Annotated in this window: 49 protein-coding genes and 1 pseudogene (1 of these 50 running past the window's edge); 22 read left to right on the top strand and 28 right to left on the bottom strand. The window is 67.6% G+C overall.

Translation table 11 applies throughout. The features are described 5' to 3' along the window. The 3 genes and pseudogenes from WKW77_RS14610 to WKW77_RS14620 form a co-directional block, all read right to left on the bottom strand. Positions 1–126: pseudogene (locus WKW77_RS14610) on the bottom strand (electron transfer flavoprotein subunit beta/FixA family protein); the annotation flags it as partial. A gap of 154 nt (positions 127–280) precedes the next feature. Beyond that, positions 281–1567, bottom strand: a complete 1287-nt coding sequence (locus WKW77_RS14615; protein ID WP_340357581.1) for a mechanosensitive ion channel family protein — start codon at positions 1565–1567, stop codon at positions 281–283. Positions 1568–1571: 4 nt separating this feature from the next. Next, complete coding sequence (locus tag WKW77_RS14620; RefSeq protein ID WP_340357582.1) at positions 1572–2525, bottom strand: histone deacetylase family protein; 954 nt, start codon at positions 2523–2525, stop codon at positions 1572–1574. 74 nt (positions 2526–2599) lie between these two features. Here WKW77_RS14620 and WKW77_RS14625 point away from each other — a divergent pair, with 74 nt between their 5' ends. The 7 genes from WKW77_RS14625 (at position 2600) to WKW77_RS14655 (ending at position 9696) form a co-directional block, all read left to right on the top strand. Continuing rightward, positions 2600–3520, top strand: coding sequence for an AAA family ATPase (locus WKW77_RS14625; RefSeq protein WP_340357583.1), 921 nt, complete (start codon positions 2600–2602; stop codon positions 3518–3520). Beyond that, positions 3517–4524, top strand: a complete 1008-nt coding sequence (locus WKW77_RS14630) for a DUF58 domain-containing protein (RefSeq protein ID WP_340357584.1) — start codon at positions 3517–3519, stop codon at positions 4522–4524. Before WKW77_RS14625 ends, WKW77_RS14630 begins: the two co-directional genes overlap by 4 nt. Next, the gene (locus tag WKW77_RS14635) at positions 4518–6506 is read left to right on the top strand and encodes a transglutaminase TgpA family protein (RefSeq protein ID WP_340357585.1); all 1989 of its coding nucleotides are present in this window, start codon (positions 4518–4520) and stop codon (positions 6504–6506) included. Before WKW77_RS14630 ends, WKW77_RS14635 begins: the two co-directional genes overlap by 7 nt. A 65-nt stretch (positions 6507–6571) precedes the next feature. Beyond that, entirely contained in the window at positions 6572–7660 is a 1089-nt protein-coding gene (gene mltB, locus WKW77_RS14640; RefSeq protein WP_340357586.1) for a lytic murein transglycosylase B, read from the top strand. Next, entirely contained in the window at positions 7660–8283 is a 624-nt protein-coding gene (locus WKW77_RS14645) for an HD domain-containing protein (protein ID WP_340357587.1), read from the top strand. Before mltB ends, WKW77_RS14645 begins: the two co-directional genes overlap by 1 nt. Positions 8284–8316: 33 nt before the next feature. Further along, positions 8317–8730 carry a PaaI family thioesterase gene (locus tag WKW77_RS14650; RefSeq protein WP_340357588.1) on the top strand — a complete coding sequence of 138 codons (414 nt, stop codon included), beginning with the start codon at positions 8317–8319 and terminating at the stop codon, positions 8728–8730. A 213-nt stretch (positions 8731–8943) separates the two neighbouring features. Continuing rightward, positions 8944–9696 carry a carbonic anhydrase family protein gene (locus WKW77_RS14655; RefSeq protein ID WP_340357589.1) on the top strand — a complete coding sequence of 251 codons (753 nt, stop codon included), beginning with the start codon at positions 8944–8946 and terminating at the stop codon, positions 9694–9696. Between the two features lie 1171 nt (positions 9697–10867). On the opposite strand, the gene WKW77_RS14660 is transcribed toward WKW77_RS14655, so the two are convergent. The 8 genes from WKW77_RS14660 to glpD form a co-directional block, all read right to left on the bottom strand. Beyond that, positions 10868–11287 (bottom strand): SRPBCC family protein, encoded by a 420-nt coding sequence (locus WKW77_RS14660; protein WP_340357590.1) that lies wholly within the window; start codon positions 11285–11287, stop codon positions 10868–10870. A gap of 320 nt (positions 11288–11607) precedes the next feature. Further along, a complete protein-coding gene (locus WKW77_RS14665; protein WP_340357591.1) occupies positions 11608–13338 on the bottom strand; it encodes an ABC transporter substrate-binding protein in 1731 nt (576 codons plus the stop codon). Between the two features lie 86 nt (positions 13339–13424). Continuing rightward, a complete protein-coding gene (locus WKW77_RS14670) occupies positions 13425–13733 on the bottom strand; it encodes a DUF2160 domain-containing protein (RefSeq protein ID WP_340357592.1) in 309 nt (102 codons plus the stop codon). A gap of 126 nt (positions 13734–13859) precedes the next feature. After that, positions 13860–14672 carry a carbohydrate ABC transporter permease gene (locus WKW77_RS14675; RefSeq protein WP_340357593.1) on the bottom strand — a complete coding sequence of 271 codons (813 nt, stop codon included), beginning with the start codon at positions 14670–14672 and terminating at the stop codon, positions 13860–13862. Further along, on the bottom strand, positions 14669–15562 hold the full coding sequence (locus tag WKW77_RS14680; RefSeq protein WP_340357594.1) for a carbohydrate ABC transporter permease: 894 nt from the start codon (positions 15560–15562) through the stop codon (positions 14669–14671). The genes WKW77_RS14675 and WKW77_RS14680 overlap by 4 nt, the downstream gene beginning before the upstream one ends. Before the next feature lie 61 nt (positions 15563–15623). Next, entirely contained in the window at positions 15624–16694 is a 1071-nt protein-coding gene (locus WKW77_RS14685; RefSeq protein WP_340357595.1) for an ABC transporter ATP-binding protein, read from the bottom strand. 1 nt (position 16695) lies between these two features. After that, positions 16696–17778, bottom strand: coding sequence for an ABC transporter ATP-binding protein (locus tag WKW77_RS14690; protein ID WP_340357596.1), 1083 nt, complete (start codon positions 17776–17778; stop codon positions 16696–16698). Then, complete coding sequence (glpD, locus tag WKW77_RS14695) at positions 17762–19429, bottom strand: glycerol-3-phosphate dehydrogenase (RefSeq protein ID WP_340357597.1); 1668 nt, start codon at positions 19427–19429, stop codon at positions 17762–17764. The genes WKW77_RS14690 and glpD overlap by 17 nt, the downstream gene beginning before the upstream one ends. A gap of 95 nt (positions 19430–19524) precedes the next feature. Between glpD and WKW77_RS14700 the strand changes: the two genes are divergently transcribed. Then, positions 19525–20286, top strand: coding sequence for a DeoR/GlpR family DNA-binding transcription regulator (locus WKW77_RS14700; protein WP_340357598.1), 762 nt, complete (start codon positions 19525–19527; stop codon positions 20284–20286). 167 nt (positions 20287–20453) lie between these two features. Beyond that, complete coding sequence (gene glpK / locus WKW77_RS14705; protein ID WP_340357599.1) at positions 20454–21947, top strand: glycerol kinase GlpK; 1494 nt, start codon at positions 20454–20456, stop codon at positions 21945–21947. 192 nt (positions 21948–22139) lie between these two features. On the opposite strand, the gene WKW77_RS14710 is transcribed toward glpK, so the two are convergent. The 3 genes from WKW77_RS14710 to WKW77_RS14720 all read right to left on the bottom strand — a co-directional run bounded on the left by WKW77_RS14710 (position 22140) and on the right by WKW77_RS14720 (position 27116). Further along, on the bottom strand, positions 22140–23096 hold the full coding sequence (locus tag WKW77_RS14710; protein WP_340357600.1) for an alpha-E domain-containing protein: 957 nt from the start codon (positions 23094–23096) through the stop codon (positions 22140–22142). 18 nt (positions 23097–23114) lie between these two features. Further along, entirely contained in the window at positions 23115–24617 is a 1503-nt protein-coding gene (locus WKW77_RS14715; protein WP_340357601.1) for a circularly permuted type 2 ATP-grasp protein, read from the bottom strand. Between the two features lie 99 nt (positions 24618–24716). Further along, positions 24717–27116, bottom strand: a complete 2400-nt coding sequence (locus WKW77_RS14720; RefSeq protein WP_340357602.1) for a DNA internalization-related competence protein ComEC/Rec2 — start codon at positions 27114–27116, stop codon at positions 24717–24719. Between the two features lie 100 nt (positions 27117–27216). Here WKW77_RS14720 and WKW77_RS14725 point away from each other — a divergent pair, with 100 nt between their 5' ends. The 5 genes from WKW77_RS14725 (at position 27217) to WKW77_RS14745 (ending at position 35524) form a co-directional block, all read left to right on the top strand. Next, positions 27217–30723, top strand: a complete 3507-nt coding sequence (locus WKW77_RS14725) for a transglutaminase family protein (protein ID WP_340357993.1) — start codon at positions 27217–27219, stop codon at positions 30721–30723. Between the two features lie 54 nt (positions 30724–30777). Then, the gene (locus tag WKW77_RS14730) at positions 30778–33486 is read left to right on the top strand and encodes a circularly permuted type 2 ATP-grasp protein (RefSeq protein ID WP_340357603.1); all 2709 of its coding nucleotides are present in this window, start codon (positions 30778–30780) and stop codon (positions 33484–33486) included. Between the two features lies 1 nt (position 33487). Next, positions 33488–34480, top strand: a complete 993-nt coding sequence (locus WKW77_RS14735; protein WP_340357604.1) for a transglutaminase family protein — start codon at positions 33488–33490, stop codon at positions 34478–34480. After that, on the top strand, positions 34477–34932 hold the full coding sequence (locus WKW77_RS14740; protein WP_340357605.1) for a RidA family protein: 456 nt from the start codon (positions 34477–34479) through the stop codon (positions 34930–34932). Before WKW77_RS14735 ends, WKW77_RS14740 begins: the two co-directional genes overlap by 4 nt. Positions 34933–35068: 136 nt before the next feature. Beyond that, positions 35069–35524: an Lrp/AsnC family transcriptional regulator gene (locus tag WKW77_RS14745; protein WP_340357606.1), complete on the top strand. Its 456-nt coding sequence runs from the start codon at positions 35069–35071 to the stop codon at positions 35522–35524. Positions 35525–35569: 45 nt separating this feature from the next. On the opposite strand, the gene WKW77_RS14750 is transcribed toward WKW77_RS14745, so the two are convergent. Further along, entirely contained in the window at positions 35570–35776 is a 207-nt protein-coding gene (locus WKW77_RS14750) for a DUF6494 family protein (RefSeq protein WP_340357607.1), read from the bottom strand. Between the two features lie 82 nt (positions 35777–35858). Between WKW77_RS14750 and amrB the strand changes: the two genes are divergently transcribed. Together amrB and amrS are read left to right on the top strand one after the other, a co-directional pair. Continuing rightward, on the top strand, positions 35859–36659 hold the full coding sequence (amrB, locus tag WKW77_RS14755; protein ID WP_340357608.1) for an AmmeMemoRadiSam system protein B: 801 nt from the start codon (positions 35859–35861) through the stop codon (positions 36657–36659). 11 nt (positions 36660–36670) lie between these two features. Beyond that, positions 36671–37738: an AmmeMemoRadiSam system radical SAM enzyme gene (gene amrS / locus WKW77_RS14760; protein WP_340357609.1), complete on the top strand. Its 1068-nt coding sequence runs from the start codon at positions 36671–36673 to the stop codon at positions 37736–37738. 10 nt (positions 37739–37748) lie between these two features. Here the strand turns inward: amrS and amaB are convergent, their stop codons facing one another. From amaB to WKW77_RS14775, 3 genes are all read right to left on the bottom strand, one after another. Beyond that, the gene (amaB, locus tag WKW77_RS14765; RefSeq protein WP_340357610.1) at positions 37749–39263 is read right to left on the bottom strand and encodes an L-piperidine-6-carboxylate dehydrogenase; all 1515 of its coding nucleotides are present in this window, start codon (positions 39261–39263) and stop codon (positions 37749–37751) included. Then, positions 39260–40456 (bottom strand): saccharopine dehydrogenase family protein, encoded by a 1197-nt coding sequence (locus WKW77_RS14770; RefSeq protein ID WP_340357611.1) that lies wholly within the window; start codon positions 40454–40456, stop codon positions 39260–39262. The genes amaB and WKW77_RS14770 overlap by 4 nt, the downstream gene beginning before the upstream one ends. 223 nt (positions 40457–40679) lie before the next feature. Beyond that, on the bottom strand, positions 40680–41372 hold the full coding sequence (locus WKW77_RS14775; RefSeq protein WP_340357612.1) for a Crp/Fnr family transcriptional regulator: 693 nt from the start codon (positions 41370–41372) through the stop codon (positions 40680–40682). A gap of 35 nt (positions 41373–41407) precedes the next feature. Between WKW77_RS14775 and WKW77_RS14780 the strand changes: the two genes are divergently transcribed. The 5 genes from WKW77_RS14780 to WKW77_RS14800 all read left to right on the top strand — a co-directional run bounded on the left by WKW77_RS14780 (position 41408) and on the right by WKW77_RS14800 (position 45373). Beyond that, complete coding sequence (locus tag WKW77_RS14780) at positions 41408–42544, top strand: aminotransferase class V-fold PLP-dependent enzyme (protein ID WP_340357613.1); 1137 nt, start codon at positions 41408–41410, stop codon at positions 42542–42544. A 6-nt stretch (positions 42545–42550) separates the two neighbouring features. Further along, the gene (locus tag WKW77_RS14785; protein WP_340357614.1) at positions 42551–42991 is read left to right on the top strand and encodes a hypothetical protein; all 441 of its coding nucleotides are present in this window, start codon (positions 42551–42553) and stop codon (positions 42989–42991) included. A gap of 40 nt (positions 42992–43031) precedes the next feature. Then, entirely contained in the window at positions 43032–44015 is a 984-nt protein-coding gene (locus tag WKW77_RS14790) for a Bug family tripartite tricarboxylate transporter substrate binding protein (RefSeq protein WP_340357615.1), read from the top strand. 58 nt (positions 44016–44073) lie between these two features. Beyond that, complete coding sequence (locus WKW77_RS14795) at positions 44074–44463, top strand: RidA family protein (protein WP_340357616.1); 390 nt, start codon at positions 44074–44076, stop codon at positions 44461–44463. A 106-nt stretch (positions 44464–44569) separates the two neighbouring features. Continuing rightward, positions 44570–45373 carry a cyclase family protein gene (locus WKW77_RS14800; protein WP_340357617.1) on the top strand — a complete coding sequence of 268 codons (804 nt, stop codon included), beginning with the start codon at positions 44570–44572 and terminating at the stop codon, positions 45371–45373. Here the strand turns inward: WKW77_RS14800 and WKW77_RS14805 are convergent. The 8 genes from WKW77_RS14805 to WKW77_RS14840 form a co-directional block, all read right to left on the bottom strand. After that, complete coding sequence (locus WKW77_RS14805; protein WP_340357618.1) at positions 45359–46384, bottom strand: LacI family DNA-binding transcriptional regulator; 1026 nt, start codon at positions 46382–46384, stop codon at positions 45359–45361. The two genes, WKW77_RS14800 and WKW77_RS14805, sit on opposite strands and share 15 nt — an antisense overlap. A 14-nt stretch (positions 46385–46398) precedes the next feature. After that, a complete protein-coding gene (locus WKW77_RS14810; RefSeq protein WP_340357619.1) occupies positions 46399–47385 on the bottom strand; it encodes a 2-hydroxyacid dehydrogenase in 987 nt (328 codons plus the stop codon). After that, a complete protein-coding gene (locus WKW77_RS14815) occupies positions 47382–48332 on the bottom strand; it encodes a sugar kinase (protein ID WP_340357620.1) in 951 nt (316 codons plus the stop codon). The genes WKW77_RS14810 and WKW77_RS14815 overlap by 4 nt, the downstream gene beginning before the upstream one ends. Further along, the gene (locus tag WKW77_RS14820) at positions 48329–49078 is read right to left on the bottom strand and encodes a sugar phosphate isomerase/epimerase family protein (protein ID WP_340357621.1); all 750 of its coding nucleotides are present in this window, start codon (positions 49076–49078) and stop codon (positions 48329–48331) included. The genes WKW77_RS14815 and WKW77_RS14820 overlap by 4 nt, the downstream gene beginning before the upstream one ends. Further along, complete coding sequence (locus tag WKW77_RS14825) at positions 49078–49851, bottom strand: amino acid ABC transporter ATP-binding protein (RefSeq protein ID WP_340357622.1); 774 nt, start codon at positions 49849–49851, stop codon at positions 49078–49080. The genes WKW77_RS14820 and WKW77_RS14825 overlap by 1 nt, the downstream gene beginning before the upstream one ends. A 27-nt stretch (positions 49852–49878) precedes the next feature. Further along, the gene (locus tag WKW77_RS14830; RefSeq protein ID WP_340357623.1) at positions 49879–50676 is read right to left on the bottom strand and encodes a transporter substrate-binding domain-containing protein; all 798 of its coding nucleotides are present in this window, start codon (positions 50674–50676) and stop codon (positions 49879–49881) included. A 37-nt stretch (positions 50677–50713) separates the two neighbouring features. After that, positions 50714–51367 (bottom strand): amino acid ABC transporter permease, encoded by a 654-nt coding sequence (locus tag WKW77_RS14835; RefSeq protein WP_340357624.1) that lies wholly within the window; start codon positions 51365–51367, stop codon positions 50714–50716. 156 nt (positions 51368–51523) lie between these two features. Continuing rightward, positions 51524–52195 (bottom strand): amino acid ABC transporter permease, encoded by a 672-nt coding sequence (locus WKW77_RS14840; RefSeq protein WP_340357625.1) that lies wholly within the window; start codon positions 52193–52195, stop codon positions 51524–51526. 146 nt (positions 52196–52341) lie between these two features. Here WKW77_RS14840 and WKW77_RS14845 point away from each other — a divergent pair, with 146 nt between their 5' ends. Continuing rightward, positions 52342–54039, top strand: coding sequence for a magnesium transporter CorA family protein (locus WKW77_RS14845; protein WP_422823205.1), 1698 nt, complete (start codon positions 52342–52344; stop codon positions 54037–54039). 9 nt (positions 54040–54048) lie between these two features. On the opposite strand, the gene WKW77_RS14850 is transcribed toward WKW77_RS14845, so the two are convergent. Beyond that, positions 54049–54366 (bottom strand): hypothetical protein, encoded by a 318-nt coding sequence (locus tag WKW77_RS14850; RefSeq protein WP_340357627.1) that lies wholly within the window; start codon positions 54364–54366, stop codon positions 54049–54051. A gap of 79 nt (positions 54367–54445) precedes the next feature. Next, positions 54446–57671: the 3' portion of a patatin-like phospholipase family protein gene (locus tag WKW77_RS14855; protein ID WP_340357628.1), read on the bottom strand. Its footprint extends 338 nt past the window's final position; the window shows 3226 of its 3564 coding nt (coding positions 339–3564); its start codon lies off the right edge, out of view; the stop codon is at positions 54446–54448.

Here is a 57671-nt window from a genome sequence, read left to right on the forward strand (position 1 = left end):
GGCGATCTCGTCGAAGGGGTTCATGCTCATCTTGACGTTGGCAATGTCCACACCGGTGCCGTCGCTCTTCACGCGCACCTTCACGTTGTAGTCGACGACCCGCTTGACGGGGACCAGGATCTTCATTGGCTTGACTCCATTGAATTGCGAAACCGGGAGATGTACAGGGCAGCCGATGATTTTAGGCACCGGGCCCTGCGCGAAGTGTTCATTTCAATCAGGGGTTGCGCTGCGAAAGCAGGCGCGAAGGAAAAATCGAACGATCGTGCTTTTTTCGTAATTATAGATGCGCATCTGGCAAAGGCGAAGCATCAGAAGGTAACGATGCGACGCGAACCACCCGCTGCGGGCTGGCGATGGTGATGCCCGCCGACCGCAGCCCTTCGAGAATGGCGATGTTGATCGCCGAGCGAAGGTTGTCCCGTCCCTTGTCGGGGTCGGAGACCCAGAAATTGAGGTTGAACTCTAATCCGTCCGGCACGAAGTTCAGCAGGAAGGCCACCGGCGCCGGATCGGCCAGGACTCGCGATTGCGCCTTCGCCGCGTTCAACAGAATGGCCTGCACCTTCCCCACGTCGCTGTCGTAGCCGACGATGATGTTCGTCTGGACGTTGAACTTGAGATCCGCCTGCGACAGGTTCTCGACGCGGCTCGTGATCAGCGATTCGTTCGGCACGATCGATTCGCGCCCGTTGCCCGCCCTCACCAGGGTGTAGCGCGTCTTGATGTCGGTGATGCGCCCCTCGAAGCCGTCGACCCGCACGTTGTCGCCGATGCGTATCGAGCGCTCCAGAAGAATCACGAAGCCGCTCACGTAGTTGGCCGCGAGCTTCTGCAGGCCGAAGCCGAGGCCGACGCCCAGCGCGCCGCCGAGCACCGACAGTGCCGTCAGGTCCACGCCCACCGCGGACAGCGCGAACAGCAGGCCGATCAGCAGCAGGAAGGCGCGGACCGCATTCGACGCCACCTTGCGCATCGAGAGATCGGTCACCGCCTCGCGCAGGATGCGCTTCTCGATCGTCGACGAGATCCACAGCGCGATCGCCAGCACCAGCCCGGCCGACAGCGCCCCGTCGAGGATGGTGCGCAGACTCACGCGCGTGCGGCCGAAGGCCAGCGTGATCTCGTCCAGTTCTGCCAGCACCGGCGGCAGCAGGCCGACGATCCAGAGAATCGCGCCGACCCAGACGACCCACGAGATGGTGCGCTCCAGCAGCCGAGCCATCGCCGAGGCCGGAAACACGGCGTGCAACACCCGCGCGAAGAAGCGGATCACCGCCAGCGAGATGAACACCGACACGGCGATGCGCAGCACCAGCACCGGCTGGAAGGTCAGCACCCCGCGCCGCGCCAGATCGGTGAAGAGCAATGCGAGCAACGGGAACAGCAGCCCGTCGACGACGCGCACGCCGAACCAGATGGAGTCCTTCGGCTGGTCGCGCCCGAACCAGCGGCACACGCCCCATGCGACCGCCACGCAGCCGATAAGGATTGCAAATTCGATCGAGAGGCTGCGCGCCTCGACCTGGCTGAATTTCTGGGTAAAGGTGAGGGCGCTGAAATCCATCGATCTACAAATCGGCCAGCACCCTCAGATGTTCTTCGACGCTGCGCGCCAGCGCATCGAGGTTGTAGCCGCCTTCGAGCATTGACACGATGCGGCCCTGCGCATGGCGGCGCGCCACATCGACGATGCGGCTGGTGATCCAGCCGTAGTCGTTTTCGTTGAGTTTGAGTTGGCCGAGATCGTCGTCGCGATGCGCATCGAAGCCCGCGCTGACGAAGACCATCTGCGGCTTGAATTCTTCCAGCCGCGGCATCCAGCACGCCTCGATCAGTTCGCGAACATCCATGCCCTTGGTGTAGGCCGGCACCGGCACGTTGAGCATGTTCGGCGCCGGATGGTCCGTGCCGCTGTACGGATAGAACGGGTGCTGGAAGATGCCCACCATCAGCACGCGCGGATCGTTGCTGAGGATGTCTTCCGTGCCGTTGCCGTGGTGCACGTCGAAATCGACGACCGCGACGCGCTCCAGCCCGTGGTGCTCGAGCGCATGGCGTGCCGCGATCGCGACGTTGTTGTAGAAGCAGAAGCCCATCGCCTTGTCGCGGCAGGCGTGATGGCCCGGCGGACGCACCGCGCAGAAGGCGTTTTCGAGCTGGCCGCCGATGACGGCATCCGTCGCCGCGATCGCCGCCCCGGCGGCTCGGCGGGCGGCCAGCACCGTGAAGCGGTTCATCGACGTGTCGGGATCGATCTGCGCATGGTCCGGGCCGCCGGCGGGCTCGTCCTCGACGAGGCGCTGGCTGAGCGCTTCGAGATGCTCCATGTGCGCCACGCTGTGCGCGCGCGTGATTTGCGGCAGCGTCGCCAGCGGCACCTCGCCGCGTTCGAGTGCGTCGCCCACGCCGGTGACGAGCAATCGGTCCTCGATGGCATCGAGCCTCGCGGGGCATTCCGGATGCCCCTGCCCCATCTCGTGTCTCCAGCAGTCGCGGTGCGTGAAATAACCGGTTTTGCCCATGGGTCGTTCTTCGCCAGGGCCTTGCGTCCGAGGGGCCGCGAGGCTTAGGGTATGGTTTGCATATGGATACAAAAATGGACGTTGCCGCGAAGCTCGCCAGTTTGCTCGGGCAGCTTAACACGGTGATCGTCGGCAAAGAGGCCCAGGTGCGCGACTGCGTGGCCTGTCTTCTCGCCGGCGGCCACCTGCTGATCGAGGACGTGCCCGGCGTCGGCAAGACCACGCTCGCGCATGCGCTGTCGCACACCTTCGGGTTGCAGTTCTCGCGCGTCCAGTTCACCGCGGACCTGATGCCGGGCGACCTGTCCGGCGTCGCGATCTACGACCGCGGGCAGCAGAGCTTCGTGTTCCATCCCGGCCCGATCTTTGCCCAGGTGCTGCTGGCGGACGAGATCAACCGGGCCAGCCCCAAGACGCAAAGCGCGCTGCTGGAGGCAATGGAAGAAAAGCAGGTGACCGTCGAGGGCGAAACCCGCCCGTTGCCGACGCCCTTCTTCGTTATCGCCACGCAGAACCCACACGAGCAACTCGGCACCTTCGCGCTGCCCGAATCGCAGCTCGACCGCTTCCTGATGCGCATCTCGCTCGGCTACCCCGACCGCGCCGCCGAGCGCGAGCTGCTGGCGGGCGCCGACCGGCGCGACCTGCTCGCGGGGCTGCCGGCGCTGCTGACCGCCGGCGAACTGACCGCCCTGCAGCAACGCGTGCTGCAGGTGCATGCGGCGGAACCGCTGCTCAACTATGTGCAGGACCTGATCGCGGCGACGCGCTCGGGCCGCTGGTTCCTGCAGGGCCTGTCGCCGCGCGCGGGCATCGCGGTGCTGCGCGCGGCCAAGGCGCAGGCGCTGCTCGCCAACCGCGACTACGTGGCGCCCGACGACATCCAGGCGGTGCTGCCGCAGACCATCGCCCACCGCCTCACGCCGGTCGGCGATGCGGGCCGGGGCGCGGTCGAGCAGGTGCGCGCCATGATCGCGGCGGTGCCTTTGCCGTGACTTCGCCGCCGCCCGCTCGCAGGTGGGTCGCGCATCCGTTCGCGCCGCTGCGGTCCCGCATCGACCGGTGGTTCCTGTCGCGCCGCCCGCCGTCCGACACGCTCGAACTCACGCAGCGCAACGTCTACATCCTGCCGACCCGGGCCGGCTGGATGCTCGCCGCGACGCTGCTGGTTCTGCTGGTCGGCTCGATCAACTACCAGCTCAACCTCGGCTATCTGCTGACCTTCCTGCTCGCGGGCTGCGTGGCCGTCGGCATGCATGTGTGCCACGGCACCCTGCGCGGGCTGGCGATGCGGCTGATGCCGCCCGAGCCGCAGTACGCCGGTTCGGCCGCGGTGTTCCGCATCATGCTGACCAACGCGCGCCGCAGCACACGCTACGGCATCGGATTCGCGGTGCACCGCAGCGGGCAATGGTCATGGAGCGACGTGCCTGCGCAAGGCAGCGCGACGGTCGAGGTCGCGTTCAAGCCCGAGCGGCGCGGCCTCCATGCCGTGCCGACGCTGACCGCCGAAACGCGCTTCCCGCTCGGCACCTTCCGCGTCTGGTCGATCTGGCGTCCGGCTTCGCAGGTGCTGGTCTACCCCGCGCCCGAACCCAACCCGCCGCCGCTGCCCGAGGCCGAACCGCTGGCCGGCCCCAGCGCGGCCATGGCGACGCGCGCGCACGTCGCGGGCGAGTACGACGGCGTTCGCGCCTACCGGCGTGGCGATTCGCTCAAGCTCGTCGTGTGGAAGCGCGCCGCGCAGGCGCAGGCCGCCGGCTCCGATGAACTGATCAGCCGCGACACGCTGCAGGCGCAGCGCGCGCAACTCTGGCTCGATGCGCAGCATGCGGGCCTTGCCGACGCCGAAGCGCGGCTTTCCCGCCTCTGTGCCTGGATACTGATGGCCGATCACCTGGGCGTGGACTATGGGTTGCGTGCGGGCGGCCGCATCGTCCAGCCGTCCCAGGGCGAGGCGCACAAGCGGCAATGCCTGGAGCTGCTCGCCTTATGTTGAGCAAGCTCCAGGCCCTGCCGCGGGACGCCCGGGACACCCTCTTCCTGCTGTCGGTCATCGGCCTCATCCTCCTTCCGCAGGTGCCGCACCTGCCCTGGTGGTGCACCCTGCTCGCGGCGATCGTGCTGGCCTGGCGCGGCTCGCTCGCGGTGCAGGCGAGGCCGTTGCCCAGCAAATGGTGGCGCGTCGCGCTGCTGGCGATCACGCTGGTCGCCACGTATGCCACGCACCGCACGCTGCTCGGACGCGACGCGGGCGTGACGCTCATCGTGATCCTGCTCGCGCTCAAGACGCTGGAACTGCGTGCGCGGCGCGATGCGTTCGTCATCTTCTTCCTGGGCTTCTTCACGATGCTCACGAACTTCTTCTATTCGCAGTCCCTGCCGACCGCGTTCGCGATGCTGCTCGCGCTCCTCGGGCTGCTCACCGCGCTGGTCAACGCCCACATGCCCGTCGGCCGACCACCGCTCGCGCAGGCGGCGCGCACCGCGGGCGCGATGGCGCTGCTGGGTGCGCCGGTCATGGTGGTGCTGTTCGTGCTCTTCCCGCGCATCGCGCCGCTCTGGGGCATGCCGGGCGACGCGATGGCCGGGCGCACCGGCCTGTCGGGCTCCATGCGGGTCGGCACCATCGCGGAGCTCGCGCTGGACGACGGCATCGCCGCGCGCGTCAAGTTCGATGGCGACCGCATCCCGGCGCGATCGAGCCTCTACTTTCGCGGCCCGGTGCTCTCGCAGTTCGACGGCCGCGAATGGAAGGCAGCGCCCGCCCTGCGGCAGCAGCCCCCGGCGGACCTTCAGACGCGCGGCGAGCCGATCCGCTACGAAGTCACGCTGGAGCCATCCAACCGCCCGTGGCTGCTCACGCTCGAAGCCGCACCGCACGCGCCCGAACTGCCTGAACACACGGTGCTCGGCACACCCGACCTGCAGTGGATCGCCAGCCGCCCCATTGGCGATCTGGTGCGCTATCGCGCGGAAAGCTTCACCGAGTTCCAGTACGGCCCGCTGCGCCGCACCCGCGCGCTGCAGGCCTACGTGGCACTGCCGCCGGGATCGAACCCGCGCACCGTCGCCCTGGCCGCCGAAATGCGCAGCGACCCCGCGCTGGCCGGCGCCCCCACCCGCGCGCTGGTGCAGAACGTGCTGCAGCGCCTTCGTACCGGCGGCTACTCGTACACGCTGGAGCCAGGCGTCTATGGCGACGACACCGCCGACGTGTTCTGGTTCGACACCAAGGCCGGTTTCTGCGAGCACATCGCCTCGGCCTTCGTGGTGCTGATGCGCGCGCTCGACATCCCGGCGCGCATCGTCACCGGCTACCAGGGCGGCGAGCTCAACGCCGTCGACAACTACTGGGTGCTGCGCCACAGCGACGCCCATGCCTGGGCCGAGGTCTGGCAGGAGGGCCTGGGCTGGACCCGCGTCGATCCCACCGGCGCGATCTCGCCCGACCGGGTGGGCCAGTTCCGGCGCCTCGCGACACAGCCGGGCCTGTTGGCCGAGGCGATCGAATCGATGACGCCGTCGCTCGTGCTCAGCCTGCGCGCCACCTGGGAAGCCATCAACAACGGCTGGAACCAGCGGGTGCTCAACTACACGCAGAGCCGGCAGCTCAACCTGCTCAAGAACATCGGCTTCGAGGCCCCGAGCCTGCAGGACCTGATCCTCGTGCTGCTGGTGCTGCTGGTCGCCGCCAGCCTGGCGGGCGCCGGCTGGACCTTGTGGGAACGCAGCCAGCACGACCCGTGGCTGCGTCTGCTCGCACAGGCCCGGGCACGGTTGAAGCTGGCCGGCATCGATGTGCCCGAAGCCACGCCCCCGCGTCAGATGGCCGCGCGCCTCGCCGAACGATTCGGCGCCGAAGCGCAGGCGGCGCAGGACTGGCTGCTGCGCCTCGAAGCCCAGCGCTATGCGAAATCGCCGGCAGCCGCCTTGCCGACGCTGCGCGCGGAGTTCCGCCGGCTCACCTGGCCGCGCTGAATCGCCGCTGAAACCACATGTGAACTTCGTCCGACACGTGCCGCGCCGACGGCACAATCCCAGCGATGCCACGCCCCCTGCCCTCCGTTCTCTCCCACGTGCTCTTCGCGGCCCTGCTCTGCGCCGCCTCCCTGATGCCCGGCACGCTGTCCACCGCGCAAGCGGCGCCTGACAAGCGCAATGCGCCTTCGCGGGCCATCGCGTATTCCACCCGCGAGGACGCCATGCAATTCGCGGACGAGATCGCCGCGCGCCGCGACCTCGACCGCCAATGGGTGCGCGCCACCATCGGCAATGCCAAGCTGCTGCCCAACGTACCGCGCCTGATGCTTCCCGCGCCCACGGGCACACCGAAGAACTGGTATGTCTACCGTAGCCGCTTCATCGACCCGGTGCGTATCCAGGCCGGCATGCGCTTCTGGCGCAACAACGCGTCCACGCTGGCGCGCGCCGAGGCGGAGTTCGGCGTGCCGGCCGAAATCATCGTGGGCATCGTCGGTGTCGAGACCATCTACGGGCGCAACATGGGGAGCTTCCGCGTAATCGATGCGCTCGCCACGCTGGCCTTCGACTTTCCGGAATCGCACCCTCGCGCCAGGGAGCGACAGGCCTTCTTCCGCAGCGAGCTCGAAAGCTTCCTCAGTACCGAAAGCCGCACCAACGAGAACCCGCTGCTTCCGCTGGGCAGCTACGCCGGTGCGATGGGCATGCCCCAGTTCATGCCCAGCAGCATCGCCAAGTACGCGGTCGACTACGACGGCGACGGCCGCATCGACCTCGTCAACAACCCGGTCGACGTGATCGGCTCCGTGGCCAACTACTTCAAGGCGTTCGGCTGGCAGCCGGGCATGCCGCCGATCTTCCCGGTGCGCTTCGACGAAGCGCGCCTGCAGAAGGCAGTGCTGCTCGGCCCGGACATCGTGCCCACCTTCAGCGCTGATGCCTTCGTCGCGGGCGGCGCAGTGCTGGACGGCGAAGCACAGCAGTTCAAGGGATTGCTTGCGTTGATCGAGCTGCAGAACGGCGGCGATCTACCCAGCTACGTGGCCGGCACGCAGAACTTCTACGTGATCACGCGCTACAACTGGAGCAGCTACTACGCGATGTCGGTGATCGAACTCGGACGCGAGGTGCGCGCCGCGATGGAGAACTGATGGACGAGGCCGCACTGCACGAATCGTGGGTCAACGCCTGGCGCGCGCTGGGCGTCGCGTCGCCCAGCGAAGCCTTGCTGGACGAACTGCTCGCCGCCCATTGCGAAGCGCATCGCGCTTATCACACGCTCCAGCATCTGGGCGAATGCCTCGCACTCCTTCACGCGCGGCGCGACCGGCCCGCGCAGCACCCGGCCGAAGTGGCGCTGGCGCTGTGGTTCCACGACGCGGTCTACGACGTGCACCGCCAGGACAACGAGCAACGCAGCGCCGACTGGGCACGGCGCGTGATGCTCGAATCGGGCATCGCATCCGACGCCGCGGATCGCGTCCACGCGCTGATCATCGCGACGCGCCACGACGCGCAGCCCGAAGACGCGGATGCACAACTGCTGGTCGACATCGACCTCGCCATCCTCGGCGCGACGCCCGAGCGATTCGCCGAATACGAACGGCAGATCCGCATCGAATACCTGCACGTGCCCGCCGACGTCTTCGAGGCGAAGCGGCGCGAAATCCTCGCGGGATTTCTCGCGCGCGATCCGCTCTATCTCACTGGGCCGATGCGCGCCCGCTTCGAGGAAGCCGCACGCGCCAACCTGAGCCGCGCGATCAAGCGCTGACAATCGCTGCACATCCAACAGCGGACACCCTCCATGAACGACGATCTCGACGAACGCATCCGCTCGGGCAAGGCGCTGAGCGAATCGATGGGCAATTTCCATGTGACCGGGTGGGACCCCGAACGCAAGCTGCTCAGTGCCGCCTTCACGGTGCGGCGCGAGTACTGCCACACCAACGGAACGATCGCGCAAGGCGGCTTCATCACCGCGTGGCTCGACGCGGCGATGGCGCACGCGGTGATGCACGAGTCCGATCACAGGCAGACCGTCTTCAGCCTGGAGATCAAGGTCAGCTTCTACGAGAAGGTCGGCCCCGGGGAGGGCCGCACCGAGGCACGCGTCATCCGGCGCGGCAAGCGGGTCGCATTTCTCGAAGCCTCGCTCTACAACCCGCAAGGCAAGCTCGCGGCGGAAGCGACCTCGACGGGGATGCTGGCCGACCTCTAGGACCGAGGCGCCAGGCTGCGCGACGATCGCAACTCGTCCCGTATGCTGGTCGCGTTGTGTTACGCCTCTTTGACACGGCGATGCACGCGCAGGCGATCAGTCCGGTTGAATTGCCGTGCAACGCGCATCAGAATTCGCAAGCCCCTGCGCGCGCAGAACGATATGAAGGCCGCGGCTCGTCCGACAGGTGCAAACCGTCCCCAAGGAGTGCAAATGAGAGCAAACACCCCGTGCTGTTCCGGGAACCCGATCGTTCCCCCTGGACGGCGCACATGGCTCAAAGCCACCTGCTCCGGTACAGCCCTCGTGATGGCCGGCATCGGCCTGCGTACGGAATCCGCCGAGGCGGCTTCACTCTCCAAGACCCAACGCGATGCGCTGACGCCCGACAAGGTCATCGAGATGATGAAGAGGGGCAACCAGCGCTTCCGCGCCGGCAAGTCGCAAGCACATGATTTCCTGGCACAGAAGCGGTCCAGCGCAGCGGGTCAGTATCCCGCCGCGGTGATCCTGAGCTGCATCGATTCGCGCGCGCCGGCCGAGATCGTGCTCGACATGGGCATCGGCGACACCTTCAACGCACGCATCGCCGGCAACATCGCCAACAAGGACCTGATGGGCAGCCTGGAGTTCGCGTGCGCGGCCGCGGGTGCCAAGGTGGTGCTGGTGATGGGGCATACGGCGTGCGGTGCCATTCGCGGCGCCATCGACAACGTGCAGCTCGGCAATCTCACGGGCTTGCTCGACGTCATCAAACCGGCCGTCGCGGCGACGACCTACGAAGGCGATCGGTCCAGCAAGAACGCCGCATTCGTCGACGCGGTGGCGAAGACCAATGTGCAGCTCACCATCGACGCGCTCAGAAGCGGCAGCCCGATCCTTGCGGATCTGGAGAAGAAGGGGCAGATCAAGATCGTCGGGTCGATGTACGACCTGTCGAATGGGCGGGTGACCTTCCTCGGTTAGGCAAGGCGCGCATCCATGATTCGCGCAGAAGCAGCTCCTTCGGTCTCGACGCGGTGCATCAAGAGCCCGGCCTGGGATCTCGTCTGGATCCTGAATCCTCTATGGCTGGTGCCGCTGGTCCTGCTGCTCGCGCAGGGCCATGAAGACGCCCGCAACAGCCCTGTCGATGGCCTGTTCTTCGCCCTCGCCGTGCCGCTGTGGTTCGGCCACCGTGTGTCTTCCGCCTGGCTGGCCTACGCGACCCCGGCCTATCGTCCCCTTCTCGCCCGGCAACGGGTGCGCTTCGTCGTCGCCCCGCTGCTCATCGCGGCGGCTTGCTTCGCCGCGATGCTGGCGCCCGAAAGCGTATTGCCCATGGCGCTGGAGGAACGGGTCCTCTGGCTGGTGGTGCTGGACTTCGTGCTGGTGAGTCACCATTTCGCGGCCCAGCACTTCGGCTTGCTCAGCCTCTATCGCGCCCGGGCGGGCCGCGCGTCATCGCCGCACGTGCGGCGGCTCGACCGCTGGTTCGCGCTCGTCGTGGGCGGTGGCTTCGTCGTGGTGGCGCAGGCCCTGACGGGATCGATTGCCTTTCAGGAGCGCTGGATCGATCCGTGGCTCGGGGAAGTCGCGTCAGACCTGCTCGCACGCACGCTGCACGACGGTGGCATTGCCCTCGTCGTGATCCTGACCGGTCTCGTGCTCGGCGTGGAACTGCGCTCGGGGCGCCCCTCTCTGCCGCGCATCGGCTATGTCCTCAGCCTGGCGGCGATGGTGCTCCTGGCCTTCATCGCACGCGATCCGTTTCTCTTCATCGTGCTGTGGAGCGTGCAGCACTGGAGCGCCGCGATGGGCCTCACCTCGCTCGCGGCTGCCGGTGGCGAGCAGGCTGCGATCACGCGCTGGCAGCGTCTGCTCGCGCCCGTCAACCGGCGCGGCTGGGCCGTTCTGCTCGCGCTCTCCGTCGTCTCCGTGCTCCTGCTGCCGCTGCTGGAGGTGGAGGCCGTGACCGACGACTACGTCTACGCCGACCGCATCTTCGGCGAGGCTGCATGGTGGCTGCGCTCGTCGCCCTTCGCGCCGGTGCTGCTGGCGTTGGGCTTTGCGACCGCCTTCATCCACTACCTGCTGGACCGCGCGGCCTTTCGCTTCTCGTCACCGGACGTGCGGCAGGCCGCGCGCGGCTTGCTGATCACGCCGGCCCTTGCTGCTTCTTCTCCACGTGCCGCGCAAAGTTCTCCAGGATCGCCTGCCAGCCTTGCTGTTGCTGCTCGACCGGGAATGTCGTCTCGGCATCGAAGGTCACGCGCACCTTGACGCCATCGGGACCGCCGGTGAACTCGACCTGCGCGGTGCGGTCGCCGAAGGCATATTCGATCAACGCCTGCGGCACGATCTTCGTATAGGTGCCCGCGAAGTCGAAGCCCATGCTGCCATCCTTGGCCTCCATGCGCGACGAGAAGGCGCCGCCTTCGCGCAAGTCCACGGTGGCCGCGGTGGTGTGCCAATCGTCGGATGCGGCGTTCCACTGCTTGATGTCTTCGGGGGTGGTGTAGGCGCGCCAGACTTCGGCGAGGGGGGCGCGTACGGTGGTTTGGACAGTGATTTTCATGAACACTTCAGGTAGGAGGCAAACTGCGATGCTGACCTATTCGCCGCATCCCGGCAACCGGAAGCGGCGACCTTCTCGCATCGGCCTGAAAGGACGCCACATGGACCCGTTCGGCTACTCGAAGTTGAAGCTTGCCTGCAACGCAGCGCTCATGTCGCTGCTTTGGGCATGCTCGGGCGCACCGCCCTCCGCGTCAACGAGCCCATCCCGACTCGTTCATGAGGGCACCCCCTCTCGCGGATGACGCCGGACCGATCGAAAGGAAACGCGCGCAAGGTCCACACCTCGCGCGCGTTCTCTTCACCGATGCCGCAGTCGCATCAGCGCACCCGCCCCTCTCTCCAAGCCGTCAGCAACTTCGTGTAGTCGATGGTCTCCCCCTTCGGCTTCTCGTTGTCCAGCTTCTTCCACGGCGCGTGCTCGGTGCTCAGCATCTTCGCCGGGTCGCCCTTCGGCGCGAGCTTGGGCGCGCACTTCGCCATGCCCGCGCGTTCCAGGCGCGCCATCACCTGATCCATTTCCTCGGCGAGGTTGTCCATCGCCTTCTGCGGCGTCTTCTCGCCGGTCACTGCCTCCGCCACATTCTTCCACCACAGTTGCGCGAGCTTCGGGTAGTCGGGCACGTTGGTGCCGGTGGGCGTCCACGCCACGCGCGCGGGGCTGCGGTAGAACTCGATCAGGCCGCCGTACTTGTCGGCGTTCTTGGTGAAGTACTCGTGGCGGATATCGCTCTCGCGGATGAAGGTGAGTCCGACGACGCTCTTCTTGGTCGACACGGTCTTCGACGTCACGAACTGCGCGTAGAGCCAAGCAGCAGCGGTCTTGTTGGCGTCATGGCCCTTGAAGAAGGTCCACGAGCCGACGTCCTGGTAGCCGTTCTGCATGCCCTGCTTCCAGTACGGACCGTTGGGACCGGGGGCCATGCGCCACTTGGGCGAGCCGTCGGCATTGACGACGGGCAGGCCGGACTTGGTCATGTCCGCCGTGAACGCGGTGTACCAGAAGATCTGCTGCGCGATCTGGCCTTGCGCGGGCACCGGGCCGGCTTCGCCGAAGGTCATGCCGGTGGCTTCCTTGGGCGCGTATTTCTTCATCCAGTCGACGTACTTGGTGAGCGCGAAGACGGCCGCTGGCGAATTGGTCGCACCGCCTCGCGACACGCTGGCGCCGACCGGCGTGCACTTGTCGGCCGCGACCTTGATGCCCCACTCGTCCACCGGCATGCCGTTGGGGATGCCGACGTCGGCGGAGCCGGCCATGGAGAGCCAGGCATCGGTAAAGCGCCAGCCGAGGGACGGGTCCTTCTTGCCGTAGTCCATGTGGCCGTAGATGGCCTTGCCGTCGATGTTCTTCACGTCGTTGGTGAAGAACTCGGCGATGTCTTCGTACGCGCTCCAGTTGAGGGGCACGCCGAGGTCGTAGCCGTACTTGGCCTTGAACTTGTCCTTGAGGTCCTGCCGCGCGAAGAGGTCGGCGCGGAACCAGTAGAGGTTCGCGAACTGCTGGTCGGGCAGCTGGTAGAGCTGGCCGTCGGGCGCGGTCGTGAAGCTGGTGCCGATGAAGTCCTTCACGTCGAGGCCGGGGTTGGTCCACTCCTTGCCCGCGCCAGCCATGTACTCGGTGAGCGACATGATCTTGCCGTAGCGGTAGTGGGTGCCGATGAGGTCCGAATCGGAGATCCAGCCGTCATAGATCGACTTGCCCGACTGCATCGAAGTCTGCAGTTTCTCGACGACGTCGCCTTCCTGGATGATGTCGTGCTTGACCTTGATGCCGGTGATTTCCTCGAAGGCCTTGGTGAGGGTCTTCGATTCGTACTCGTGCGTGGTGATGGTCTCGGAGACGACCGAGATTTCCTTCACGCCCTTGTCCTGCAGCTTCTTGGCGGCGTCCATGAACCACTTCATCTCGGCCATCTGCTGGTCCTTGTCGAGACTCGATGGCTGGAACTCGCTGTCGATCCACTTCTTCGCTTCCGCCTCCCCGGCCCAGGCGCTGTGCATGGCCAGCGACGCTGCGGCTACTGCCAACGCTGTGTAGCGAAACTTCATACATGTCTCCTCAGTGGCGCTTCCCGCGGTTGTTTCGGAAGCCGGTTCCGGGAAAGCAGAGAACCGGTCCGGTTTGAAAAACTTTCTCAGCCCTTTCGCATGATCAGCATGAGCACGAGCATGGAGAGGACGAAGCTGATCCAGATCGAAGGCTCCGCATCCAGGCTCAGCCACTCCTGCAGCTTGCCCGCGATGCCGACGAAGACGAGGTTGATGTAGGCCGCGGTGAGCAGGCCGATGAAGAGCCGGTCGCCGCGCGTGGTTTCGAGCGGCAGCCATCCGCGCCGCAGCGTGGTGGGTGACTTGATCTCCCACACGGTCATGCCGATCAGCGCCAGCACGACGCAGATGAAAAATATGGCCACGGGGGTGGTCCAGACCATCCAATCAAGCACAACATTTCTCCAGATCGATGCCCTTTCGGGGAACGCCGCGGAACCGGCTTTGCCGGGCCGCTGGCGTTGCCCCCTGCAAGGGGGTTGGCGAAGCGACACGAAGTGCGCGAAGACCGGGGGTGGGCATCACACTCTCCCCATCGCGAAGCCCTTCGCGATGTAGTGACGCACGAACCAGATGACGATCGCGCCGGGCACGATGGTGAGCACGCCGGCCGCCGCGAGCGTGGCCCAGTCCATGCCGGATGCGCTGACGGTGCGGGTCATCGTCGCGACGATCGGCTTGGCGTTGACGCTGGTCAGCGTGCGCGCGAGCAGCAGTTCGACCCAGCTGAACATGAAGCAGAAGAAAGCCGCGACGCCGACGCCGGCCTTGATCAGAGGCAGGAAGATGGCGAGGAAAAAGCGCGGGAAGGAATAGCCGTCGATGTACGCGGTCTCGTCGATCTCGCGCGGGATGCCGCTCATGAAGCCTTCGAGAATCCACACCGCGAGCGGCACGTTGAACAGCAGGTGTGCCAGCGCGACGCCGATGTGCGTGTCCATCAGCCCCACCGTCGAATAGAGCTGGAAGAACGGCAGCAGGAAGACCGCCGGCGGCGTCATGCGGTTGGTCAGCAGCCAGAAGAAGACGTGCTTGTCGCCGAGGAAGGAATAGCGCGAGAACGCATACGCCGCCGGCAGCGCCACGCACAGCGAGATGACGGTGTTGATGACGACGTAGATCAGGCTGTTGATGTAGCCCGAGTACCAGCTCTCGTCAGTGAAGATGCGCCGGTAGTTGTCCCAGGTGAAGGTCTGCGGCAGGAACGAGAAGCTCGACAGGATCTCCTCGTTCGTCTTGAAGCTCATGTTGATCATCCAGTAGATGGGCAACAGCGCGAAGATCAGATAGAGCACCATGAACAAGGTGCGCTTCTGGAAGCGGTCTTCGTTCATTTCTCTTCTCCTTCCATGTCCTGCGTGCCGACGCGCAGCATCCAGTTGTAGAGCACGAAGCACAGCAGCAGGATGATGAGGAAGTAGATCAGCGAGAACGCCGCCGCCGGGCCGAGGTCGAACTGACCGACCGCCTTCTGCGTGAGGTACTGGCTCAGGAAGGTGGTCGCGTTGCCGGGCCCGCCGCCGGTGAGGACGAAGGGCTCGGTATAGATCATGAAGCTGTCCATGAAGCGCAACAGCACCGCGATGACGAGCACGCCGCGCATCTTCGGCAGCTGGATGTAGCGGAAGACGGCGAACTTGCTCGCGCCGTCGATGCGCGCAGCCTGGTAGTACGCATCGGGAATCGCGCGCAGTCCCGCGAAGCAAAGCAGCGCGACCAGCGGCGTCCAATGCCACACATCCATCAGCAGCACGGTGAGCCAGGCATGGCGCGCGTTGCCGGTGTAGTTGTAGTCGATGCCGATCTTCTGCAGCGCGTAGCCGAAGAGGCCGATGTCGGCGCGGCCGAAGATCTGCCAGATGGTGCCGACCACGTTCCACGGAATCAGCAGCGAGAGCGCGACGATCACCAGAACCGCGGAAGCCTTCCAGCCGGTGGAGGGCATCGAGAGCGCGAGCAGGATGCCGAGCGGGATCTCCACCAGCAGCACCGCGAGCGAGAAGCCCAGTTGACGCCACAGCGCGGCGTGCAGCTCGTCGTCGCGCATCACCGAGGCGAACCACTCGGTGCCGACGAAGACGCGGCGCTCGGGCGAGATGATGTCCTGCACCGAGTAGTTGACGACCGTCATGAGCGGCACGATGGCCGAGAAGGCCACGCAGAGCAACACCGGCAGCACGAGCCACCATGCCTTCTGGTTCAACGGCTTGTTGTTTCCGTTCATTCAGAAACCTCCGCGCTTCGCACTGCGGTGCGAGCTTGTTTGGGGCGGCCCGGCGCGGCGCTCATGCCACCAGCTCCTCGTCGCGGTAGAAGCAGCTCTTGTTGCCGACCACCCGCAGCCACACGGTGCTGCCGACATCGGGCAATGGCGCATCGGGCGCAAGGCGCGCTTTCAGCGTGCTTTCGCCCAGTCGGGCGGTGAGCATGGCGTGCGTGCCCACGTCCTGCGATTGGGTGATGACGGCCGGCACCGCGCCGGGCATGCCGGCGCCGACGAGCGAAAGGTATTCGGGGCGGATGCCGAGCTTGAGCGGGCCTTCCGGCAGTTCGCGCGCAGCCGGCAGGTGCTCGCCCGCGATGTCGAGCATGCCGCCGCGGCAGGTCACCGGCAGGAAGTTCATTCCGGGGGAGCCGATGAAGTGGCCGACGAAGGTGTGGGCGGGTCGCTCGAACAGCGCTTCGGCGGTGCCGATCTGCACCGCCTTGCCGCGCGTCATCACCACCACTTCTTCCGCGAAGGTCAACGCCTCGACCTGATCGTGCGTGACGTAGATCAGCGTGAGCTTGAGCTCGCGGTGAATCTGCTTGAGCTTGCGCCGCAACTGCCACTTGAGGTGCGGATCGATGACGGTCAGCGGTTCGTCGAAGAGCACCGCCGACACGTCGCTGCGCACGAGGCCCCGGCCCAGCGAAATCTTCTGCTTGGCATCGGCCGCAAGGCCGGCCGCGCGCTGGTTGAGCTGGCCGCTCAGGTCGAGCATCTCCGCGATCTCGCCGACGCGCTTGCGGATCTGCTCGGCGGGCATGTTCCGGTTGCGCAGCGGAAACGCGAGGTTCTGCGCCACGGTCATGGTGTCGTAGATCACCGGGAACTGGAACACCTGCGCGATGTTGCGCTGCTGAGGCGTCTCCAGCGTGACGTCGCGCCCGTTGAACTTGACGGTGCCCTTGGACGGCACCAGCAGGCCCGAGATGATGTTGAGCATCGTCGTCTTGCCACAGCCCGAAGGGCCGAGCAAGGCATAGGCGCCACCGTCGCGGAAGCTCATCTTCAGCGGCAACAGTGCGTAGTCGCTGTCCTGCGTGGGGTTGGGCCGGTAGGCGTGCGCGAGGTCGAGGTCGATGCGTGCCATGTCAGTGCCCACCTTTCCTCTTGCGCCACTCGGGCGCGACCGCGAGCCGCTCGCCACTGTCGAACACATAGGCCTGCGATGCGTTGAAGTACAGCGTGATCGCCGCGCCCAGCTCGAAGCGGTGCACGCCCGTGAGCTGCGCGACCACTTCGCCGACCAGCGTCTCGACGTGCACGAAGGTGTCGGAGCCGGAGATTTCCGCCAGCTCCACCTTGCCGGGCAAAGGCACGTCGCCTTCGGTCGGGCGCACGTCGAAGGCGCTGGCGCGCACACCGATGGTCACCGCGCCATCGACTTCGGGCGGCAGCGCGAGCGGCAGCAGCGGCCCGCCCTCGATCTGCGCGCCATCAGGCACCGCGCGGCCGGCCATGAGATTCATCGGCGGATCGCTGAAGGCGCGGGCCACGCTCAGCGACTGCGGCGCGTGAAAGACTTCGGCGGTCGGGCCGTACTGCAGCAGTTCCCCGGCATCCATCACCGCGGTGTAGCCGCCGAGCAGCAGCGCCTCGCCGGGCTCGGTGGTGGCATAGATCACGGTGGAATCACCGCTTGCGAAGAGGTGCGTGAGTTCTTCGCGCAGACCCTCGCGCAGCTTGTAGTCGAGATTGACCAGCGGCTCGTCGAGCAGCATCAGCGGCGCGTTCTTCGCCAGGGCACGGGCCAGCGCCACGCGCTGCTGCTGGCCGCCCGAGAGTTCCGCGGGATAACGGTCGAGGAACATGCCGATGTGCAGCCTGTCGGCCAGTTCGCGCACACGGGCTTCGATGTTCTTTTCGCCGCGCAGCTTGAGCGGCGAGCCGATGTTCTCGGCGACCTTGAGCGACGGGTAGTTGATGAACTGCTGGTAGACCATCGCGATGTTGCGTTCGCGAACCGGCACGCCGGTGACGTCCTGGCCGTCGACGAAGACCTTGCCCTCGGTGGGTGCGTCGAGGCCGGCCATGAGCCGCATGAGGCTCGTCTTGCCGGCCTGCGTAGCGCCCAGCAGCACGGTGACCGCACCGCTGCGCGGCGCGATGCTCTGCGGATAGAGCCAGGTCTGCGCGCCCACCTTCTTGGAGACGCGGTCAAGTGACAGCTGCATGGACCTCCTCTTTGTCGGATTGATGGACCTGCATCCAGGCGTGGACCTGTTCGCGCTGGTCGCGCGTGTAGTGCAGGCCGAGCTTGGAGCGGCGCCAGAGCACGTCGTCGCCGCTGCACGCCCACTCCTCGTTCTGCAGGTAGCGCAACTCGCGCTCGTGCAGGCCGGGGGCGATCGCGGGGCCGAGGTCGCCCATCGAGGCCGCGTCGCCGATGACTTCTGCGACCCGGGCGCCATACGCGCGGGCCAGACGCCGCGCGACGCCGGCGTCGAGCCAGGGATGGCGCTTCTTCACCTCGGCCACGAAGCGCTCGAAATCGTCATCGGGCCGCGATGTGCGGCTCGTAGCGCCGACCCACTCAGACAGGTCGCCGCCCGCGAGGAAGGCGCCTTCGGTCCACGGCTTGCGCGCATCGCCGAGCATGCGGCCGACTTCATCGGCGGCGTCTTCGGCCAGCTTGCGGAAGGTGGTGATCTTGCCGCCCCACACCGACAGCAGGGGCGCGGCGGCGATGTTGGATTCGAGCAGGTAGTCGCGGGTGACGGCGGACGGGTCGCCCGAGGCGTCGTCCAGCAGCGGGCGCACGCCGGAATAGGTCCACACCACATCCGAAGGCTGGATCGGCTTCTCGAAATACCGGCTGGCCTGCGTGCAGAGGTAGTCGATCTCGTCGTCGCTGATGTGTGCCGCGCCCGGGTCGTCGCCGGGCAGTTCGATGTCGGTGGTGCCGATCAGCGTGAACTCGTCCTGATACGGGATCGCGAAGATGATCCGCTTGTCCGGGTTCTGGAAGATGTAGGCATGGTCATGCGCGAACACGCGCGGCACGACGATGTGGCTGCCCTTCACGAGCCGCAGATGCCGCGTGGCGAGCGCCTCGTCGCGCGCCGAGCGGGCCACGCCGCGCAGGAAGGCTTCGGCCCACGGCCCCGCCGCGTTCACGACCGCGCGGGCGCGCACGTTGCGCCGGCCGTCGGGACCTTCGAGCACGGCGGTCCATGCATCGGCGCTGCGCTGCGCGCTCACGCAACGGGTGCGGGTGAGCACCTCCGCGCCGCGTTCGCGCGCATCCAGCGCATTCAGCACCACCAGACGCGCGTCGTCCACCCAGCCATCCGAATAAACGAAGCCGCGTTTGAACGCGCTTTTGAGCGGTTTGCCGGCCGGATGCTTTCGCAAGTCCACGCTGCGCGAACCGGGCAGCACCTCGCGCCGGGCGAGGTGGTCGTACATGAAGAGGCCCATGCGGATCATCCAGGCCGGCCGCATCGAGGGGTCGTGGGGCATGACGAAGCGCAGCGGCCACATGATGTGCGGCGCGCTTTTCAGCAGCACTTCGCGCTCCTGCAGCGCCTTGCGCACGAGCGAGAACTCGTAGTACTCCAGGTAGCGAAGTCCGCCGTGGATCAGCTTCGTCGACGAAGATGAGGTGTGGGCCGCGAGGTCGTCCTTCTCGCAGAGAACGACGCGCCAGCCGCGCCCCGCGAGGTCACGCGCAATGCCGCAGCCGTTGATGCCGCCGCCGACGATCAGGACGTCGCAATCGGTCTCGGAGGCAGCGGATGACGCTTCGGGAGCACGCACGAAAACGGGATCTCCAGGTGGGCGCGAGGCGCGATTTGCAGGATATTCGTGTTCGAATCTTTTCATTTTGGTTCCTTGTTGAGCGATTTTCGTCGGCGTTAACCCTTAAGTCCATTCGTTTCTTTTCGTTCTAAATTCACTCGCCTCTCCCACTTGCCCCCGTGAACTCCAACCCCCGACAACTCAAGCTCCTGAACACCGTGCGTTCGCGCGGGTCGATCAACGTCGACGAACTGGCCAACATGCTCGGCGTGACCCTCCAGACCGTGCGCCGCGACGTGCAGCGGCTGGCCGATGAAGGCCTGCTCACGCGCTTTCATGGCGGGGTGCGGGTACCGAGTTCGACCACCGAGAACATCGGCTACCAGCAGCGCGAGAACCTGCATGCCGAAGGCAAGGCCCGCATCGCACGTGCGGTGGCGGCCAAGGTGCCGAACGACTGCTCGCTGATCCTGAACATCGGCACCACCACGGAGGCGATCGCCAAGGCGCTGCTCGGGCATACAGGGCTGCGCGTGATCACCAACAACCTCAATGTCGCGACGATCCTGAGCGACAACCCGCATTGCGAGGTGATCGTGGCCGGCGGCTCGGTGCGGCTGCGCGACCGCGCGATCGTCGGCGAGGCGACCGTGGATTTCATTCGCCAGTTCAAGGTCGACATCGCGCTGATCGGCGTGTCGAGCATCGAGGCCGATGGCACGCTGCGCGACTTCGACTTGCGCGAGGTGAAGGTGGCGCAGACCATCATTTCCCAGGCGCGCGAGGTGTGGCTCGCCGCCGATGCGAGCAAGTTCAACCGGCCCGCGATGATCGAGCTGGCCAAGCTGTCGCAGATCGATTGCCTGTTCACCGACGCGGAGCCTCCTCCGCCCTTCCCGGATTTGATCGAACGCGCGCAGGTACGCTGCGTGATCGCATGAACTGTTGCTCGCCCCCAGGCTACGCGCACTTCGTGTCGCTTCGCCACCCCCCCTACCGGGGGCGCTGCTGGCGGCCCGGCAGAGCCGGTTCCGCGGCAGCTCCCGAAGGGCGCGCTGCGCGGCGCGGCGGGAAGACAATCCGAACGGACCCCAGGAGCAATTGACGCATGACCTACCTGCTTGCCCTCGACCAGGGCACATCGAGCTCACGCAGCATCGTTTTCGACCGCGACAGCCGCATCGTCGCCATCGCACAGCGCGAGCTCCCGCAGATCTACCCGCAGCCCGGCTGGGTCGAGCACGATGCGGTGCAGATCTGGACCGACCAACTCGCCACCGCGCGCGACGTGCTCGCCAAGGCGAAGTTGACCGCCAAGGACATCCACGCGATCGGCATCACGAACCAGCGCGAAACCACCGTCGTGTGGAACCGCAAGACGGGGCACCCGGTGCATCACGCGATCGTGTGGCAGGACCGCCGCGCCGAGCCGCTGTGCGCGCGGCTGCGCGAGGACGGCATGGCCGGCGCGATCCAGGAGAAGACCGGCCTCGTGATCGATGCCTACTTTTCCGGCACCAAGCTGCGCTGGCTGCTCGACAACGTGCCCGGCGTGCGCGCGCAGGCCGAGCGCGGCGATCTGGCCTTCGGCACCGTCGACAGCTGGCTGATCTGGCAGCTCACCGCCGGCAAGGTGCATGCGACCGACGTGAGCAACGCCTCGCGCACCATGCTCTTCAACGTGCACACCAACCAGTGGGATGCCGACCTGCTCAAGGCGCTCGACATCCCCGCCTCGCTGATGCCGGAGGTCAAGCCGTCGAGCGCGCATTTCGCCGACACCGCCGCGGGCCTCTTCGATCGCAGCCTGCCGATCGGCGGCGTGGCGGGCGACCAGCAAAGCGCCCTCTTCGGCCAGGCCTGCTTCGAGGCCGGCATGGCGAAGAACACCTATGGCACCGGCTGCTTCCTCCTGATGCATACCGGCGGCGACTTCCAGCCGTCGCACAACGGCCTGCTCGTGACCAGCGCCGCGCAGACCAGTACCAAGCCGCAGTACGCAATGGAAGGCAGCGTCTTCGTCGGCGGCGCGGTGGTGCAGTGGCTGCGCGACGGACTCAAGGCCATCCCCGGCAGCGCGCATGTGCAGGCGCTCGCCGAAAGCGTGCCCGATGCGGGCGGCGTGATGATGGTGCCGGCCTTCACCGGACTCGGTGCACCGTATTGGGACGCGGAAGCACGCGGCATCATCACCGGCCTCACGCGGGGCACCACCGTGGCGCATATCGCGCGTGCGGCGCTCGAAAGCATCGCCTACCAGAGCGCCGCGCTGCTGCAGGCCATGAGCCGCGATGCGGTCGCTGCCGGCGGCATGCCGGTGGCCGAGCTGCGCGTGGACGGCGGCGCCTGCGTCAACAACCTCCTGATGCAGTTCCAAGCCGATCTGCTGGGCATTCCGGTGGTGCGGCCGGAAATCACCGAGACCACTGCGCTCGGCGCCGCGTACCTTGCGGGGCTGTCGACCGGCTTCTACAGCGACGTGAGCGAGCTCTCGAAACTCTGGCGCGTCGAGCGTCGCTTCCTGCCGACGCTGAGCCGCGGCAAGGCGAGCGAAGCGATGGCGCGCTGGGAACGCGCCGTTCGTCAAGCTACAGCCAGCTGAAGCGCGCGCCCCTCAGGCCAGGAATACCGCGGAACCGGCTCCGCCGGGCCGCTGGAATTGCCCCCGGTCGGGGGCTGAGGGCCGCGGCTCCAAGCCTGCCTGCGCAGGCTTGGACGTGCCCGAAGAGCAGCCGCCTCTGGCGGCCGCACGAGAGAGCGACACGAAGTGCGCGAGCCTGGGGGCGAGCAACAATCACTGCGCAGGAACCAGGAAGTCCTGGCTGATGCGCCAGCCGAGCTCGTTCACGCGATCGAGGAACTGCGTGAGGTACGCATGCAGTCCGGTCGCGAGGATCTCGTCCACCGTCGCGTACTGGAGATCCGCCAGCAGCTTGCCCGCGCGGCGCTGCGTCTCGGCGCTCTGGTCGTTCTTCACCTTGTCGAGGTTTTCCACCACTTCGACGAGGCACGCGTGCAGTGAACGGGGCATGTCGGAGCGCAGGATCAGCAGCTCGGCCACGCGCTCGGGCTTGATCACGTCGCGGTATACCTTGCGATAGACCTCGAACGCGGAGACGCTGCGCAGGATCGCGCTCCAGTGGTAGAAGTCGTACTCTTGGTCTTCCTCGGTCGCGGTGCCGAAGAACTCGCTGTTGAGGGCGTGGAACTTCACGTCCACCAGCCGCGCGGTGTTGTCGGCGCGCTCCAGGAAGGTGCCCAGGCGCGAGAAGTAGAAAGCCTCGTCCTGCAGCATGGTGCCGAGCGTCACGCCGCGCGAGAGGTGCGAGCGGAACTTCACCCATTCGAAGAACTGCGCCGGGTCGCGTTCGAGGTCGCCCGCACGGAGCATGCGGTTGACTTCGAGCCAGGTGGTGTTCTGCGTTTCCCACGCCTCGGTGGTGAGCGCGCCGCGCACTGCGCGGGCGTTCTCGCGCGCCGCTCGCAGGCACGAGAGGATGGACGAAGGATTCGACTCGTCCTTGACCATGAACTCCATCACCTCGTCGGGCAGGATCTGGTCGTGCTTCTCGTTGTACATCGGCAGCAGCTCGCTGATCGACAGCAAGCCCTGCCAGCCGTACTTGGCGACCTGGGCCGATTGCGGCAGCAGCGAGGTCTGATAGTTGACGTCGAGCATGCGCGCGGTGTTTTCCGCGCGCTCGGTGTAGCGCGACATCCAGTAGAGGTGATCGGCAGTGCGTGACAACATGATCTGAAAAGCTCCCGATCAGGACGTTTGCGTTTGGGTTTGCGACTGGCCTTCCGAGCGTTGCCCGTTGCTGCGGTCGCCTTCGAGGATCCAGGTGTCCTTGGTGCCGCCGCCCTGCGACGAGTTGACCACCAGCGAGCCTTCCTTGAGCGCGACGCGCGTGAGGCCGCCCGGCACCATCTGCACCTCCTTGCCCGACAGCACGAAGGGCCGCAGGTCGATGTGGCGCGGCGCGATGCCGGCATCGACGAAGGTCGGCGAGCTCGACAGGCTCAGCGTGGGCTGCGCGATGTAGCCGTCGGGCTTGGCGAGCACCGCCTTCTTGAAGTCCTCGAGCTCGGCCTGCGTCGCAGCGGGGCCGATGAGCATGCCGTAGCCACCGGCCCCGTGCACTTCCTTGACCACGAGGTCCTTCATGTTCGCAAGCGTGTAGTCGAGGTCGTCCTTGTTGCGGCAGATGTAGGTCGGCACGTTCTTGAGGATCGGCTTTTCGCCGAGGTAGAACTCGATCATCTTCGGCACGTACGGATAGATCGACTTGTCGTCCGCCACGCCGGTGCCGACCGCATTGCAGATCACGACGTTGCCTTCCCGGTAGGCACGCATCAATCCGGCGCAACCGAGCGTGGAGGTCGGGCGGAACACCTCGGGGTCGAGGAAGTCGTCGTCCACGCGGCGATAGATGACGTCGACGCGCCTGGGCCCGCGCGTGGTGCGCATGTAGACGAAGTTGTCCCGGACGAAGAGGTCCTGCCCCTCGACCAGTTCCACGCCCATCTGCTGCGCGAGGAAGGCGTGCTCGAAGTAGGCGCTGTTGTACATGCCGGGCGTGAGCACCACGACCGTGGGCTCGGCGGTGGCCGGCGGCGCGGACGCGCGCAGGGTCTCGAGCAGCAGGTCGGGATAGTGGGCGACCGGCGCGATGCGGTTCTGGCTGAACAGCTCCGGGAAGAGCCGCATCATCATCTTGCGGTTTTCCAGCATGTAGCTCACGCCGCTGGGCACGCGCAGGTTGTCTTCGAGCACGTAGTACTCGCCGTTGCCGCTGGCATCGGGCGCGCGCACGATGTCGATGCCGGCGATGTGCGAATAGACGTCGTTGGGCACCTTCACGCCGGCCATCTCGGGCCGGTACTGCGCGTTCTTCAGGATCTGGTCGGCGGGGATGACGCCGGCCTTGATGATTTCCTGGTCGTGGTAGACGTCATGGATGAAGCGGTTGAGCGCTGTCACGCGCTGCACCAGCCCCTTTTCCATCGATGCCCACTCGTGCGCGGGGATGATGCGCGGCAGGAGGTCGAAGGGGATCAGGCGTTCGGTGCCCGACCCGTCCTCGTCCTTCGCGCCGTAGACCGCGAAGGTGATGCCGACCCGGCGGAAGATCATTTCCGCCTCTTCGCGCCGCGAACGCATCACCGCTTCGGGTTGCTTCGCGAGCCATTGGTCGTATCGCTTGTAGTGGTTCCGGACGGCTGCGCCGGTGTAGGGAACCTGTTCATACATCTCGTCGAATTTGTGCATGGACGACCAATCTCCTTGACCATAGCTTAGCAAGTTCAAGGCCAAACTTCGGTGTCGGATGGGGGAAACGAGGGGTCGGGTTGGCGGGCTTGCGCGCCGTCAATCCATCTGGTGGTGCCAGTAGCGCCGCGCCGTGTTCCTGTGGCAAAGCATTTCATCCGGCACGGCGCTGGACCACGTCGCGGCGCCGCAATGGGGCGTGTCGACGAGGCGGATGCCGTGCTCGGCATAGCGCTGGACCACCTCCGTCGCCGGATGGCCGAAGCGGTTGCGCCAGCCCGCCTGGACGATCGCGAGGCGCGGGTGTACCGCCTCGAGCAGCGGTGGGCTCGACGAGGTCTTACTGCCGTGGTGGGGCACGAGCAGAACGTCGGCCGCCAGCCGATCGGCATGGCGGGCGACCAGCGCGGCCTCCTGCGCCTGCTCGATGTCGCCTGCGAGCAATGCCGTCGCGCGCCCGTTGCCGATGCGCAGCACGCACGAGATCGCGTTCGGCCTGGCGAAGCCGCCGTAGTCGCCTTCCGAGGGATGGAGGATCTCGAAGTCGACGCCGTCCCACGTCCAACGCTGGCCGGCGACGCAGCGCTGCGCCTTCCGCAGCGTCTGGAGCGGATGGTCGGCCTCGATGGAACTCAGCAGCCGCGCCGCCGGCTGCATCGCCAGCACCGCCGGCGCGCCCCCGGTGTGGTCGGTGTCGCGATGACTCAGGACGACGGCGTCCAGCCGCTCGCCGAAAGCCCGCAGCAGCGGCACGAGCACGCGGTGCCCGGCATCGCCGGCCAGGCTGTACCGGGGACCGGCGTCGTAAAGCAGGCTGTGGGATGCAGTGCGCACCAGCACCGCGTTGCCCTGCCCCACGTCGGCAGCCAGCAGTTCGAACTCCCCCATCGCCGGGCGCAGCGGCTGCCAGAGCAGCGCCGGCGCCAACAGCGGCAGCCCGAGCACGCGAATGGACCACGGCAGGCGCATGGCGAGCACGATGCCGCCGAGGACGCCCGCGGCGGCCGTCCAGATCGGCGGCGTGGGCATCGACAGGGTCGCGAACGGCCATTGCGCGAACCATTGCAGAAGCCATGACAGCGCCTGCACCGCCCATGAAGCCACCTCCCAGAGGGCGGGAATCAGCAGGCCGAGCATGGAAAGCGGCGTCACCACCAGCGTCACCCAGGGAATCGCGATCAGGTTGGCCGGCAGCCCGACCGCCGAGATCTGCTGGAACAGCAACAGGGTGAGCGGCGTCAGCGCCAGCGTCACGACCCACTGCTCGCGCAGCAACCGGGCGATGCGCGTTGCAACGCCGGCGCGCGCATCGTCGGTCGCACCGTTGCCCGCGGCGAAGAGAACCCCCACCGCCACGAAGCTGAGCCAGAAGCCCGGCTGCGTCAGCGACCACGGATCGATCGCCACCACCACCGCGCAGACCAGCAGCCACACGAACGGCCAGGGCCACATCCGCCCGCCGAGCCGGAGCAGGCCGACGACCGCCAGCATCCACACCGTGCGCTGAGACGGCACGCCCCCGCCGCTGAAGGCCGCATAGAGCGCCGCGAGCGCCACGCCGCCGGCAAGCCCCGCATGCTGCGCCGGCCACCGCAGCATCAAGCGGCGGCTGCGGCGCCACAGGGCCTCGACCGCCAACGCGGCAAGCCAGGCGAACATCGTCACGTGAAGCCCCGAGATCGCCATGAGGTGCGCCACGCCGGTCGCGCGGAAGACGTCCCAGTCGGCGCGCTCGATCGCGTTCTGGTCGCCCGTGACCAGCGCGGCGATCACGCCCGCGCTCTGGCGATCGGGCACGCGCATCAGGATGGCATCGCGCACCGCTTCCCGTGCGCGCTCGATCGGATGGCGCCATGTCGTTGCGATGCGCTCGGGGGGCGGCACGCCGCCACGCACGTAGCCGGTCGCCTGCTCGCCCTGCTCCCACAGGCGCAACTCGTAGTCGAAGCCGTGCGGATTGAAGTTGCCATGCGGCGCTCTCAGCCGCACCGGCAGCCGCCAGCGTTCGCCCGCGTGCAGCGGCGCGCCCGGCTCGCCGCTCGCGTCCGCATACCAGCCGATCGAGACGCGCGGCGGCACCCGGGGCGGCGCGCGCCCGTCGTCCGCACGGCCGGGCCAGCGTGCCGATTCGACTTCGAGCGTGAAGCGCAATCCGCTTTCGTTGCGCAGCGGCATCTGTGCGACCACGCCGGTCACCACCAGATCGCTGCCGTCGAGCGCCCGCGGCAGCGCATCGGCTGCAAAGCACACTGCGCGCCAGCCCGCGAGGCCGGCACCGGCCATGCCGCCGAGAAGCAGCGCCACCGTCAGGACGAGCGCGCCGCGCCGCAGCCGCTCCAATGGGCGCAGCGCGAATCCGCCAGCCATCGCCCCCGCGACGAGCGCCGCATAGACCGCCTCGCGCCAGAGCGCCGCCTGTTGCAATTGCAACGCCGTTCCAACGACGAAACCCAGCATGGCGGCCAGCACCCGCAGGCCGCGCACATCCCATCCCTGCATACCTCAACGCTCCCTGTCACGCCGCTTTTTGGCGCGCTAATTGCTTTCTGTGTCGGCTAGTATGCGTCTCACCCGAGGCACGACCGACGCACTGAACAACATGTCCATCCACGCCGCGCTCCACCACGTCACCCACTACAAGTACGACCGTCCGGTGCAATTGGGGCCGCAGGTCATCCGCCTGCGACCTGCACCTCACTGCCGGAGCAACGTGATCTCGTATTCGCTGCGGATCGAGCCCGAGCAGCACTTCATCAACTGGCAGCAGGACCCTTTCGCGAACTACCTCGCCCGACTGGTGTTCCCCGAGAAGACGACCGCCTTCAAGGTCACGGTCGACCTGGTCGTCGAGATGGCGGTCTACAACCCCTTCGACTTCTTCCTCGAACCGCAGGCCGAGACCTTCCCCTTCAAATACACCGAGGCGCAGGCGCAGGAGCTCGCGCCCTACCTCGTTGCTGATGCGCCCACGCCGCTGGTGCAGGCGTATCTCGACAAGATCGACCGCAAGGAACAACGCACGATCGATTTCCTCGTCCAGATCAACCAGCAGGTGCAGCAGGACGTCAACTACCTGATCCGAATGGAACCCGGCGTGCAGACGCCGGAAGAAACGCTGGCCAACGGGTCGGGCTCGTGCCGCGATTCGGGCTGGCTGCTGGTGCAGTTGCTGCGGCACTGCGGCCTCGCTGCGCGCTTCGTCTCGGGCTACCTGATCCAGCTCACGCCCGACGTGAAGTCGCTCGACGGCCCGAGCGGCACCACCGTCGACTTCACCGACCTGCACGCCTGGTGCGAGGTCTACCTGCCGGGCGCCGGCTGGATCGGGCTCGACGCCACGTCGGGCTTGCTCGCAGGCGAAGGCCACATTCCGCTCGCCTGCACGCCCACCCCGTCCAGCGCCGCGCCGATCGAGGGCGCGGTGGACGAGGCCGAGGTCGATTTCGGCCACGAGATGAAGGTCACGCGCATCTACGAATCCCCGCGCGTGACCAAGCCCTACACCGAGGAGCAATGGGACGACGTGCTCGCGCTCGGCGAGGCGGTGGACAAGCGCCTGAAGGCCGGCGACGTCCGCCTGACGATGGGCGGCGAGCCGACCTACGTCGCGACCACCGACCGCGACGCGCCCGAATGGAACACCGACGCGCTCGGCCCCACCAAGCGCGGCTACGCGACCGAGCTGGTGCAGAAGCTGCGCGCCGAATACGGCGAAGGCGGCTTCCTGCACTTCGGGCAGGGCAAGTGGTACCCGGGCGAGCAGTTGCCGCGCTGGGCGCTGTCGATCTTCTGGCGGGCCGATGGCGAAAGGATCTGGCACAACCCCGACCTCTTCGCCGACGAGCGGCATCCGACGAACTACACGAGCGAGGATGCGCAGCGCTTCACCAACGCGCTGGCGCGGCGGCTGGGCCTGACCGAGCGCTACATCCAGCCGGGCTACGAGGACGTCTACTACTACCTGTGGCGCGAGCGCCGGCTGCCGGTGAACGTGGACCCCTTCGACTCGAAGCTCGACGACGAGCTGGAGCGCGTGCGCCTGCGCCGCGTGTTCACGCAGAAGCTGGATGCGGTGATCGGCTACATGCTGCCGATCGAGGCCTCGAACGCCGACAGCGATGCGCCCGCCCTCGCCGGCCCCGGCTGGAAGACCGGACCATGGTTCCTGCGCGATGACCGGCTCTACCTCATGCCCGGCGATTCGTCGATGGGCTACCGACTGCCGCTCGACTCGCAGCCGTGGGCCAGCAAGGGCGACTATCCCTACCTCGTCGAACGCGACCCGACCGCGCCGCGCGACGGGTTGCCCGCTGCGGCCGACTACCGTGCGCGCTATGCGGCAGGCATGGCCGGTTCGTTCGGTGCAGGCGATGCCGATCGCGGCAGGGTGCCTTACGACTTCGGCGCACCGCAAGCCGTGCCCAGCGCGCTGCGGATGCAGTCGCCGGGCGAAGCCGCGGCCTTGCGCGACGGAGCGGCGCAGGATTCCGCCGAAACGCGCCAGCCGCGCCGCGGCGAGTCCGCCCACTGGATCACCCGCACCGCGCTGTGCGTCGAGGTACGCGACCCGCGCCGCGCCAACGGGCCGGCGGCGGAAAAGGTCGGCACCGCCTCGGGCGTGCTCTACGTCTTCATGCCACCCCTCGCTCGCCTGGAGGACTATCTCGACCTGGTCGCCGCCGTCGAGGCCACCGCCGAGGAGCTCGGCGTCAAGATCGTCATCGAAGGCTACCCGCCGCCGCGCGACCCACGCCTGAAGCTGCTGCAGGTGACCCCCGACCCGGGCGTCATCGAAGTCAACATCCATCCGGCGCACAACTGGGGCGAACTGGTCGCGCACACCGAGTTTCTCTACCACGCGGCCTTCGAGACGCGCCTGTCGGCCGAGAAATTCATGACGGACGGGCGCCACACCGGCACCGGCGGCGGCAACCATTTCGTGCTCGGCGGCGCGACGCCGGCGGACAGTCCCTTCCTGCGCCGGCCCGAGCTGCTCGCGAGCCTGCTGCTGTACTGGCACAACCATCCGTCGCTGAGCTACCTGTTCTCGGGCATGTTCATCGGCCCGACCAGCCAGGCCCCGCGCGTGGACGAGGCGCGCAACGACCAGGTCTACGAGCTGGAGATCGCGCTCAAGGAAATCGCACGCAGCCGCGAGATCTACGGCCAGAACATGCCCGCGTGGCTGGTGGACCGCACGCTGCGCAACATCCTCATCGACGTCACCGGCAACACCCACCGCAGCGAGTTCTGCATCGACAAGCTCTACTCGCCCGATTCCAGCACCGGCCGCCTCGGCCTGCTGGAGCTGCGCGCCTTCGAGATGCCGCCGCACGCACGCATGAGCATCGCGCAGCAACTGCTGCTGCGCGCGCTGGTCGCCCGTTTCTGGGATGCGCCCTACGCCGCGCCGGCCACCCGGTGGGGCACCGAGCTGCACGACCGCTTCCTGCTGCCCACCTTCGTGAAGATGGACTTCGAGGACGTGATCAGCGAAATGCGCCAGGCCGGCTTCGCCTTCGACCCGAACTGGTTCGCACCGCATTTCGAGTTCCGCTTCCCGCTCGTCGGGCAGGTGCAGGCGATGGGCGTGGAGCTGTCGCTGCGCAACGCGCTCGAACCCTGGCACGTGATGGGCGAGGAAGGCGCGCCCGGCGGCACGGTGCGCTATGTGGATTCGTCGCTGGAGCGCGTCGAAATCCGCGTCACCGGCATGAACGAGAGCCGCCACGTCATCACAGTCAACGGCCAGGTGCTGCCGCTGCAGCCGACCGGCACCATGGGCGAATTCGTCGCGGGCGTGCGCTACAAGGCGTGGAATCCGCCTTCATCGCTGCATCCGACCATCGGCGTGCATGCGCCGCTGACCTTCGACATCGTCGACACCTGGATGAAGCGCTCGCTCGGCGGCTGCCAGTACTTCGTCGCGCACCCGGGCGGGCGCAACTACGAGACCTTCCCGGTGAATGCCTACGAAGCGGAAAGCCGCCGCCACGCACGCTTCTCGCGCATGGGCCACACGCCGGGCCTGATGACCACGCCGCCGGCGACGATCGAGATCAGCGGCAGCCGCGAGTTCCCGTTCACGCTGGATCTGCGGCGCTAGCCACTCCGTTGACGAAGCGGCATTGCGTGTCCACGGTGTGACAATCAGCGCACCGTGGACTCACAGAACACATCTCTCTTCGATGCCCAGGCGCTCGAAGCGCCGGCCGAGCTGGCGTCCGCGCTCGCGCCACCGGCCGCGCCGGGGCATTTCGACGAGCTGCGCGGCATCGCAACGCCACAGAGCACCCCGCGCCTCGGCACCCCTTCACAGCCCGCGCCGCTCTACGACGCGGCCTCGGTACCGCCCGCCGCGCCGGCCGCCGACGAGACCGATCTCGCCCCCGGCGAACACGCACCGCTCGCCCCGCCCTGGGCCGGCTTCTTCGAGAACCTCGGCCCCGGCGGCTTCGACGACCTGCCGCGCCGCGCGGTCAGCCTGGAGCGGCAGATCCGCGACAACGGCGTCACCTACAACGTGTATGCCGATGCCGCCCACGGACCGCAGCGGCCGTGGTCGCTCGATCTTTTTCCGCTGATCGTCTCGCCCGAAAGCTGGGCGCAGATCGAAGCCGGGGTCCAGCAGCGCGCGCGCCTGCTCGACCGCGTGATGGCCGATGTCTACGGGCCGCAGCAACTGCTCTCCGAAGGGCTGCTGCCGCCGGCGCTGGTGCAAGGCAATCCGGGTTACCTGCGCGCCATGCATGGCGTGAAGCCGCCCGGCGACACCTGGCTGCATATCGCGGCCTTCGACCTCGCACGCGGGCCGGACGGCAACTGGTGGGTGGTCTCGCAGCGCACGCAGGCGCCCTCGGGCCTGGGCTACCTGCTGGAAAACCGCCTCGCCATCGCGCGCCAGTTCCCGCAGGCCTTCGAGAACCTGAACGTCCAGCGCCTCGCCGCGACCTACAACGCGATGATGGAAGGCCTCCAGCGCATGTGCCCCGCCGGACAGCCGCCGCACATCGCGCTGCTGACGCCGGGCCCGTACAACGAGACCTACTTCGAGCACGCCTACCTCTCGCGCTACCTCGGCGTCACGCTGGTCGAAGGCAACGACCTCACGGTGCGCGACCAGCGGCTCTACCTCAAGACGCTGCAGGGCCTGCGGCCGGTGCACGGGCTGATCAAGCGGATGGACGACCAGTTCCTCGACCCGCTCGAACTGCGCCCGGATTCCACGCTGGGCGTGCCCGGGCTGCTGCAGGCCATCCGCGCCGGCAACGTGCTCGTTGCCAACATGCCCGGCTCGGCGTTTCTCGAATCGCCGGCGCTCCTGGGCTTCCTGCCGGCGCTCTCGCGTCGGTTGCTCGAAGAGAAGCTGCAACTGCCGGCGCTGCCGACCTGGTGGTGCGGCGAGCGCGCCGCGATGGAAGCGGTGCTCCCGCTGCTCTCCGACTGCGCGATCAAGGCAACTTACCCCGGCGACGATTCGCACACCAGCTTCGACTCGGTGCTCGGCACCCGCATGGGCCAGCGCGCGCTCGACGAATGGGCGGGCCGCATCATGCGCCGGGGCGACGAGCACACGGTGCAGAGCTATCTCCCGCTGTCGCAGATGCCGACCTGGGCGCAGAACTTCGACCGCGGCCACATCGCGCCGCGCGCCGTGGTGCTGCGCGCCTTCGCGATCAGCGACGGCCCGCAGTCGTGGCGCGTGCTGCCGGGCGGCCTCGCGCGGCTGGCCGGCCCCGATGCGCAGATCGCCTCGATGCAGCGCGGCGGCAGCAGCGCCGACGTCTGGGTGCAGACGCTCGGCGAGGTCGACATGACCACGCTGCTCCCCTCGCACGCAACGCCGGCCTCGCTCGCGCGGCATCGCGCACCGGTCACCAGCCGGGCCGCAGAGAACATGTTCTGGCTCGGGCGCTACACCGAGCGGGCCGAGAACGCGGTGCGCCTCGCACGCGTCACGCTCGACCTGCTCGGCGGCGAGGAAGCCTCTTCCCGCGCACTGCTCCACTGGCTGCACCAGCTCGCGGAACGCAACGCACTCGTGCCGCGCGAGGTGCCGAGCCTGCCGAAATCGCGGCGGGTGTTCGAGCGCGTGCTGATCGCCGAACTGGGCGACGTCGAGCACGGCGGCAGCGTCGGCTTCAGCCTGAGCTGCGTGCGGCGCGCGGCCGCTGCGGTGCGCGAGCGGCTGTCCCAGGACCACTGGAACCAGATCGTGCGCGCCGAAGCCGACTTCCTGCGCCGCAGCGCCGAACAGGCCGGCGAGAAGGGCGAAGCGGGCTATGAGTCCGGCGCCGCGCTGCGCCTGCTCGAATCGGCGAGCACCGCGCTGGCCGCGATGACCGGCGCGCAGACCGACCGCATGACGCGCGACGATGCGTGGCGCCTGCTGTCCATCGGACGGCACATCGAGCGGCTGGCCTTTCTGTGCAGCACGCTCGCGGCGGGCTTCGAGACCGGCGCGGTGCACGAGGTGCCCGGCTTCGAGGCGATGGTGGCGCTGTTCGACAGCACGATCACCTTCCATGCGCGCTACCAGCAGCGGCGCGATGTCGCGACGCTGGTCGACCTGCTGGTGCTCGACGGCGACAACCCGCGATCGCTCGCCTGGGTCACGCACACCCTGCGCAAGCGCATCGCCAAGCTCGCGGGCAGCGCGCCGGGCAAGCTCTCCGCACTGTCTTACGAACTGCCCGACCCCGACACCTGGACGCTGGAACACCTCTGCGAAGCCGGCGCCGACGCGCAGTACCGCGGCCTGCTCGACCTGTGCGCCGCGTGCGAAACCGCCGCCTACCATGTCTCGGACGCGATCGGCACGCGCTATTTCACGCTCACGTCCGAATCCCTGCGCTCCGTGGGAGCATGACATGCTGCTTCACGTCACCCACTTCACACGCTACGACTACACGCCGCCGGTCGACACCGCGCAGCACCTGGCGCACCTGAAGCCGATGAACACGCCTTCGCAGCGGCTGGTGAGCCATGCGCTCCGGATCACTCCGCCGCCGGCGCAAAGCAGCGAATCGCCAGATGTGTACGGCAATACGCGCAACTTCTTCGCGCTCGACTCGACGCACGAGGAACTCTTCGTCACCGCCGAAAGCGTGGTCGAAACCTCGGTGCCGCAGCTGCCCGCCTCGGTCGCGCGCGACCTGCCGTGGGAGGAGGTGCGCGAACGCTTCCGCTACATCAAGGACTCGCACTACGACCCGGCGGCCGAGTTTCTCTTTCCGTCGCGCTACGTGCCGCGCCATGACGATTTCGCGGCCTATGCGCGGCCGAGCTTCGCCGCCGGCCGCCCGACCTTCGACGTCGCGATGGACCTCGCGCTGCGGATGTTCAAGGACTTCGACTACGACGCCGAGAGCACCGAGATCAGCACGCCGGCGGTCGAGGCGCTCGCGCAGCGCGGCGGCGTGTGCCAGGACTTCGCGCACATCATGATCGCGTGCCTGCGAACCCTGGGCCTGCCGGCGCGCTACGTCAGCGGCTACCTGCTCACCCAGCCGCCGCCCGGCCAGCCGCGCCTGGTGGGCGCGGATGCGTCGCATGCGTGGGTCTCGGTCTACCTGCCGGGTGCCGACGGGCCCGGCGACTGGGTCGACTTCGATCCGACCAACGGCCGGCAGCCCGGCGAAGACTACGTGACGCTTGCGGTCGGCCGCGACTATTCCGACGTATCGCCGATGCGCGGCGTGCTGCACGGCGGCGCGCGTCACTCGCTGCACGTCGGCGTCACGGTGCAGCCGATCGAGGAGCGTCGCGACGAGGCCGCGAATGCCGCGCGCGCCCAAGCGGGCCCGGTGGCGGACAATCCGCCATCCGACTCCCAGCCATCCGACAACAAGGACATTCCATGAGCATCCAGGACAAACTCAAGAGCCTCGGCATCACGCTGCCGCCCGTCTCCGTTCCCGCCGCCGCCTACGTGCCCTTCGTGCAGACCGGCAATCTGGTGTTCCTCTCCGGCCACATCGCCAAGAAGGACGGCAAGCCGTGGGTCGGCCAGCTCGGCGCCAACATGACGACCGAGGAGGGCAAGCAGGCCGCGCGCGCGATCGCGATCGACCTGCTCGGCACGCTGAACGCGGCGGTCGGCAACCTCGACAAGGTCAAGCGCATCGTGAAGGTGATGAGCCTCGTCAACTCGACCGGCAGCTTCACCGAGCAGCACCTCGTGACCAACGGCGCGAGCGAATTCTTCGCCGAAGTGTTCGGCAGCGAGAAAGGCGCGCATGCACGCAGCGCCTTCGGCGTGGCGCAGATTCCGTTCGGCGCGTGCGTCGAGATCGAGCTGATCGCGGAGGTGTGACCACCCCCAGCCTCGCCCACCCACTACGGGTGGCTCTGCATCCCCTCCAGGGGGCGCACCCCTGCGGCCCGGCGGAGCCGGTTCCGCGGGTGCCCACGCATGTCTTGCTCACGGGCGCTGTCCGCCTGAGGCGTCCATGGACGACACCGACCGCCACCTGCTGAGCCTGCTGCAAGCCAACGCGCGCGAATCCACCGCGCTGCTCGCGCGCAAGCTCGGCGTGGCGCGCACCACCATCGTCGCCCGCATCGCACGCCTGGAGCGCGAGGGCGTGATCGCCGGCTATGGCGTGCGTCTCGGCAAGCGGCTGGAGGAAGCCGCGGTGCGCGCCTATTGCGGGCTCAGCGTGGCGCCCAAGACCGGCGCCGCGGTCATGCGCGCACTCGAACGCCTGCCCGAGGTCGAAGAGGTCTCGGCGGTCAGCGGGCAGTTCGACTACATGGTGCTGCTGCGCTGCGAGACGAACGAGCAGCTCGATGCGCTGCTCGACCGAATCGGGCTCATCGAGGGCATCCAGCACACGCACACCTCGGTGGTGCTCAGTCGCAAGCTGGATCGCCGCAGCGCGGTTCCGCCGCCGCCTGCGGCCTGAACTCGAGAGCCCGTCGGGACCGGCGGGACCGCCCCGCCGGAAAGGTCACCCCAGATGGATTTCTCCATCGAATCCGACCTTGAGCTGCACACCAGGGATCTCGAGCGTCATCTTTACAGGCAACGCAGTGTTGTCTGCAATCGATCCTGACGCCAACGCCTTGGCGACGGCCTGTTCGATCTCTCGCTGCGAACTCACGCCGACCATCTTGAGGAACTTGCGGATGCTGATGTTGAAGGTTTCTTCGTTCATGGCACGCTCCGGGTGAGGACATCGAGGACAGGATTTGATTTTCGAATCCGAACGGTTCAAATTCAACGGCTGGAGCCGCTCAATGCCCGCCGTGCGCCACGCCGCCGTTCAAGGCCTGTTCTATCCATCCGCACAGCGCGAGTTGCGTGAACAGGTCGAGGCCCTTCTGCGCGACGGCGCCGGCGAGGATCTGAAAGCGCACCCCCGGCCCAAGCTGCTGATTGCGCCGCACGCCGGCTACGTCTATTCCGGGCCCGTCGCCGCGAGCGCGTACGCCCTGCTCCAGCGTCCGGACGCAACGCCCATCCGCCGCGTGGTGCTGCTGGGGCCTGCGCATCGCGTGTGGGTGAACGGCCTTGCCGCACCGGAGGCCGGCGCCTTCCAGACGCCGCTCGGCCGGGTTCCCATCGATCGCGAGATGCTCGACCGCATCGCCGATCTGCCGCAGGTGATCCGCAGCGACCGAGCGCACGCGCAGGAGCATTCGCTCGAAGTGCACCTGCCCTTCCTGCAGGCGGCGCTCGGCGACTTCACGCTGGTGCCGCTGGTGGTCGGCGATACCGACGGCGCCGCGGTCGCGGAGGTGCTGGAGCGGCTCTGGGGCGGCGACGAAACGCTGATCGTCATCAGTTCGGACCTGTCGCACTACCTGCCCTACGCGAAGGCAAAGCTCGCCGACGAGGCGACCGTGCAGCGCATCCTGGACTTCGATGCGAGGCTCACACCGCACGAAGCCTGCGGCTCGGAGGCCATCAACGGGGCCTTGCTGGCGGCGCGCCGCCATGGGCTGAATCCGCGCCTGCTCGACCTGCGCAACTCCGGCGACACCGCGGGCGATCACGACCGCGTCGTCGGCTACAGCGCAATCGCCTTCGAGGCGTGAACGGGTTTCCGATGGACCGGCCCGCCCAGTGGTGGCACCGCCTGGACGACGGACGCATCCAGTGCGACCTCTGCCCGCGCGACTGCCGACTGCACGAGGGGCAGCGCGGCATGTGCTTCGTGCGGCAGCGCGTCGGCGACGCGATGGTTCTCACCACCTACGGACGCAGTTCGGGCTTCTGCATCGACCCGATCGAGAAGAAGCCGCTCAACCATTTCCTTCCCGGCAGCAGCGTGCTGAGCTTCGGCACCGCGGGCTGCAACCTCGCGTGCAAGTTCTGCCAGAACTGGGACATCTCCAAGAGCCGCGAGTTGGACCGGCTGATGGACACGGCCTCGCCCGAACGCATCGCACGAGCCGCCAAGGAAAGCGGCGCCGACAGCGTGGCCTTCACCTACAACGACCCGGTGATCTTCGCCGAGTACGCGATGGACGCCGCCGATGCCTGCCACGCGCTGGGCCTGCACAGCGTGGCCGTGACCGCCGGCTACATGCACGCCACCCCCCGCCGCGCGTTCTACGAGCGGATGGATGCGGCGAACGTCGACCTCAAGGGTTTCACCGAACGCTTCTACTTCCAGCAGACCGGCGCGCACCTGGCGCCGGTGCTCGACACGCTGCAGTACCTGAAGCACGAAACCCGTTGCTGGTTCGAGATTACGACGCTCCTGATTCCCGGCCACAACGACGACAGCGCCGAGATCGAAGCGATGACGCGCTGGATCGCCGACCACCTCGGCCTTGACGTGCCGCTGCACTTCACCGCCTTCCACCCGGACTACAAGATGCTGGATGTGGCGCCCACGCCGCCGGCGACGCTGAAGCGCGCCCGCGCGATCGCGCTCGCCAACGGGCTGCATCACGTCTACACCGGCAACGTGCACGACGTCGAAGGCGGCACCACCTTCTGTGCGTCATGCCACGCGCCGCTGGTGCGGCGCGACTGGTATCTGGTGCTGGACTACCGGCTCGACGAGCGCGGCGCCTGCGCGCATTGCGGCACGCCGCTCGCGGGCCGCTTCGGAGCCTTCAAGAGCGGGTTCGGGCGCCGCCGGATCCCGGTGCGTCTCGCGGCATAGCGATCGCGCATCAGCCAAACGTGATGCCCTGCGCGAGCGGCAGCTCGGTCGAATAGTTGATCGTGTTGGACGTCCGGCGCATGTACTGCTTCCACGCATCGGAGCCGCTTTCGCGATCGCCGCCGGTCTCCTTCTCACCACCGAATGCCCCGCCGATCTCGGCGCCGCTCGGACCGATGTTCGCGTTCGCCATGCCGCAGTCGGAGCCCGAGGCGGAGATGAAGCGCTCGACCTCTCGCATGTCGTTCGAGAAGATGCACGAGGAGAGCCCCTGTGGCACATCGTTGTGCAACTCGATCGCCTCCTCGAAGTCGTCGTAGGCCAGCACGTAGAGCAGCGGACCAAAGGTTTCGCGGCGCACGAGCCCGGTCTGCACAGGCATTTCGGCGATGGCCGGACGCACGTAGAAGGCCTTCGGGAAGCGATCCGCCAGCACGCGCCCGCCGCCGGTGAGCATGCGGCCGCCCTGCGCTTCGACTTCTGCGACGGCGAGTTGCAGCGCGTGGAACGCCGCCTCGTCGATCAGTGGGCCGACCAGCGTGCCTTCTTCCAGCGGATGACCGATGCGCAAGCTTTCGTAGGCGGCCAGCAGCTTGGGGATCAGCACATCTTTCACCGAGCGATGCACGATGAGCCGGCGCAGCGAGGTGCAGCGCTGCCCCGCCGTACCCACCGCGCTGAAGAGGATCGCCCGAAGCGCCATGTCGATGTCCGCGTTCGGCGTCACGATCATCGCGTTGTTGCCGCCGAGTTCGAGGATGCGCCGGCCGAAGCGCGCCGCCACGCGCGGGCCGACCTCACGGCCCATGCGCGTCGAGCCGGTGGCCGAGACGAGCGGGATGTCGGGGCTGTCGACCAGCGCCTCTGCCTGCGCGGCGCGGCCCACCACGATCTGCGCAAGGCCCTCCGGCGCGCGGTCGCCGAAACGTGCGATGGCACGCTCCAGGGCCCTGAAGGTCGCGAGACCCGAAAGCGGCGCTTTCTCCGACGGCTTGAAGATCACCGGATCGCCGCACACCAGCGCGATCGCCGCGTTCCATGCGAACACCGCGCTCGGAAAGTTGAACGCGGTGATGATCGCCACGGGGCCGAGCGGATGGTACTGCTCCATCATGCGATGCCCGGGCCGCTCCGACACGATGGTCTTGCCATGGAGCTGCCGCGAGAGCCCGAGCGCGAATTCGCAGATGTCGACGCCCTCCTGCACTTCGCCGAGGCCCTCCTGGGCGATCTTGCCGACCTCCACCGAGATCACGCGGCCGATGTCGGCCTTGCCCTTGCGAAGCTCCTCGCCCCAGAGACGAACGAGTTCGCCGCGCACCGGCGCCGGCACGTCGCGCCAGCGCTGGAATGCGGCCCTGGCGCGCGCGATCACCTCCGGCATCGATGCTTCCGGCGTCTCGTGCAGCCGCGCGAGTTCCGCACCATCGATGGCCGAGCGCACGACGAGCGTGCCGCCGGTGCGTCGGGAAGCGCCGATGCCGCAGCGCTCGAAAAGTGCGGACAGATCGTTCGCGTCGTTCATGTGCGTGGCTCCTTCCGGGCCCGGCGTCGCGCCTGGGGTGGCCAAGTATGAGCGAAGGTGCTTGCGCGGTGCGGTGCCGCCGCTGTCGGATTCGCCCCCGATTCGGCCAGGCCGGCATAGCAGGTACCGACCCGGGTTGAAAGAAAGTCCTCGAGCGCGATCTGCTCCTGCCCCACGAAGCCACGTGCCGGCAGCCGACCGGTGCGAAGCAGCTCGAAGACCCCGACCACCCCGGCAGCGGTCGAGAGCTCGATGGCGGTGCGGTCCACGCCGCGCAGGCGGCCGCCGTGGATGCGCGCCATGCGCGTCTCCTGCTCGAAGCGCCCGCCGCGCAGCCCGGATGCGGAGGCGAAGACGATCACCATGTCCTCGCGGCTGTGCGGCACCGCGTTCTCCAGCACCTGCCGCAGCAGGTCGCGCCGCTCGATCAGGCGCAGGTCGTGCAGCAGCAGCTTCATCGCATCGCGATGGCCCGGATAGCGGATCGTCTTGTAGTCGAGATTGCGCACGCGGCCGGCCAGCGTCTCGCACAGCGTGCCGAGTCCGCCGGAGGTGTTGAAGGCCTCGTAGGTGTCGCCGTCGAGCACCAGTGTCTCGTACCCCTCCAGCGGCGGCACCGACACGCGCTGCCCCTGCGCAATGGCGACACACGGCTGGCAGTACTCGTTGATGACGCCGTCGATGCTCCAGGTGAGGTTGTAGCGCAGGCCGTTGGTCGCGTGCCGCGAGAGCGCACCCACGCGCAGATGCAGATCGCAGAGCTCGTCGAAGCGACCCGAGAGATGCGCCCCGAGCATGCCGATCACGCCGGGGGCAAGGCCGCTCTGGGGCATCAGCACGGTATTTGCATCCACCGCCAGCGCACGGATCGCGGTGGTGGCGGCAACGTCTTCGGTCAGGTCGAAGTAGTGGACGCCCGCCGCATGGGCCGCCGCCGCGACGCGCGCCGCGAGGAAGAACGGCAACGCATTGATGACCACGTCGTGCGCCGCCAGCACGGCGGCCAGCGATGCTTCGTCTTCCACGTCGAGGATCGCGCGCGTCACCAGCCGGTCACCGGGTTCGTGCCGCACGTGCTGCCGGTCTGCGAGCGTGACGGGAAGGCGGTGGTACTCGGCGACCATGTCGGCGACCGTGCTGCCGACCTTGCCGGCGCCGAGGACGAGGACCTTGCGGATGATGGGCGCTGCCATGTGATTCCCTTCGAGAACATTTCGCTGTGGATGCGAACGACTCTAGGAGCGAGTACCGCCGGCCGGAAGCCGCCAGAGCGTCGAGGACGCGCGGCTTCCGGACGAAATGACGAGTGCCCCGGTCGAAATGGCGGCGCCGGAAAAATTTCAGCCCTTGTAAAGCCGTTGACATACGGCCGCGGCAGCGATTCCTACACTGACCCGCGACCCGACCACCACTGCCCTACAAGCCCGGCGCGAGGCGCCTCAATCCCTGCATATCGCGAATCACGCAATGCGACCGAACCATCTCGATCAGCCCCTGTTCCTGCAGCTGGATCAGCACATTCGAGGTCATCACGCGGCTCAGCCCCGTGATGTTGGCCATCTCCTGGTGCGTGAACGAAATGCGGATCGCGATGCCCGCAGCCTGCGCCTCGCCGTAGGTGCCGGCGAGTTGCACGAGATGGTGGACCACCCGCTGCGCAGCCGTCGCCTGGCTCAGCAGCAGGTTCTGGTTGGCGAGCACGCGAAGCTTCACGCTCATCAGCCAGAGCACCTGGCGCATGCAGACCGGATCGCTTTGCATGCAGCGCTGCAAGTGCGCGCGCTCGACCTGCCGCGTCATCACGTCGGACGACGCCACCGCGGTGACCGAATGCCTTCCGTCGAGGAAGGCGCTGCATTCGCCGACCATGCCGTGCGTGCCGACGATCGCCATGTGCTTTTCGTGCCCGGCCTCGGACAGCAGCACCAGCCGCACGCGCCCCTGTTCGATCACATGGACATGCGTGACCGGGTCGCCCTGCGAAAAGAGCGTCTGTCCCTTGCGGAACGACACCGTGGGCGCACCCGCCGCGGTCAATGTCTCCCAGCCGAATTGCGGCACCTCGATCCATGCCGACGGGGAAGCTGCCGTTTCGGCCTTCTTGTTCATCGCCTCGAGGCCTTGTCGCTGCACAAGGCAAGTTCATGACCCATCCATTTTCTTCGTACCGAAAGCTCTTCCCCATCCTGGAGAACACCATCCAGCTGTCCAGCTGCTCGCAGAGCGCACTGAGCCTGCCGGTCAAGCGCGCGATCGACGACTACCTCGACATCTGGACGCGGCGCGGCGCCGACTGGGGCTACTGGATGGACCAGGTGGCGCTCGCGCGCGCCGAGTTCGCCCGCATGATCCATGCCGACGCGAACGACATCGCGGTGCTCGGCAGCGTGTCGGATGCGGCGTCGGCCATCGCGTCCGCACTGCACTTCGACGGTGAGCGGCAGGCCATCGTGACCGGCAGCCTGGACTTCCCTTCGATCTGCCACGTATGGCTCGCGCAGCAGCCGCGCGGCGCGCAGGTGCGCTTCGTGCAGGCGCAGCCCGGGGCGAGCGACACGACCGACAAGGTGGTGCGCGCGATCGACGGGCACACCGCGCTGGTCTCGGTGTCGCACGCCTGCTTCTACGAGGGGCAGATCGTCGACATCGCGGCCACCGGGCGCGCGGCACGCGAGCACGGCGCGGTGCAGTTCGTCGATGCCTACCAGTCGGCCGGCTCCCTCGCGATCGACGTGCGCGCGCAGCAGGTGGACATCCTGGCCGCCGGTGCGCAGAAGTACCTGCTGGGCATTCCGGGAATCGCCTTCCTGTACGTCCGGCCCGAGCTCGCACAGCGGCTCACGCCGAGCGTCACCGGGTGGTTCGGCCGCGTGAACCCCTTCGAATTCAACCCGGCCAAGCTGGACTTCGCGGACGGCGCGGCGCGATTCAACACCGGCACGCCCCCCATGATGTGCGCGAGCGTCGCGCGCGCCGCCATCGGCCTGATCAACGAGATCGGGGTGCCGGCGATCGAGGACTATCTGGGCGATCTCTCCGCGGTCGCGCTCGAAGAGGCCCCGCGCCTCGGCCTCGAGGTCGTGAGCCCGAAGACACCCGGCGCGAAGGGCGCCAACACCGCGATCCGCATCCCGAACGCATCCGAGGTCGAGGCACGGATGCTGCAATCGGGCTACGTGGTGTCGGCGCGCAACGACGTCATCCGCGTCGCGCCGCACTTCTACAACACGGCCGAGGATGTCGTCGGCGCGCTGCGCGAACTCGCCCGCCTCACCCGCTGAATGCCCATGACGACCTCCCCTGAAATGCATTGCGCATCGGCGCTCTGCCGCGTTCCGGCCGCGCGTGCCCTCGCCTTTCTCGCCGATGGCGTGCGGCTCGGCGATTGGGCACTCGGCTGCTGGCAGACGCGCGACGTCGGCAATGGCGTGGTGCAGGGTCATTCGCTTTTCGACGGCCAGCCCGGCTGGGTCCGCCCCATCGCCGATGCCGCGCGCATGACTGTGACCTACCACGTGGGCGGCTCGCCCGAAATGCTGAGCCCGCGCATCCATGCGACGGTCGAACCCGGCTCCGCATTCGGCGAAGGCGATGACCGCTGCCGCATCAGCCTGCATGCATCGCGCACGCCCGACATGAACGACGACCGCTGGCTGCGCCTCGTGCGATGCCACGAAGTCGAGGTGCTGCTGATCCAGTCGCAGCTCGCCCGTACCGCCACCGACTGACCCGCCACCATCACCCACCATGACCACGAGGACTTTCCGCATGAATCGACGCCAGTTCAGCCAGGCCTTCGCCGCATCATTGATCGCACCTGCGCTCTCGTTGCCGCTGGGCGCCGCCGCCAAGGCCTACAGCGGTCCGATCCGCGTGCTGGTGGGCTTCCCGCCGGGCGGCGCGACCGACGTGGTGGCGCGCGCGATCATCGACAAGCTCGGCAAGGCGATGAACGGGCAGGTCTTCGTCATCGACAACAAGTCCGGCGCAGGCGGCCAGATCGCGGCGCAGCTGCTCAAGGCAGCGCCCGCAGACGGCTCGACGATCATGCTGTCGATCGACCACACGCAGGTGATCATTCCGCTGACCGTCGCGGCCGCAGGCTACGACGCGGTCAAGGACTTCACGCCGATCGCCGGCGTTGCCGGCTACTACAACGTGCTCGCAGTGAGCGCGGCCACCGGCGTGCAGTCGATGGCTGAACTCGGCGCTTGGCTGAAGGCGCATCCGTCCGAAGCCAACTACGGCGTACCGGCTCCGGGCAGCGTGCCGCAGTTCATCGGGCATGTCATCGGCAAGTCCTTCGGCGTGCCGATTAACTCGGTGCCGTACAAGGGCGGCGCGCCGATGGTTCAGGACCTGCTCGCGGGCCAGATCCCGATCGGCATCGCCTCGATGACCGAACTGATCGAGTACCACCGCGCAGGCAAGGTGCGCATCCTCGCGAGCTCCGGCGAAGAGCGCAGCAAGACCGCGCCGGACATCCCGACCTTCCGCGAGCTGGGCCTCCAGGGCATCGACAAGAACCCCTGGCTCGCGTTCTTCGGCCCGAAGGGCGTGCCGGCGGATTTCATCGAGCCCTTCGAGCGCGCGCTGAAGACGGTGCTCGCGCAGCCGGACCTGCAGGAGCGCCTCGCCAAGATGGGCAACGAGGTGACGCCGGCTTCGGGCAAGGAGGTCGAGCAGTGGGTCATCGATGCGAACGCGACCTGGGGCAAGGTCATCCGCGACTCGGGGTTCAAGGCCCAATGAGCGCCACCCGGCCGCCCGAAGGCGCTCGCACCGCAATGCGAAGCATGGAGGTTGCCATATGAGCATGGCGCGGCAATTCATCCAGAGCGGATCGCGCTGGGAGGAACTCGCGGGCTACTCGCGCGCGGTCGTCGACGGCGAATGGGTCTTCGTCTCGGGCACGATCGGCCAGGACTTCAAGACCGGCGCATTCCCCGACACCGCCGAGCAGCAAAGCGAACTCGCGCTTGACACCATCGAGAGCGCACTGGCGCAGGCCCGGGCCAGTCTCGCTGACGTGGTGCGGGTGCGCGTCTACGTGCCAGACCGCGACGACGTGATCGCGGTGAGCCAGGTGCTGCGGCAACGCCTCGGCACGCATCGCCCCGCAAACACCACCGTGTGCAGCCCGCTCGCCGTGGAGGGCGCCAAGGTCGAGATCGAAGTGACCGCGCGGCGCGCCGCATGAGCCGCCCGGCCGCTCCGAAGGCGAACACCGAAGCGCTGCTGCGCCAAGGTACTCCAATGAGCCATTCCACTTTCGTTGTCCGTTCCTTTCTGACTGGATTCCACCGATGAGCCTCCTGACCCAGCTCGCGCACGCGATGCGCAACCGCACCGTTCGCACCATCGACCTCACCCACACCCTGAGCGAGGACTTCCCCGCGCTGCAGCTGCCGCCGCAGTTCGGCCAGGTGTCGGCGTTCAAGATGGAACGCATCTCCCAGTACGACGAAGCAGGCCCGGGCTGGTACTGGAACAACTTCTCCTGCGGCGAACACACCGGCACGCACTTCGACGCGCCCGCCCACTGGGTCACCGGCAAGGACCATCCGCGCAACACGGTCGACACGATCGCACCCGACAACTTCATCGCACCGGCCGTGGTGATCGATGCGAGCGCCGAAGTCGCGCACAACGCCGACTGGCTGCTGACGGTCGAGTTCCTCCAGGCCTGGGAAGCCACACACGGGCGCATCCCCGAAGGCGCGTGGGTATTGCTGCGTACCGACTGGTCCAAACGCCTGGCCGATCCGGTCGCGTTCGTCAACATGCAGGAAGACGGTGCGCATACGCCCGGGCCGACGCAGGCGGCGGTCGAGTGGCTGATCCACGAACGCAAGGTGCATGGCTTCGGCGTCGAGACGATCAACACCGACGCCGGCCAGTCCTACGCCTGGCCGCTGGCATACCCGTGCCACACGCTGATGCACGGCGCGAACCGCTATGGGCTGCAGTGCCTGAAGAATCTCGATCAGCTCCCGCCGACCGGCGCGCTCATCGTGTCGGCGCCGCTGAAGATCCAGGAGGGGTCGGGGAGCCCGTTGCGGGTGCTGGCGTTGGTGGAAGACGCCGCGGACAGATCAGGCCAGGCCTGACGACCCCCGAACGATCAACTCGCCCGGCAGCAGCAACTGCCGCGGCGGTCCTTCGAGACCCTGGAGCCGCTCGATCAGGCACGTGGCCGCCGTTCGCCCGATCGCATCGGTGGGTTGCGCGATCGCGCTCAGGCCAGGGCCGATCAGCGGCGCCCAATCGGGATCGTCGAAGCCGATGAAGCCGATATCGCTGCCGAAATGCAGGCCGAGCCGCGCCATCGCGCTCGCCACGCGCAGCGTCACGACCGCGTTGCCGGCGAGCACCGCCGGGCGGCGGCCGCGCTTGGCCCGCTTGTGCAGCGCGCGCAGCGCGGCGTCGAGGCCCTCGCTGTCATCGCCAGTGCACTCGAATACCTTCCCCACCACCCGCGGTTCGTGCGCCGCCATGCACGCGCCAAAAGCGGTCGCCCGCTCGCGCCGCGAACTCACGCCCTTGAGCGGCTCCGTGATGTAGAGCAGCTCGCGAAAGCCGCCGTCGACCAGATGGCCGCAAGCCGCCTTCATGGCCGCCGCGTTGTCGAGGGAGACGAAATCGGTGTGCATGCCCGCATGGCGCCGGTCCACCAGCACCGCCGGCTTGCCGTGCAGCGCCGCGGCATCCGCCAGGCCCACGCCGCGGCCCAGCGTGTTCAGGATGAAGCCGTCGACCTGGTAGCCCGCGAGCGCATCGATCGCTTCGCGCTCGCGGTCGATGTCGTTGCCGAGGTTGAAAAGCATCACGAGGTAGCCGGCGTCCTGGCAGGCCTTCTCCGCGCCGCGCAACACCGCCACCGAATAGGGATTGGTGATGTCGGCCACGATGAGGCCGATGAGGCGCGAGCGGCCGTGGCTCAGGGCCTGCGCCATGGGGCTCGGCGTGTAGTCGAGCTGGGCGATGGCGGCCTCGACGCGCGCCGCGATGTCCGGGCTCAGCAGCCGCTCGCGGTGGTTGAGGAAGCGCGAGACGGTGGCCTTGGACACGCCCGCCGCCTTGGCAACGTCGGCGATGGTCGCGCGGGCCGGGCGTTGCATGGGCGTTCCCGCGTTCAAGCCGAAGCCGTGTCGTAGACCGCCAAGGGACGCTCGCCCGCGAGTGCGCGCAGCAGGTTCGTCGTCGCGAGTTCGGCCATCGCATGGCGCGTCTCGTGCGTGGCGGACCCGATGTGCGGCAGTGGCGTCACGCGCGGATGCGTTCGCAGCGGCGATTCATCGGGCAGCGGTTCGGTGGCGAACACGTCTAGCCCGGCGGCGCGCAGGCGCCCGCTTTCGAGTGCCGCGAGCAAGGCGTCTTCGCGCACCGTGGCGCCACGTCCGCCATTGATGAAGATCGCGCCGGACTTCATCGCATCGAACACGCTCGCGTCGATCATGTCGCGCGTGCTGTCCGACAGCGGCAGCATCGCGACCACGAAATCGGCACGTGCGAGAAGCTCGTCACGCGCCGTGAACAAGGCGCGACCCTGCAACTCGGGCGCCTGCGCGGCGAGATCCACCGGCCGCCGCGTGTGATAGAGCACCGGCATGCCGAAGCCGAGCGATGCACGTCGCGCGATCGCCTGCCCGATGCGGCCGAAGCCCAGGAGGCCCAGCGTCTTGCCGTGCACATCGAAGCCGAACAGGTCTTCGCCGATGTTCTTCGTCCAACGGCCTTCGCGCACGAGATTCGACAGCTCGACCACGCGGCGGCTGGTCGCCATCAGCAGTGCGAAGACCGTGTCGGCCACGGTCTCGTCCAGCACGCCCGGCGTGTGGCACAGCAGGATGTCGCGCGCATGCAGCGCGGCGAGTGCGTAGTTGTCCACGCCGACGGAGACGCTCGACACCACCTCCAGTAGCGGCGCACGCGCGAGCAGCGCGTCGTCGATCGGAAAGCTGGAGCCGATCAGCCCGTGCGCGAGCGGCAGTGCGGCATCGAAGGACGCGCGCTGCGCATCGATGCGCGGGTTGGCGACGGTGACTTCATGCGCGGCCTGGAGCCGTGCGAGCTGGTCGTCGGGCAGTTCGCGGAAGACGAGGATGTTCTTGCGCGTCACAGGCGGGCCTCCTCCAGTTGCGCGCGCGTCGGCAGGCCCTCGGTGTCGCCGAGCACCTGCACGGCACGCGCGCCGATCCATGCGCCGCGGCGCACGGCATCCTGCACCGACTTGCCTTCGAGCAATGCACTGACCACGCCGGCGGCGAAGCCGTCGCCGGCGCCCACCGTGTCGACCACTTCCTTGACCGGAAAGCCCGGGACGGTGCCGGTGCCCGAGACATCGCTGTCGTAGTAGGCCCCTTTGGCACCGAGCTTGACCACCACCAGCTTCGCGCCGCGCTCGCGGTAGAAACGCGCGATGGCTTCGGGCGTGTCATGGCCGGTGAGGATGAGGCCTTCCTCGATCCCGGGCAGCACCCAGTCGGCGCGCGCGGCGAGGTCGTTGATCCAGTGCCGCATCGACTCGGTCGACGACCACAGCGCCGGGCGCAGGTTGGGGTCGAACGAGATGGTTCGGCCGGCCGCGCGCATCACGTCCATCGACTTGATCGCGGCCGGCAGAGTCGTCTCCGAGATGGCGGCGAACACGCCGGTGGCGTGCAAATGGCGCGCCGAGCGCAACCAGTCTTCGTCGACGTCGGCCGGGCCCATGAAGCTCGCGGCGGAACCCTTGCGGTGGGACTCGACGGGCGGATCGCTTCCATCCGTCACGCGGCCCTTGAACTGAAGGCCGGTGCGATGCGTCGGGTCGCAGACGACGTGCGAGCAGTCGATGCCCTCGCCCTTCATCGCCGCGAGCAGCGCACGGCCCATCGAATCGGTGCCCAGGCGGCTTGCCCAGCCGACCTTCAGGCCGAGGCGCGTCAGGCCGATGGCGACGTTGGTTTCCGCACCGGCGGTGCGCTTGTGGAAGACGGTGGCGTTTTCGATCGGGCCGGGTTGGTCGGCGACCAGCAGCAGCATGGCCTCGCCGAACAGCGCGACATCAAAGGCGGATGAGGTCATGTCGTGGTTCGCAGTGATCGGATGTGCGCGATCTGGTCGCGCGTGACGGCGAGCAGATCGTCGCCGACGAGCGGGTACTCGATGGCGTGCGGCACATCGGCCGGCAGTGCGCGCAGCACCGATCGCCACGGAGCGATCGAATCCGCGAGCGGCACCGCGACCCATTTCGCGGGCAGCCGCTGCACGCCCTTGCAATGCACGTAGCGCACCCGCCGGCCCAGCGCCTCTGCGGCCTGCAGCGGGCATTCGCCGAGCCAGTGCCAGTTGCCCATGTCGAAGGTCATGCCGAGATCGAGACCGATGCCGTCGGCCGCATTGAAGAACGCCTGCAATGCGGGCAGCGTACCGGCGGAAACAGTCTGGTCGTTCTCGATGACGAGTTCGATCGCGCCCTCGCCCAGGTGGGCCTTCAGACCGGCCAAGGAACCGTGCGACGACGGGCCGAAGTCGCCGATGGCCATCTTCAGGCGTGCAGCGCCGAGCGTCCGTGCAGCAGCCATGCCGCGGCCGAGGGCGGCTTCGTCGAACAGGCCACCCTGCGCGAAGAGTCCTTCGGGGCTCGAATAGACGGTGGCGAGGCCGGCCAGCGCCGGCAATTCGGCGGCAGGGTCGCGCAACAACTCGCCGCGCACTTCGACGCTGTCGGCGCCGGCGGCCTTGGCAAGCTGCGCGCACCAGAGCTGCCCATGGCGTCCGACCTCGGCGGCGCCGAAGGATGAAAGAGAAATCAGGACCGGCGTGGCCATCAGTGGTGCGACGTCAGGATCTGGCCGAGGAACTGGCGCGTCTTCTCGTGCTTCGGGTTGCCGAAGAACTCCGTCGGCGCGCCCTGCTCGATGATCTTGCCGTCGGCCATGAAGATCACGCGATCCGCCACGCTGCGTGCGAAGCCCATCTCGTGCGTCACGCACAGCATGGTCATGCCGTCTTCCGCGAGGCCGATCATGGTGTCGAGCACTTCCTTGACCATCTCCGGGTCGAGCGCCGACGTCGGCTCGTCGAACAGCATGATCTTCGGCGACATGCACAGCGCACGCGCGATCGCCACGCGCTGCTGCTGGCCGCCCGAAAGCTGGCTCGGGTACTTGTGCGCCTGGTCGGGGATGCGCACGCGGGTGAGGTACTTCATCGCGACCTCCTCCGCCTGCGCCTTGCTCATGCCGCGCGAGCGCATCGGCGCCAGCGTGCAGTTCTGCAGGATGGTGAGGTGCGGGAACAGGTTGAACTGCTGGAACACCATGCCCACCTCGGCGCGCACCGCATCGACGTTCTTGCCGCCTGCCGTGAGCTCGATGCCGTCGACCACGATGCGGCCCTTCTGCACCGTCTCCAGACGGTTGATGCAGCGGATCAGCGTCGACTTGCCCGAGCCCGAGGGGCCGCAGATCACGATGCGTTCGCCGGTGCGCACCGAAAGGTCGATGTCGGTCAGCACCTGGAAAGTGCCGTACCACTTGTTCACCGCCTCGAGCCGGATGATGGTGTCCGTGCCCGCGTGGGTCGTGACTGCGTCGGTCATGGATGTTCCCTGTGTTGTTCCAACCGCTTACTGCATCTTCGGCAGATCGGTCTGCAGCCACTTGTTGTAGAGCTTGTTCAGTTCACCGTTGGCAGTGTTCTTCTGCACGAACTCGTTCACGTTCTTCAGCAGATCGTCCTGGCCCGGACGCATCGCCATGCCCATGTTCTGCTGCACCAGCGTGAACTTGTTTTCGAAGGTGTCGGCGGGCACGCGCTTGGCGATCTGCGCGGCGACGGTGGTGGATGCGCCGATCGCATCGACCTGGCCCGACATCAGCGCCTGCATGGCGGAAGCGTCGTCGTCGAAGCGGCGGATCTCGGTGCCTTCCGGCGCGGCCTTGGTCACGGCCACGTCCTGCGTGCTGGCACGGGCCACGCCCACGCGCACGGTCTTCAGGTCGGCGGCACTCTTGATCGGCAGCGCCTTCTTGCCGTAGAGCACGATGGTCGCGGCCGCGTACGGCTGCGAGAACTGCACCTGCTTCGCGCGCTCGGGCGTGATCGCGAGCGAAGCCACGAGCAGGTCGACCTTGTTGGTGAGAAGGAAGGGGATGCGGTTCGGGCCGGTCACGGGGACGATGTTGGCCTTCACGCCCCAGTCCTTCGCGAGCAGCTTGGCCACGTCGGCGTCGTAGCCGTCAGGCTGGTTCTGCGCGTTGGTCGTGCCGTAGGGCGGGAAGTCGACCAGCATGCCGATGGTGATCTCGCCCTTCTTCTTGATGTCCGCGACGGTCTGCGCGGAAGCGAGCGGTGCGAACACGGTGAGTGCGGCGCCCAGGCCCAGGGCTGCGATGGCAGCGCGGCGGGTGATGGAACGGGTCATGTCAGGTCTCCTTGATTGGATGGAAAGAAAGAGTGCTTCAACGGGCAAGGGCACGGGCGCGCTGTCGCTCCATGCGCGCCGCCAGCAGCGACAGCGGCCAGCAGATGACGAAGTAGATCGCGGCCACCGTGGTGAACACCTGCAGCGGCTGGAAGGTCGCGTTGTTGATGATCTGTCCGGCGCGCGTGACCTCCGTGAAACCGATGATGGCCGCCAGCGAAGTGCCCTTGATGATCTGCACGACGTAGCCCACCGTCGGCGGCAGCGCGATCTTGAAAGCCTGCGGCAGCACCACGTCGCGCATGAGCGCGGTGTAGCCCAGGTTGAGCGCATGCGCCGCCTCCCACTGGCCGCGCGGAATCGCCTCGATGCAGCCGCGCCAGATCTCGGCGAGGAAGGCCGCGCTGTTGAGAATGAGCGCCACGCCCGCCGCGATCCACGGATTGATGTCGAGGCCGAGCACCGGTGCGCCGAAGAAGATCAGGAAGAGCTGCAGCAGGAGCGGCGTGCCCTGGAAGATCTGGATGAAGCCGGTGGACAGCACGCGCGCCGTCTTGTTCTCGGACGTGCGCGCCAGCGCGATGACGAGCCCGAGGATCGCGCCGCCGATGAAGGCGATCGCCGACAGCGCCAGCGTCCATTTGGCCGCTTCGAGGATGAACAGGAATTCTGGAAATCCGAAGGTACGCATGTCAGCGCTCCACGACACATCGCGTCTCGCGCGACGCATGAAACCGGCAGGGCCCAAGCCCAGGAATCCCGCGGAACCGGCTCTGCCGGGCCGCAGGGATTGCCCCCGGAGAGGGGGTGCAGAGCCACACGAAGTGGGCGAGGCTGGGGGTGAACTTCATCTCCGGTCGGGGTAGTTGAGGGTGCGCTGGTAGATCAGCTTGAACAGCGCCGAGAACGACAGCGCCAGCGCCAGGTAGATGCAGGCCACCACGATGTAGATCTCGAAGCTGCGGAAGGTCTGCGACTGCAGGTTGGCCGCGACGGAGGTGAGGTCGTCCGCCGAGATCACCGACACCACCGCCGAACTCAGCATCAGCAGGATGAACTGGCTCGTGAGCGCCGGGTAGATCGCCTTGAGCGCGGGCTTGATGATGACGAAGCGGAATATCTCCCAGCCCTTGAGGTTGAGCGCCCTGCCCGCCTCGATCTGCCCCTTGGGGATGGACTCGATGCCCGCCCGCACGATCTCCGCCGCATAGGCGCCGAGGTTCACCACCATCGCCGTGAGCGCCGCGGTGTACGGCGACCAGCGCAGCCCCACCGCGGGCAGCGCGAAGAAAAAGAAGAAGAGCTGCACCAGGAACGGCGTGTTGCGGATGACCTCGATGTACGCGTTGACGACGAAGCGCAGCCACTTCGGCCCCGAGACCTTGCCCCAGGCGCAGAAGATCGCGACCACGAGACCCAGCGCGGTGGCCACGAGCGAGAGCTGGATCGTGATCCAGGTGCCCTTCAGCAGCAGCGGCCAGGCGGCGAAAACAGCGTCGAACTGGAATTGGTAGTTCACGAAAAATCAGGGCTGGGGTGCGTGTTCGCAGTGGGTGCATCGCGCGACGAACGCACTTCATCGCGGGCCGGGCCAGTATATGTGAAACCGGTTTCAGCCATGTCATAGGGATTCCCCTAAGACACATGGATGCCTACACTGACGCGATGCTGGTCAACACAACAACAGAGGCAAGAACACAGCAAGCAGGCACGGAGAGCACGCCCACCGTGCACCACCTGCGCCAGAACCTGCTGTGGCCTGTGCGTCTGATGACGACACGCGGACCCCAGCCCTCGCGGCGAGGCCCTTGGCAGGTGCTGCGCGACATGGGCGATGCATCGCCCTGGCGCGAGGAGATCGACGAATACACCGGCAGCAGCGACCGCTTTCACGAGCGCCACTACAACGAGTTCGTGAGCTTCCTGCCCTACGTGCAGCGCTTTCTCTACGGCGACGGCCGCAAGGGCCGCGCGGCCCATCCCGAAGGCGATTCGCCGATGCGCGTCTTCCGCCGCAGCGACGTGGCCGCGGTGCGCGTGAGGGCCCATGCGGGCGATGCGCCCGTCACGTTGCAGGTGGTGCATGTCGACCTCTACTTCTTCTTCGACGTCGACGTGGTGATGCTCAATGTCGAAGTCGGCGCCGACATGCTGGACCTGCCCACGGCGCAGGAGATCCTCTACCGCTTCGGCCGCGCCTATCCCGGCGGCTGGGATGCGAACGGCGCGGCGCTGCATTGCATGCACAGTGTCGAGTGGCTCGGCGCCGACGGCCAGGTGCTCGCGGCCTCCGATGCACAGCAGCGCGAGACCTTTCTTTCGCACGTGGCCGAGCATCGCGCGCCGCGCATCGCGGCGCATTGGGCGTGGCTCATGCGTCCGCTGGTGCTCGATCACTCCGACGAGCCCGGCGAACTGCGCTACCGGCAGATCGAGTACTACCGCATGCCGGTGATGGCCTATCTCTCGCTCGACGATCCACGACGGCTTTCGCGTGCGGATTTCTTGCGCCTCGCGCTCGTTTCCGGCGCGGCCGAGCCTGCGGTGTCGGGCGGCAGTCCCCTGCCCTTCGGCGAAGACCTCATGATCGACTTCGAGCAGCGCTACTGCTACGACCGCTTCTGGACCAACACCGGCGCCGCACCGAACACGCGCTACCTGTGCAACGGCCGCGCACTCATCGTGGTGGGACAGGCCGATTCGGAATTCTTCTGCTGCCGCGACCGCGGCGTGCTGGCGCAGTTCCGCCACCAGCACTTCCTGTTGTTCCTGATCGCGCACTTCCAGAAGGCCGCGCTGCTGATGTATTCGGACCGGCTGGTGGAAGCGCTGCGCCGGCTGGACATTCACGACGTCGCGAGCGTCAAGAACTTCAAGCGCGCGATACGCGCGAGCTTCGAGGGCTTCCTGCGCTTCACGCACCGCTACTGGTTCCACGAGATCTCGGAGCAGGCGCAGGTGCGCGCGCTCTCGCACTTGTGCACCACCCATCTCGGGCTCGATCCGCTCTACGAGGAGGTCAAGGAGCGCATCGCCGACATGAACACCTACCTCGACGCCGACAGCCTCCGGCGCCAGGCGAACACCGTGGTGCGGCTCACTGTCGTGACGCTCTTCGGGCTGATCGGCACCATCACCACCGGTTTCCTCGGCATGAACCTGCTGGCCGAAGCCGATGCACCGCTCTCGGAAAAGCTGGCATGGTTCGGCATCGTCTTCGTGCTCACGACCTGGCTCACCTTCTACACCATGATCAAGTCGAAGCGGCTGTCGGACTTCATCGACGTGCTGTCCGACGAGCGCGCGACCTTCCGCACCAAGCTCGGCGTGCTCGCGCGGGTGTGGCGGCCGGGCGGGGACTGACGGGGGCGCTCAATCCAGCGTTCGGTTGCGGTAGTCCGCGATCTCGGTCCGGCGGAAGTCGCCGACCGGGATGCGAAGGTCGTCTCGGTCCGCAAACCGCATGCGGATCTGTCCGCCCTGGCGCACCCAGCAGCCGCGCAGCGTGACGCCATCCCACCATGTCAGGTAACCGAGCCGGCCCGGCGCATCGCAGTTGTCCTGCTCGTCGGTCAGGCTGAGCACGCTGAACTCGGTCCCGTTCGCGACGAAGGTCACCGCGGGTTGCGAATCGCAAGCGGCGATCAGTGCGCAAGCGGCCACAAAGCCTGCAATCGGTGATGTGTCCATGGCCGTCCTCCTGGCTCAGAACGATTAGACGCCTCGGCCGACGCGCTGTCATCACCATGGCAGGTGGCCCTGCAGCGCCTCAGTTCCCCGCCGCGTCCTTGGTCCGCGGCAACCAGACTTCGATCGCACCCGGCTCGGCCTTGATGGATCGTGGCAGCAGCTTGATGACCCACGGCTGACCAGTGGGCGAACTCGCCGTCTGGATGAGCGCCTGTGCGCAGGCGCGGGACGACTCTTCGCGGATGACCACCGTCGGGTCGGGATGGCCGACCGGCGGCGCGCGGCCCGCGCGGCGCGAGGTGCTCAGTACATCTTCGATCGGCGGCACCGATGCGCCCAGCGCACGCCAGGGCCCGCGCCAGTTGCGCGCCTTGTCGCGCAATGCGGTCCCGTAGGTCTGGATGTAGACCACCGCGCCCCCGCAGACATCGGGCGGAGGCATCGCGGGCGCGGGCGGTCCCGCCGGCGAGACGCTGCCGTCAGGCGACCAGGGCGCGGGCGCGTAGGCCGGCGGCGTGGCGGCACCCGGAAACGCCACAGGCGGCGGGGGTGGCGGCGGCGCCGTCGCCACCCGGGTTTCCTCGCCGCCGCGACCCGTCAGCACATCGCGCACCCACACGGCCACCGGCCAGGGCTCGGGCAAGGTGCCGCTGCAGTTCTGCTTCGAGCCGGTCTGGCCGGAGTAGTCGCGCGCCCAGTAGCGCGGCGCGCACGGCGGCGCCTGCGCCGGCTGCAGGCAATCGATGCCGTTGCCCGGATCGAGCAGGCGCAGGCATGCAGGCGAGCGCTGCCCCGGCACCTCGTTGCCACACGCCTGCTTGGCGTCGTCCACGATGCGTACCGACAGGCGGAACCTCGCCATGAAGTTGTCGCTGCCCTCGCGGCACAGCAGGTCGCCCGTGCGAAGCAGTTCCGCGGCCAGCAGCGCGGGCGCATCGCCGCTGCCATTGCCGCTGTGCAGGTGGGCCCAGCGTTCGGTCAGGTCCTTGAAGGCGCCGTTCTCCGAACGCTCCTGATCCGCCCGCTGCGCGCGCCAGCTGTCGATGCCCTGCCAGGCGGCCACGCCGAAGGTCGCGGCGGTGCCGATGCCGATGGACGCAGTCACCGCGCCCGCCTTCAGCACGCGTGCCTGCAGGCGGCTCATCGAGCCCACCGCCGCGGCGGTCGCGCTGTCCTTGTCGCCGCCCTTGACCGTGTGCGGCGTCGAATCCGGCTGCCCGTCGTCGGGCACGAAAAGGCCGACGGCGCCCGTCGCGACGTGCGAAAGCATCTCGTCTTCCAGGCGGTTGCCGATTTCCGAGCCGAGGCGGAAGTAGCTCTCCCACTGGGCTTCGTCGAAGAACTGGTCCGTGGTCGGCTGTTGCGGGAACAGCGGATTGGCCGCCTTGAAGTTCACCAGGTCCACCGGCAGCGAGGCGGAGACGTTCGGCTTCACCAGCACGATCTGCCCGGTGGCGCCGCTCGCATAGCGCACCTGCGCAAGCGCAAGGCACGCCTGGCTGCTGGGCGAGGCGAGGTCGTTGAGCGAGCCGAAGGCTTCGAGGTGCTTCCAGTCCGCGCCCGGCCGCGGCTTCATGAAGGTGATCTCGGCATTGAGGTCGATGCGCGCGCGACGAATCAGGATCTCGAGATCGCAGAAGCGGTAGTCGGGATCGGCGCCGCAATCGGCGATCAAGATCAGCGCCGCCTCCTGCCGCAGCAGCGCATATGCGGCGGTGTTCTCGAAATGCCCGCCGTCGCTCAGGTACCAGTTGGCGGAACTGCTGCCCGGAAACGCGCCGAAGCATTCGAGAAGCAGGAAGCGCGTCTTCATCAGCAGCGGACTCGAATGCAACACCGCCCCGCGCTGGCCGATGCCGGCCTCGGCACTGTTCCACCAGTAGCCGAGCCGCAATCCGGCGAACACCGAGAGCGTCGCGAGCCCGCGCTTCGTCAAGCGCCCGAGGCCGGGCGCGAAGGCCGCGCCCGAGATCGCCGTCCATGCACCGAGCGTGAGCGCACCGTCGCCATGCGCCTGGGTCCAGTGCGCGCCGCCGGCCTGCATCCAGCCGAGCGGCCCGACGGTGAGCGGCTGGCTCTTGCGGTCGCGGTTGAAGAGCTTGTCCTTGGTGCTGTGCGTCTGGTTGATGCAGATGTTGGCCAGGTGCACCGGGCCGCCGTGCACGTGCGGCGCGTAGCGCAACTGCGAGATGTCGTCGTGCGGGTCCACCTCGCCGACCGGCACCTGCGGCGGCTCCAGCCCGGAGACCTGGTCCACCGGACTCGCACCGAGCCGCCGCGCATTCGCCGCACCGAGGTAGCCGCGCACGATGCGTGCCTTGTAGAACATGTGCAGCGACGACACGTTGAGGAACGAGAAGTTGCGCCCCGTCACGATCGCGTAGCTGCCGATGATCACAGCGATGGTGCCGAGCCACGCCCAGCCGCGGGTGAAGTCGAGCCCGGCGGGCGTGAACACCGGCAGCAGCGCCACGCTGTAGACCACGCCGATCCACCATGCCGCCAGGCAGAACGCGAGCACCAGCCCGAGCAGGCTCGCGATCGTGAGCATCAACGACTTGCCGACACCCGGAATCTCCTGCCGGTGCGACAGCAGCATCGGCAGCACGCCACGCAGCGCGGCGGCGACCACGAGCAGCACCGCACCGTAGGACACGCGCTGCTGCGAGTCTTCAGCCGCGAGCCACCAGGCGCTGCGGTCGAGCAGGCCCAGCATCAAGATCAGCAACGCCGTGTTGATGACCGAGGCCAGCCGGTCGGTGAGCTCGTTGCGCATCGCGGCTGGCGCCTTCCGGTGGCTCTTGAACAGCACCCAGACCAGCGCGACCACCCAGCACATCGAGAAGCCGACGAACGCCGGCGTGATCCACACCGGCCCGCTGTAGCGCTTGACCAGCGGCCCGCCGATCAGGCTCGCACCGATGCCGAGCGCGAGCCACATCCCGATCTGCAGCAGCATCGAAGCGTTTGACGGCTTGTCGCGCACCGACCAGTACGCACATGCGAGGACGACCGAAGCAATGAAGGGCCCGACCAGCGTGAACCACAGGGTGGGCCATTGCGTCGCCCACTCGACGAGCAGCCGCACGTACTGCGTGGCGTCGAGGTCGGTGACGCTGCTGACCGAGTCGGGCGGCACGCTGTTGAGGTCCACCGCGCGGAACACCGCATCCCACAGCAGCAGGTTGGTCGCCGCGAGCACCATGCCGATGAGGCTCGCCGCGATCGCGAGCTCGATGTGCGTGCCCAGGAGATTGCGCAGGTAGAGCGCCGCTGCGAACAGCGTGTCGCGCAGGCCACCCGGG

The sequence above is a fragment of the Variovorax ureilyticus genome, from assembly GCF_037889935.1.
In the GTDB taxonomy this organism is placed as follows: Bacteria; Pseudomonadota; Gammaproteobacteria; order Burkholderiales; family Burkholderiaceae_C; genus Variovorax; species Variovorax ureilyticus.

Excerpts from the sequence above, each read along its gene's own strand:
- WKW77_RS14615 (WP_340357581.1), bottom strand. The coding sequence starts at position 1,567 with ATGGATTTCAGCGCCCTCACCTTTACCCAGAAATTCAGCCAGGTCGAG.
- WKW77_RS14725 (WP_340357993.1), top strand. The coding sequence starts at position 27,217 with ATGTCCATCCACGCCGCGCTCCACCACGTCACCCACTACAAGTACGAC.
- WKW77_RS14850 (WP_340357627.1), bottom strand. The coding sequence starts at position 54,366 with ATGGACACATCACCGATTGCAGGCTTTGTGGCCGCTTGCGCACTGATC.
- WKW77_RS14680 (WP_340357594.1), bottom strand. The coding sequence starts at position 15,562 with ATGAACGGAAACAACAAGCCGTTGAACCAGAAGGCATGGTGGCTCGTG.
- WKW77_RS14770 (WP_340357611.1), bottom strand. The coding sequence starts at position 40,456 with ATGGCAGCGCCCATCATCCGCAAGGTCCTCGTCCTCGGCGCCGGCAAG.
- WKW77_RS14815 (WP_340357620.1), bottom strand. The coding sequence starts at position 48,332 with ATGACCTCATCCGCCTTTGATGTCGCGCTGTTCGGCGAGGCCATGCTG.
- WKW77_RS14735 (WP_340357604.1), top strand. The coding sequence starts at position 33,488 with ATGCTGCTTCACGTCACCCACTTCACACGCTACGACTACACGCCGCCG.
- WKW77_RS14645 (WP_340357587.1), top strand. The coding sequence starts at position 7,660 with ATGGACGAGGCCGCACTGCACGAATCGTGGGTCAACGCCTGGCGCGCG.
- WKW77_RS14660 (WP_340357590.1), bottom strand. The coding sequence starts at position 11,287 with ATGAAAATCACTGTCCAAACCACCGTACGCGCCCCCCTCGCCGAAGTC.
- WKW77_RS14740 (WP_340357605.1), top strand. The coding sequence starts at position 34,477 with ATGAGCATCCAGGACAAACTCAAGAGCCTCGGCATCACGCTGCCGCCC.
- WKW77_RS14800 (WP_340357617.1), top strand. The coding sequence starts at position 44,570 with ATGAGCCTCCTGACCCAGCTCGCGCACGCGATGCGCAACCGCACCGTT.
- glpK (WP_340357599.1), top strand. The coding sequence starts at position 20,454 with ATGACCTACCTGCTTGCCCTCGACCAGGGCACATCGAGCTCACGCAGC.
- mltB (WP_340357586.1), top strand. The coding sequence starts at position 6,572 with ATGCCACGCCCCCTGCCCTCCGTTCTCTCCCACGTGCTCTTCGCGGCC.
- WKW77_RS14845 (WP_422823205.1), top strand. The coding sequence starts at position 52,342 with ATGCTGGTCAACACAACAACAGAGGCAAGAACACAGCAAGCAGGCACG.
- WKW77_RS14690 (WP_340357596.1), bottom strand. The coding sequence starts at position 17,778 with ATGCAGCTGTCACTTGACCGCGTCTCCAAGAAGGTGGGCGCGCAGACC.
- WKW77_RS14655 (WP_340357589.1), top strand. The coding sequence starts at position 8,944 with ATGAGAGCAAACACCCCGTGCTGTTCCGGGAACCCGATCGTTCCCCCT.
- WKW77_RS14790 (WP_340357615.1), top strand. The coding sequence starts at position 43,032 with ATGAATCGACGCCAGTTCAGCCAGGCCTTCGCCGCATCATTGATCGCA.
- WKW77_RS14780 (WP_340357613.1), top strand. The coding sequence starts at position 41,408 with ATGACCCATCCATTTTCTTCGTACCGAAAGCTCTTCCCCATCCTGGAG.
- WKW77_RS14720 (WP_340357602.1), bottom strand. The coding sequence starts at position 27,116 with ATGCAGGGATGGGATGTGCGCGGCCTGCGGGTGCTGGCCGCCATGCTG.
- amrS (WP_340357609.1), top strand. The coding sequence starts at position 36,671 with ATGGACCGGCCCGCCCAGTGGTGGCACCGCCTGGACGACGGACGCATC.
- WKW77_RS14750 (WP_340357607.1), bottom strand. The coding sequence starts at position 35,776 with ATGAACGAAGAAACCTTCAACATCAGCATCCGCAAGTTCCTCAAGATG.
- WKW77_RS14710 (WP_340357600.1), bottom strand. The coding sequence starts at position 23,096 with ATGTTGTCACGCACTGCCGATCACCTCTACTGGATGTCGCGCTACACC.
- WKW77_RS14795 (WP_340357616.1), top strand. The coding sequence starts at position 44,074 with ATGAGCATGGCGCGGCAATTCATCCAGAGCGGATCGCGCTGGGAGGAA.
- WKW77_RS14775 (WP_340357612.1), bottom strand. The coding sequence starts at position 41,372 with ATGAACAAGAAGGCCGAAACGGCAGCTTCCCCGTCGGCATGGATCGAG.
- WKW77_RS14825 (WP_340357622.1), bottom strand. The coding sequence starts at position 49,851 with ATGACCGACGCAGTCACGACCCACGCGGGCACGGACACCATCATCCGG.
- WKW77_RS14805 (WP_340357618.1), bottom strand. The coding sequence starts at position 46,384 with ATGCAACGCCCGGCCCGCGCGACCATCGCCGACGTTGCCAAGGCGGCG.
- WKW77_RS14675 (WP_340357593.1), bottom strand. The coding sequence starts at position 14,672 with ATGAACGAAGACCGCTTCCAGAAGCGCACCTTGTTCATGGTGCTCTAT.
- amrB (WP_340357608.1), top strand. The coding sequence starts at position 35,859 with ATGCCCGCCGTGCGCCACGCCGCCGTTCAAGGCCTGTTCTATCCATCC.
- WKW77_RS14830 (WP_340357623.1), bottom strand. The coding sequence starts at position 50,676 with ATGACCCGTTCCATCACCCGCCGCGCTGCCATCGCAGCCCTGGGCCTG.
- WKW77_RS14625 (WP_340357583.1), top strand. The coding sequence starts at position 2,600 with ATGGACGTTGCCGCGAAGCTCGCCAGTTTGCTCGGGCAGCTTAACACG.
- WKW77_RS14665 (WP_340357591.1), bottom strand. The coding sequence starts at position 13,338 with ATGAAGTTTCGCTACACAGCGTTGGCAGTAGCCGCAGCGTCGCTGGCC.
- WKW77_RS14745 (WP_340357606.1), top strand. The coding sequence starts at position 35,069 with ATGGACGACACCGACCGCCACCTGCTGAGCCTGCTGCAAGCCAACGCG.
- WKW77_RS14820 (WP_340357621.1), bottom strand. The coding sequence starts at position 49,078 with ATGGCCACGCCGGTCCTGATTTCTCTTTCATCCTTCGGCGCCGCCGAG.
- WKW77_RS14635 (WP_340357585.1), top strand. The coding sequence starts at position 4,518 with ATGTTGAGCAAGCTCCAGGCCCTGCCGCGGGACGCCCGGGACACCCTC.
- WKW77_RS14650 (WP_340357588.1), top strand. The coding sequence starts at position 8,317 with ATGAACGACGATCTCGACGAACGCATCCGCTCGGGCAAGGCGCTGAGC.
- amaB (WP_340357610.1), bottom strand. The coding sequence starts at position 39,263 with ATGAACGACGCGAACGATCTGTCCGCACTTTTCGAGCGCTGCGGCATC.
- WKW77_RS14685 (WP_340357595.1), bottom strand. The coding sequence starts at position 16,694 with ATGGCACGCATCGACCTCGACCTCGCGCACGCCTACCGGCCCAACCCC.
- WKW77_RS14785 (WP_340357614.1), top strand. The coding sequence starts at position 42,551 with ATGACGACCTCCCCTGAAATGCATTGCGCATCGGCGCTCTGCCGCGTT.
- WKW77_RS14620 (WP_340357582.1), bottom strand. The coding sequence starts at position 2,525 with ATGGGCAAAACCGGTTATTTCACGCACCGCGACTGCTGGAGACACGAG.
- glpD (WP_340357597.1), bottom strand. The coding sequence starts at position 19,429 with ATGAAAAGATTCGAACACGAATATCCTGCAAATCGCGCCTCGCGCCCA.
- WKW77_RS14715 (WP_340357601.1), bottom strand. The coding sequence starts at position 24,617 with ATGCACAAATTCGACGAGATGTATGAACAGGTTCCCTACACCGGCGCA.
- WKW77_RS14835 (WP_340357624.1), bottom strand. The coding sequence starts at position 51,367 with ATGCGTACCTTCGGATTTCCAGAATTCCTGTTCATCCTCGAAGCGGCC.